Source organism: Leucothrix arctica (assembly GCF_003172895.1).
In the GTDB taxonomy this organism is placed as follows: domain Bacteria; phylum Pseudomonadota; class Gammaproteobacteria; order Thiotrichales; family Thiotrichaceae; genus Leucothrix; species Leucothrix arctica.
On sequence record NZ_QGKL01000016.1, the window covers coordinates 1 to 57,671 of the forward strand.

Annotated in this window: 58 protein-coding genes and 1 pseudogene (1 of these 59 running past the window's edge); 25 read left to right on the forward strand and 34 right to left on the reverse strand. The window is 43.7% G+C overall.

What is annotated here, in order from left to right; genetic code table 11:
• Positions 1 to 120: 120 nt before the first annotated feature.
• Positions 121 to 432, reverse strand: a complete 312-nt coding sequence (locus DKT75_RS05240) for a transposase (RefSeq protein ID WP_109821425.1) — start codon at positions 430 to 432, stop codon at positions 121 to 123.
• A 118-nt stretch (positions 433 to 550) separates the two neighbouring features.
• Between DKT75_RS05240 and DKT75_RS05245 the strand changes: the two genes are divergently transcribed.
• Positions 551 to 2,194, forward strand: a complete 1,644-nt coding sequence (locus DKT75_RS05245) for a S8 family peptidase (protein WP_342767321.1) — start codon at positions 551 to 553, stop codon at positions 2,192 to 2,194.
• A gap of 58 nt (positions 2,195 to 2,252) precedes the next feature.
• On the opposite strand, the gene DKT75_RS05250 is transcribed toward DKT75_RS05245, so the two are convergent.
• The gene (locus tag DKT75_RS05250; RefSeq protein ID WP_211665182.1) at positions 2,253 to 3,446 is read right to left on the reverse strand and encodes a Fic family protein; all 1,194 of its coding nucleotides are present in this window, start codon (positions 3,444 to 3,446) and stop codon (positions 2,253 to 2,255) included.
• A 252-nt stretch (positions 3,447 to 3,698) separates the two neighbouring features.
• On the opposite strand from DKT75_RS05250, the pseudogene DKT75_RS05255 reads away from it, so the two are divergent.
• Positions 3,699 to 3,959 (forward strand): annotated as a pseudogene (locus DKT75_RS05255) (IS30 family transposase); the annotation flags it as partial.
• A 33-nt stretch (positions 3,960 to 3,992) separates the two neighbouring features.
• On the opposite strand, the gene DKT75_RS05260 reads toward DKT75_RS05255, so the two are convergent.
• The 4 genes from DKT75_RS05260 to DKT75_RS05270 form a co-directional block, all read right to left on the reverse strand.
• The gene (locus tag DKT75_RS05260) at positions 3,993 to 4,742 is read right to left on the reverse strand and encodes a Fic family protein (RefSeq protein ID WP_109822383.1); all 750 of its coding nucleotides are present in this window, start codon (positions 4,740 to 4,742) and stop codon (positions 3,993 to 3,995) included.
• 159 nt (positions 4,743 to 4,901) lie between these two features.
• Positions 4,902 to 5,627 (reverse strand): type II toxin-antitoxin system HipA family toxin, encoded by a 726-nt coding sequence (locus DKT75_RS22185; protein ID WP_245923089.1) that lies wholly within the window; start codon positions 5,625 to 5,627, stop codon positions 4,902 to 4,904.
• 72 nt (positions 5,628 to 5,699) lie between these two features.
• A complete protein-coding gene (locus tag DKT75_RS22190; RefSeq protein ID WP_245923091.1) occupies positions 5,700 to 6,158 on the reverse strand; it encodes a HipA N-terminal domain-containing protein in 459 nt (152 codons plus the stop codon).
• Positions 6,159 to 6,485 carry a helix-turn-helix domain-containing protein gene (locus DKT75_RS05270; RefSeq protein WP_245923093.1) on the reverse strand — a complete coding sequence of 109 codons (327 nt, stop codon included), beginning with the start codon at positions 6,483 to 6,485 and terminating at the stop codon, positions 6,159 to 6,161.
• 392 nt (positions 6,486 to 6,877) lie between these two features.
• On the opposite strand from DKT75_RS05270, the gene DKT75_RS05275 reads away from it, so the two are divergent.
• From DKT75_RS05275 to DKT75_RS05295, 5 genes are all read left to right on the forward strand, one after another.
• A complete protein-coding gene (locus DKT75_RS05275) occupies positions 6,878 to 7,651 on the forward strand; it encodes a class I SAM-dependent methyltransferase (protein WP_109822385.1) in 774 nt (257 codons plus the stop codon).
• A gap of 36 nt (positions 7,652 to 7,687) precedes the next feature.
• A complete protein-coding gene (locus DKT75_RS05280) occupies positions 7,688 to 8,461 on the forward strand; it encodes a class I SAM-dependent methyltransferase (RefSeq protein WP_109822386.1) in 774 nt (257 codons plus the stop codon).
• A 160-nt stretch (positions 8,462 to 8,621) separates the two neighbouring features.
• Positions 8,622 to 9,269 carry a class I SAM-dependent methyltransferase gene (locus tag DKT75_RS05285; RefSeq protein ID WP_109822387.1) on the forward strand — a complete coding sequence of 216 codons (648 nt, stop codon included), beginning with the start codon at positions 8,622 to 8,624 and terminating at the stop codon, positions 9,267 to 9,269.
• Positions 9,270 to 9,297: 28 nt separating this feature from the next.
• Positions 9,298 to 10,071 carry a class I SAM-dependent methyltransferase gene (locus DKT75_RS05290; RefSeq protein WP_109822388.1) on the forward strand — a complete coding sequence of 258 codons (774 nt, stop codon included), beginning with the start codon at positions 9,298 to 9,300 and terminating at the stop codon, positions 10,069 to 10,071.
• Positions 10,072 to 10,104: 33 nt separating this feature from the next.
• Positions 10,105 to 10,878: a class I SAM-dependent methyltransferase gene (locus tag DKT75_RS05295; protein ID WP_109822389.1), complete on the forward strand. Its 774-nt coding sequence runs from the start codon at positions 10,105 to 10,107 to the stop codon at positions 10,876 to 10,878.
• 3 nt (positions 10,879 to 10,881) lie between these two features.
• Here DKT75_RS05295 and DKT75_RS05300 read toward each other — a convergent pair whose 3' ends face one another.
• On the reverse strand, positions 10,882 to 11,748 hold the full coding sequence (locus DKT75_RS05300; protein WP_109822390.1) for an NAD(P)-dependent oxidoreductase: 867 nt from the start codon (positions 11,746 to 11,748) through the stop codon (positions 10,882 to 10,884).
• A 137-nt stretch (positions 11,749 to 11,885) separates the two neighbouring features.
• On the opposite strand from DKT75_RS05300, the gene DKT75_RS05305 reads away from it, so the two are divergent.
• Positions 11,886 to 13,226, forward strand: coding sequence for an aminotransferase-like domain-containing protein (locus tag DKT75_RS05305; protein ID WP_109822391.1), 1,341 nt, complete (start codon positions 11,886 to 11,888; stop codon positions 13,224 to 13,226).
• A 161-nt stretch (positions 13,227 to 13,387) separates the two neighbouring features.
• Positions 13,388 to 15,436, forward strand: coding sequence for a PhoX family protein (locus DKT75_RS05310; RefSeq protein ID WP_109822392.1), 2,049 nt, complete (start codon positions 13,388 to 13,390; stop codon positions 15,434 to 15,436).
• Positions 15,437 to 15,706: 270 nt separating this feature from the next.
• On the opposite strand, the gene DKT75_RS05315 is transcribed toward DKT75_RS05310, so the two are convergent.
• Both DKT75_RS05315 and DKT75_RS05320 read right to left on the reverse strand, forming a co-directional pair.
• A complete protein-coding gene (locus tag DKT75_RS05315) occupies positions 15,707 to 16,240 on the reverse strand; it encodes an NADPH-dependent FMN reductase (protein WP_170310656.1) in 534 nt (177 codons plus the stop codon).
• 45 nt (positions 16,241 to 16,285) lie between these two features.
• On the reverse strand, positions 16,286 to 17,443 hold the full coding sequence (locus DKT75_RS05320; RefSeq protein WP_109822393.1) for a hypothetical protein: 1,158 nt from the start codon (positions 17,441 to 17,443) through the stop codon (positions 16,286 to 16,288).
• A 103-nt stretch (positions 17,444 to 17,546) separates the two neighbouring features.
• Here DKT75_RS05320 and DKT75_RS05325 point away from each other — a divergent pair, with 103 nt between their 5' ends.
• The 3 genes from DKT75_RS05325 to DKT75_RS05335 all read left to right on the forward strand — a co-directional run bounded on the left by DKT75_RS05325 (position 17,547) and on the right by DKT75_RS05335 (position 19,442).
• Positions 17,547 to 18,128: a TetR/AcrR family transcriptional regulator gene (locus tag DKT75_RS05325; protein WP_109822394.1), complete on the forward strand. Its 582-nt coding sequence runs from the start codon at positions 17,547 to 17,549 to the stop codon at positions 18,126 to 18,128.
• A gap of 107 nt (positions 18,129 to 18,235) precedes the next feature.
• The gene (locus tag DKT75_RS05330) at positions 18,236 to 18,799 is read left to right on the forward strand and encodes a carboxymuconolactone decarboxylase family protein (protein ID WP_109822395.1); all 564 of its coding nucleotides are present in this window, start codon (positions 18,236 to 18,238) and stop codon (positions 18,797 to 18,799) included.
• A 229-nt stretch (positions 18,800 to 19,028) separates the two neighbouring features.
• Entirely contained in the window at positions 19,029 to 19,442 is a 414-nt protein-coding gene (locus DKT75_RS05335; RefSeq protein ID WP_109822396.1) for a universal stress protein, read from the forward strand.
• A 45-nt stretch (positions 19,443 to 19,487) separates the two neighbouring features.
• Here the strand turns inward: DKT75_RS05335 and DKT75_RS05340 are convergent, their stop codons facing one another.
• Positions 19,488 to 19,718: an HP1242/YdcH family protein gene (locus tag DKT75_RS05340; protein WP_245923095.1), complete on the reverse strand. Its 231-nt coding sequence runs from the start codon at positions 19,716 to 19,718 to the stop codon at positions 19,488 to 19,490.
• Positions 19,719 to 19,997: 279 nt separating this feature from the next.
• Here DKT75_RS05340 and DKT75_RS05345 point away from each other — a divergent pair, with 279 nt between their 5' ends.
• The 5 genes from DKT75_RS05345 (at position 19,998) to DKT75_RS21920 (ending at position 24,338) form a co-directional block, all read left to right on the forward strand.
• On the forward strand, positions 19,998 to 21,287 hold the full coding sequence (locus DKT75_RS05345; protein WP_109822398.1) for a UDP-N-acetylglucosamine 1-carboxyvinyltransferase: 1,290 nt from the start codon (positions 19,998 to 20,000) through the stop codon (positions 21,285 to 21,287).
• A gap of 28 nt (positions 21,288 to 21,315) precedes the next feature.
• Complete coding sequence (gene selD, locus DKT75_RS05350) at positions 21,316 to 23,487, forward strand: selenide, water dikinase SelD (protein WP_109822399.1); 2,172 nt, start codon at positions 21,316 to 21,318, stop codon at positions 23,485 to 23,487.
• Between the two features lie 20 nt (positions 23,488 to 23,507).
• Entirely contained in the window at positions 23,508 to 23,852 is a 345-nt protein-coding gene (locus tag DKT75_RS21910; RefSeq protein WP_109822400.1) for a DUF839 domain-containing protein, read from the forward strand.
• 19 nt (positions 23,853 to 23,871) lie between these two features.
• The gene (locus tag DKT75_RS22480; protein WP_425451393.1) at positions 23,872 to 23,964 is read left to right on the forward strand and encodes a hypothetical protein; all 93 of its coding nucleotides are present in this window, start codon (positions 23,872 to 23,874) and stop codon (positions 23,962 to 23,964) included.
• Between the two features lie 206 nt (positions 23,965 to 24,170).
• On the forward strand, positions 24,171 to 24,338 hold the full coding sequence (locus DKT75_RS21920) for a hypothetical protein (protein WP_245923097.1): 168 nt from the start codon (positions 24,171 to 24,173) through the stop codon (positions 24,336 to 24,338).
• Positions 24,339 to 24,447: 109 nt separating this feature from the next.
• Here DKT75_RS21920 and DKT75_RS05365 read toward each other — a convergent pair whose 3' ends face one another.
• From DKT75_RS05365 to DKT75_RS05415, 11 genes are all read right to left on the reverse strand, one after another.
• Complete coding sequence (locus DKT75_RS05365; RefSeq protein ID WP_109822401.1) at positions 24,448 to 24,852, reverse strand: GNAT family N-acetyltransferase; 405 nt, start codon at positions 24,850 to 24,852, stop codon at positions 24,448 to 24,450.
• A gap of 115 nt (positions 24,853 to 24,967) precedes the next feature.
• Positions 24,968 to 25,747: an L-iditol 2-dehydrogenase gene (locus DKT75_RS05370; protein WP_109822402.1), complete on the reverse strand. Its 780-nt coding sequence runs from the start codon at positions 25,745 to 25,747 to the stop codon at positions 24,968 to 24,970.
• Between the two features lie 94 nt (positions 25,748 to 25,841).
• A complete protein-coding gene (locus DKT75_RS05375; protein ID WP_109822403.1) occupies positions 25,842 to 26,258 on the reverse strand; it encodes a substrate-binding domain-containing protein in 417 nt (138 codons plus the stop codon).
• Positions 26,255 to 26,902, reverse strand: a complete 648-nt coding sequence (locus tag DKT75_RS05380) for a LacI family DNA-binding transcriptional regulator (protein WP_109822404.1) — start codon at positions 26,900 to 26,902, stop codon at positions 26,255 to 26,257. Before DKT75_RS05380 ends, DKT75_RS05375 begins: the two co-directional genes overlap by 4 nt.
• Before the next feature lie 268 nt (positions 26,903 to 27,170).
• The gene (locus tag DKT75_RS05385) at positions 27,171 to 28,178 is read right to left on the reverse strand and encodes an ABC transporter ATP-binding protein (protein WP_109822405.1); all 1,008 of its coding nucleotides are present in this window, start codon (positions 28,176 to 28,178) and stop codon (positions 27,171 to 27,173) included.
• Positions 28,179 to 28,191: 13 nt separating this feature from the next.
• Positions 28,192 to 29,052 carry a carbohydrate ABC transporter permease gene (locus tag DKT75_RS05390; protein WP_109822468.1) on the reverse strand — a complete coding sequence of 287 codons (861 nt, stop codon included), beginning with the start codon at positions 29,050 to 29,052 and terminating at the stop codon, positions 28,192 to 28,194.
• A gap of 5 nt (positions 29,053 to 29,057) precedes the next feature.
• Positions 29,058 to 29,933: a carbohydrate ABC transporter permease gene (locus DKT75_RS05395; RefSeq protein WP_109822406.1), complete on the reverse strand. Its 876-nt coding sequence runs from the start codon at positions 29,931 to 29,933 to the stop codon at positions 29,058 to 29,060.
• Between the two features lie 206 nt (positions 29,934 to 30,139).
• Positions 30,140 to 31,453 carry an ABC transporter substrate-binding protein gene (locus DKT75_RS05400; protein WP_109822407.1) on the reverse strand — a complete coding sequence of 438 codons (1,314 nt, stop codon included), beginning with the start codon at positions 31,451 to 31,453 and terminating at the stop codon, positions 30,140 to 30,142.
• A 195-nt stretch (positions 31,454 to 31,648) separates the two neighbouring features.
• Entirely contained in the window at positions 31,649 to 31,927 is a 279-nt protein-coding gene (locus tag DKT75_RS05405; protein WP_109822408.1) for a peptidylprolyl isomerase, read from the reverse strand.
• 79 nt (positions 31,928 to 32,006) lie between these two features.
• Positions 32,007 to 32,987 (reverse strand): hypothetical protein, encoded by a 981-nt coding sequence (locus tag DKT75_RS05410; protein WP_109822409.1) that lies wholly within the window; start codon positions 32,985 to 32,987, stop codon positions 32,007 to 32,009.
• Positions 32,988 to 33,056: 69 nt separating this feature from the next.
• A complete protein-coding gene (locus tag DKT75_RS05415) occupies positions 33,057 to 33,206 on the reverse strand; it encodes a DUF1127 domain-containing protein (protein WP_211665187.1) in 150 nt (49 codons plus the stop codon).
• A 165-nt stretch (positions 33,207 to 33,371) separates the two neighbouring features.
• On the opposite strand from DKT75_RS05415, the gene DKT75_RS05420 reads away from it, so the two are divergent.
• The 4 genes from DKT75_RS05420 (at position 33,372) to DKT75_RS05435 (ending at position 38,802) form a co-directional block, all read left to right on the forward strand.
• Entirely contained in the window at positions 33,372 to 34,799 is a 1,428-nt protein-coding gene (locus DKT75_RS05420; protein WP_109822411.1) for an aminotransferase-like domain-containing protein, read from the forward strand.
• 247 nt (positions 34,800 to 35,046) lie between these two features.
• Positions 35,047 to 36,162 (forward strand): sensor domain-containing diguanylate cyclase, encoded by a 1,116-nt coding sequence (locus tag DKT75_RS05425; protein ID WP_109822412.1) that lies wholly within the window; start codon positions 35,047 to 35,049, stop codon positions 36,160 to 36,162.
• A gap of 382 nt (positions 36,163 to 36,544) precedes the next feature.
• Complete coding sequence (gene tyrS / locus DKT75_RS05430) at positions 36,545 to 37,816, forward strand: tyrosine--tRNA ligase (protein WP_109822413.1); 1,272 nt, start codon at positions 36,545 to 36,547, stop codon at positions 37,814 to 37,816.
• Between the two features lie 134 nt (positions 37,817 to 37,950).
• Positions 37,951 to 38,802: a methyltransferase domain-containing protein gene (locus DKT75_RS05435; protein WP_109822414.1), complete on the forward strand. Its 852-nt coding sequence runs from the start codon at positions 37,951 to 37,953 to the stop codon at positions 38,800 to 38,802.
• A 3-nt stretch (positions 38,803 to 38,805) separates the two neighbouring features.
• Here DKT75_RS05435 and DKT75_RS05440 read toward each other — a convergent pair whose 3' ends face one another.
• Positions 38,806 to 40,794, reverse strand: coding sequence for a hypothetical protein (locus DKT75_RS05440; protein WP_109822415.1), 1,989 nt, complete (start codon positions 40,792 to 40,794; stop codon positions 38,806 to 38,808).
• Positions 40,791 to 42,698, reverse strand: coding sequence for a hypothetical protein (locus DKT75_RS05445; RefSeq protein ID WP_109822416.1), 1,908 nt, complete (start codon positions 42,696 to 42,698; stop codon positions 40,791 to 40,793). The genes DKT75_RS05440 and DKT75_RS05445 overlap by 4 nt, the downstream gene beginning before the upstream one ends.
• A gap of 307 nt (positions 42,699 to 43,005) precedes the next feature.
• Between DKT75_RS05445 and DKT75_RS05450 the strand changes: the two genes are divergently transcribed.
• Positions 43,006 to 44,022: an aldo/keto reductase gene (locus DKT75_RS05450; RefSeq protein WP_109822417.1), complete on the forward strand. Its 1,017-nt coding sequence runs from the start codon at positions 43,006 to 43,008 to the stop codon at positions 44,020 to 44,022.
• A 527-nt stretch (positions 44,023 to 44,549) separates the two neighbouring features.
• Here DKT75_RS05450 and DKT75_RS05455 read toward each other — a convergent pair.
• Positions 44,550 to 45,596 carry a WD40 repeat domain-containing protein gene (locus DKT75_RS05455; protein WP_109822418.1) on the reverse strand — a complete coding sequence of 349 codons (1,047 nt, stop codon included), beginning with the start codon at positions 45,594 to 45,596 and terminating at the stop codon, positions 44,550 to 44,552.
• An 80-nt stretch (positions 45,597 to 45,676) separates the two neighbouring features.
• Between DKT75_RS05455 and DKT75_RS05460 the strand changes: the two genes are divergently transcribed.
• Together DKT75_RS05460 and DKT75_RS05465 are read left to right on the forward strand one after the other, a co-directional pair.
• Positions 45,677 to 46,213 carry an adenine phosphoribosyltransferase gene (locus DKT75_RS05460; protein ID WP_109822419.1) on the forward strand — a complete coding sequence of 179 codons (537 nt, stop codon included), beginning with the start codon at positions 45,677 to 45,679 and terminating at the stop codon, positions 46,211 to 46,213.
• Positions 46,214 to 46,215: 2 nt separating this feature from the next.
• The gene (locus tag DKT75_RS05465; protein ID WP_109822420.1) at positions 46,216 to 46,797 is read left to right on the forward strand and encodes a phosphorylase family protein; all 582 of its coding nucleotides are present in this window, start codon (positions 46,216 to 46,218) and stop codon (positions 46,795 to 46,797) included.
• Between the two features lie 71 nt (positions 46,798 to 46,868).
• On the opposite strand, the gene DKT75_RS05470 is transcribed toward DKT75_RS05465, so the two are convergent.
• The 6 genes from DKT75_RS05470 to DKT75_RS05495 form a co-directional block, all read right to left on the reverse strand.
• Complete coding sequence (locus DKT75_RS05470; RefSeq protein ID WP_109822421.1) at positions 46,869 to 47,132, reverse strand: toxin-antitoxin system HicB family antitoxin; 264 nt, start codon at positions 47,130 to 47,132, stop codon at positions 46,869 to 46,871.
• Between the two features lie 245 nt (positions 47,133 to 47,377).
• The gene (locus tag DKT75_RS05475) at positions 47,378 to 48,718 is read right to left on the reverse strand and encodes a COG3904 family protein (RefSeq protein ID WP_109822422.1); all 1,341 of its coding nucleotides are present in this window, start codon (positions 48,716 to 48,718) and stop codon (positions 47,378 to 47,380) included.
• A 190-nt stretch (positions 48,719 to 48,908) separates the two neighbouring features.
• Complete coding sequence (gene vapC, locus DKT75_RS05480) at positions 48,909 to 49,313, reverse strand: type II toxin-antitoxin system tRNA(fMet)-specific endonuclease VapC (RefSeq protein WP_211665191.1); 405 nt, start codon at positions 49,311 to 49,313, stop codon at positions 48,909 to 48,911.
• Positions 49,313 to 49,546, reverse strand: a complete 234-nt coding sequence (locus tag DKT75_RS05485; RefSeq protein WP_109822424.1) for an antitoxin — start codon at positions 49,544 to 49,546, stop codon at positions 49,313 to 49,315. Before DKT75_RS05485 ends, vapC begins: the two co-directional genes overlap by 1 nt.
• A gap of 107 nt (positions 49,547 to 49,653) precedes the next feature.
• On the reverse strand, positions 49,654 to 50,604 hold the full coding sequence (locus tag DKT75_RS05490; protein WP_109822425.1) for a hypothetical protein: 951 nt from the start codon (positions 50,602 to 50,604) through the stop codon (positions 49,654 to 49,656).
• A 23-nt stretch (positions 50,605 to 50,627) separates the two neighbouring features.
• Entirely contained in the window at positions 50,628 to 51,197 is a 570-nt protein-coding gene (locus DKT75_RS05495; protein ID WP_109822426.1) for a phosphoribosyltransferase, read from the reverse strand.
• Between the two features lie 97 nt (positions 51,198 to 51,294).
• Between DKT75_RS05495 and DKT75_RS05500 the strand changes: the two genes are divergently transcribed.
• Positions 51,295 to 51,882, forward strand: a complete 588-nt coding sequence (locus DKT75_RS05500; RefSeq protein WP_109822427.1) for a phosphoribosyltransferase — start codon at positions 51,295 to 51,297, stop codon at positions 51,880 to 51,882.
• A 172-nt stretch (positions 51,883 to 52,054) separates the two neighbouring features.
• On the opposite strand, the gene DKT75_RS05505 is transcribed toward DKT75_RS05500, so the two are convergent.
• The 4 genes from DKT75_RS05505 to nirB form a co-directional block, all read right to left on the reverse strand.
• The gene (locus DKT75_RS05505; protein ID WP_109822428.1) at positions 52,055 to 52,987 is read right to left on the reverse strand and encodes a DUF4238 domain-containing protein; all 933 of its coding nucleotides are present in this window, start codon (positions 52,985 to 52,987) and stop codon (positions 52,055 to 52,057) included.
• A gap of 260 nt (positions 52,988 to 53,247) precedes the next feature.
• Complete coding sequence (locus DKT75_RS05510) at positions 53,248 to 55,917, reverse strand: nitrate reductase (RefSeq protein WP_109822429.1); 2,670 nt, start codon at positions 55,915 to 55,917, stop codon at positions 53,248 to 53,250.
• A gap of 60 nt (positions 55,918 to 55,977) precedes the next feature.
• The gene (gene nirD / locus DKT75_RS05515) at positions 55,978 to 56,301 is read right to left on the reverse strand and encodes a nitrite reductase small subunit NirD (protein WP_109822430.1); all 324 of its coding nucleotides are present in this window, start codon (positions 56,299 to 56,301) and stop codon (positions 55,978 to 55,980) included.
• Positions 56,298 to 57,671, reverse strand: the 3' portion of a protein-coding gene (nirB, locus tag DKT75_RS05520) for a nitrite reductase large subunit NirB (RefSeq protein WP_109822431.1). It continues 1,071 nt past the right edge of the window; 1,374 of the gene's 2,445 nt are visible here — the last part of the coding sequence; its start codon lies off the right edge, out of view — the gene reads right to left on this strand; its stop codon occupies positions 56,298 to 56,300. Before nirB ends, nirD begins: the two co-directional genes overlap by 4 nt.

Here is a 57,671-nt window from a genome sequence, read left to right on the forward strand (position 1 = left end):
GTTTAAGGCGTTGTGGTGAAACAGTTTTAGATGGTTTGCACCAGTAACGGTAACTACTTCGGTTGACCGCCAATACTCGACATAAACGGCTGACACTGTGGCTCTCTTGCTGCTGACGGATCAGCGCAAACCTTTGATTGAGTCCTGCATCAAGAGAGCTGAAGCCTTTTTTAGGATGTCGTTATCGCCTTCCAACCGTTTGATTTTACGTTCAAGCTCACGAATTTTAAGTTGATCAGAGGTCAGTGGTGCAGCGCTAGAAAGCTGACCGTTACGCGCTTGTTTAAGCTGTCTTGCCCATTTATCGACCGTCGATTTTCCTAATCCTAAACTCTCTGAGACGTCCTTAACATTGCGCCCTTTATCGACGACCTCTTGAGCAACTTCAAGGCGGAACTCGGGTGAGTAGGTTGGTCTGGTTCGTTTTGTCATATTTACACCTGCTTAGTTAAAGTGAGTTTATCACCTCTAATCAGGTGGCCAAATTTAGTGTGCCACTACATCTACCGGCTATACCACAAACGATGTAGCTGAGGATGCAATACTTGCTCTGCTTGATGGTGTTCCAGTTGCACAGCACCCTTTATTATCCCGTCACCTGATAGTTGATGATATTTTCGGTCTTGAACCTACAACGACTGTAACTAACAGACGCCATGGTACAGCTATGGCATCGCTGCTCATTCATGGTGATCGAAATAATCATGAAGCAGCTCTACCCAGAAAAATACATACTGTTCCTGTATTAGGAGAAAACGATGAATTTCCAGAACATGAACTAATTGTAGATATTGTTTATCGTGCGGTTTACTCAATGCTAGATGGAGAAGAACCATCGGCTCCTAATGTCACAATCATCAACCTTTCATTAGGCAATAAATATCGCCCTTTTCATGGACAGCTTTCACCTTGGGCTCGTCTGATAGACAGTCTCTCCTATAAATATGGCATTCTATTTTTAGTAAGTGCAGGTAACATTACCGATAGCTTTCCACTAGCAGGCTTCACTACACGAATTGGTTTTGAAGATGCTGACGATAATGAAAAAATTAATAACACCATTACAGCCATCGATACCGTCAAGGCCGAGAGAAAATTACTTTCTCCCGCAGAAACAGTCAATGGGCTAACCATTGGGGCTATAAACAAAGATTGGGTTCCTGATTTACAGCGGAGAAGCGCATCTATAAATATAAACCCATACCCAAACATAGAGATGATAAATCCTTCTAGTGCTTTAGGCCCTGGGTTTGCAAACTCAGTAAAACCTGAGCTTATATTCCCAGGCTCTCGTGAAAGCCTAAGTGTCATAAACAGTTCAGGTAACGAGCCGATAATCGTTGTCCCTTCAGGACTCCCAACAAGAGCAGCAGGACTTAAAGTTGCATCACCTCCAACCGGAGGTGATGAAGCATTTGAGGGATTTACAAACGGAACAAGTGCAGCCACTGCACTTGCATCTAGAACAGCACATAGAATTCACGACGCTCTAGAAAGTGAATATGGTGTCGAATTTCTCAATCTACCAAAAAAACACAAAGCAGTATTACTTAAAGCACTACTAGTACACCCAGCCTCATGGCCAGAGGAGACAGCATCAATTATTAAAAGCATAATTGGTCCAGCTAATGGAAGACAACACGTAAAGCAAAAAGACAATATAAGGCGTTTCCTTGGGTATGGAACTCACGATCTTGATACGGCGGTTGCGTGTGCAAGCGACCGAGCTACGTTTTGGGCTGTTGGTGAGCTAGGGACAGATCAATCTGTATTGGTATCAGTGCCAATTCCTGTAGCAATAGCAAATAAACAGCAATATCATTCTATTTCTTCTACTCTTGCATGGATGACACCAACAAATAACGGCAGCCAACGTTATCGCTCAGTTCGCTTAAAGTTAATTGCTCCTGACAATATCCAAGATCTTGGAGTACAACCCAGTAAAACCCAACCAGATAATAATCAAATACATAGAGGAACAGTAGCCACAAGGCGTTGGGAAGGAGAAGGAAGCGCTATTGTAGGGAATCAAGAAACACTCGCATTCAAAGTTGAAAGGCAGCCTGACTCAGGAGCACGAGTAGACGACAATGCGATTTTCGCAGTAGCAATTACAATATCGATGCCTGGTATTAATGAGATATATAGTCAAGTCAGAGATATTATAAGACAACAAACACAACAGCGTATTTAAGACACTCAAATGTTGCTCACTAAGTTTTATTCTTTCTAAACTAATTCGAGCAACATTTTTATTGTTCTGGAAACAGCCCCGGCATCCACCGCCCCGCCAAACTAGCAGGAAAATTAAGCAACAACGGCGCACGAGTAGACTCAGAAACCAGCACACTTTTTTCCAGCAAAACAGAAGTCACGCGCCTAGCATGACGGTCGCTTGTGCCCAAAACACCTGCAACTTCCCCACGTAGCAGCTCCCCTCGATACAGCACAGATTCTAATACTAAATTAGACTTTAACGGTAAACGGTCAGCTTGTATTTCCTCCTCTGTCCACACTAGTATTCGATCACGAAGCCCTTTTGGGTTTACCAAGGTTTCCATGAAGTCGACTTGATCAATACACGTTTTCAAAAAGAATATTGCGAAGTTTACTAAAGCCTTTTCACTCAGATTTCCTCGGCCATCTCGTTCACTTTGTCGTGGTAAATCACATTGCGCGAGTAAGCTTTTATATTCTGCTTCATTCCTTGCTAATCCACGTGCGACGGACCAAATACCGCCAGTATCTAGTGCATCTCGTAGCATGGCATAAGACATTAAGCGCGCTACTCTACCGTTACCATCAAGGAAAGGGTGCATCCATAACAAGCGATGGTGTGCAGAGGCAGCAGACACTATTGCATCAACTCGACCAAGGTTTTTATAGGACTTTTCAAAACGCGCCATAAAACGAGGAAGCGCACCTGAGCTTATCGCAATGTGTTTTCCCACGATCACATCACGTTGGCGATATTCCCCCGCGATTAGTTGCTCTTGCTTGTCGCCATCAGGAGATGAGACCCAGAGTAACTCGTCTGGTAAACGCTCACAGAAACGACGGTGAGTTTCCAGTACGCCCTCAGCTGTGGCTGCTTTCTCTTTTAAACCATCGTTATCAATCCACTCTTGAACGGCAATGTGTGCTTTAGCTTCAAGCTGTAAATCGCGCTGTTTCGCATCAGAGCTATAGTCTTCGTTGAGCGCACGTTCTATATCAATTGGGTGAGTGTCATGGCCTTCTATGAGATTACTGTAGTAGCAGTTCATCGCACGAACTAAGTCTGACAAGGCTCTGACCACGCCACTAGGCAAACTATTCCGAAGTGCTGTTGATTTAGCGGTAAGCTCTAGCGCAAGGTCTGCGAGTTCTGAGCGGGCACTCGATGATTCTGAAACCAAAAGCGGCTCCATTATACTAATATGTTCGTTTCTATCTTCTGCTGCCATGTCCGCTATTATGTCCGCTTTATTTCACAAGTTACTTAAACGATAACATATTAATAATATTCAATTTATTTTATTTTAAAACTATCTAATAGAAGCATCTATGTCCGCTTTAATGTCCGCTTAAAAACATACTTGCTATAGCTACGATACCAACATCCTAAAACCTACCATTTTTTGATAACGTAGTTAGCACTTCACCAAACCTAAATATACCGATGGCCACTCATCTGATGTGCGTACTTCGTTTTAGCATCAAAAGAATTGAATATTGATATTTACTTTGCTGACCCGCATTCACCTTGGCAGAGGGGTAGCAATGAGAACACTAATGGCTTGCTCAGGCAGTATTTACCAAAAGGCACTGATTTATCCGTTCACAGCCAAATAGTTTTAAATGATATTGCTTGGCTGCTCAATACAAGACCTCGTAAACGACATGGTTGGCGATCATCTCAAGAACTGATGGATGAAATAACGACTACCCATTTAAACTCTCTTGCACTTGAAAGTTGAGTCTAAGCACCCGCCCCTGCACTCAAGAAAAATTCAGGCTTCAACCAACCTCAAACGCTGACTTAGCGCCTCAACAACCTGCGCAGCAACTAACTGATGAAAATCTGCTTTATCTTCCTCAACATTGCACTTTTCTAGCGCATCGTAATAAGCAAGCCGCGCTTCATTATCACCATGAAAAATCGCTAACGGGAAGCCATGTTGCATCAAAACCAAGTTCATCACCAAGCGAGCCGTTCGCCCATTTCCATCAACAAATGGGTGGATCGTTACTAACCTTTCGTGCATCTCTGCCGCTAAAATGACGGGGTGTAATTGCTCTCGTTGCTCTTGATAAAACAGGAAGTAATCTTCCATGAGCTTTTCCACCTGCCACGGTTGCGGTGGAACATGACGACTACCACTGATGGTCACTGGAATATCACGGTAACGACCTGCATATTGCTTATCAATACTACGTAAAATAAGGCCGTGTAAACTCAATAGAGCGAATTGATTAAAAGGCTCTTTTCCTTGTACCCAATCACGAACAAACTCCACTGCCTCATAATGATTGATCGCCTCTAAGTGCTCTACTAACGGCTTACCACCAATCGTTAAGCCCTTATGAATAACCAAGTCAGTCTCGCGCAATGTAAGCGTATTACCTTCTATACGGTTACTTTCATAGGTGTACTCGACGTTGATAGCTCGACGAATCGATTCATTATCCCACTCGCGGAAATGCTGTAGACGCGCAAGCTTGTCATCGGCTTGTTTTAACAGAGATTGAAGTGTAGACATTCGGCGACCTTTTGATCATTGCTTACTGAGTAAAGTATACCAGTAATCATACTTTTCGGTTGGTAGCTGCTACCACTGTTTGCTTCGCTATTTGAGTTAGACACTCACTCAGCTGATCATCTATATCGATATTAAAATTCATCATGGCACCTTCTGTAGTCAAGTAGCATCAGAGAAGGCAGGCTTCATTCTTTCCTGCTCCGCTCGACTAATTCCAATGGCTTCAGCTTTTTCACGCCAGTGACCAACACTTGTAGTCACTTCGTTAATAATTTCATTAGCTCGATTTTGGCTTATCCTAAAATAGCTAATCACTTCCAGCGCCAACTCAAAGTCCAAACGGTTATCTAACTCAGTAATATTCAGGTGCAAACCGTATGAGGGAGTAACAGGGTTAAGGTCATAAGCTGGGGAAAGTCTCCAGCCTTGCTTATCAAGCATAAAACCATGATTTCTCAAGTGGTCATCAGTATTAGACACTGCAATATTAAATACTATGCGTCGCCACAGTTGCTCAAGGTCAGCGGCTGTTTGTGAGCCATGTTGTGTAAGAAATTCGGCTAGCTCTAGGTAACTCGCTTCATAGTCACCGTCGTAATAACGCAGCTGCGTCATGGCAGAGCTAAAGTGGAAACGCTTTGCATCCTGTCTATCGAAACGCTTGGTAATAAACGTGTGATAAGGACTATTAAAGCGCTGAATTCTGGACTCGGCCATTTCAATGCCAGCATCCAACGCCAACTGATAAACAACGTACTCCCACGCGCCAATATCGTGGTCATCATAACGGCTTGGAAACTTGGCAATCCATAGCGATTGGTCATCATCAATTACACAGGCTTTAGGACGTGCGCCGCCCAATGACGAACCCGGGGAGATCAGCATAAATAACCATTTGAGATAATCAGGATTATCCGCCTGCTGATCATCTTCAACTTTCGACGCTGCGTACTCCAGCTATCGCAGTGAACTCATTGGCGGTGCTGCTAGCTTGTTATTGTTATCTAGAAACACACCATCTAACTCCTGCTTGAAACGAAGCCCGCCCATACGGTATTCATCATGCACGCCCAGCAAGTAGTCTGTCTCGGTTAGTAACTTAGCGCGTCGACCATCTATCCTCGCTAAAGCGGCTTCACGACGTTTCATGAGCAACCTACCCCAGCGGTCAGGACATGAGTCTAAGAACACACGGAAATTACTTTCATCGCTAAACTGTCTTTCCTCATATAACTGAAGGTCAGGGTCAATAGGCAAAGCAAAGGGTGAACTCAACCACTCAGGCGCATAGCTAAAACTAAAAAGTTCTTTGTTGCGGATGACATTGGAGGTCAGCGTTCCGACAAGTTGCGGCTCTTCAGAGTCAGTCCCATCGGGTAGTGACCAGTCAGCGAATACATAGATAGTCTTTTCCATTTATGTCGTACCCTTCCCTGACAGGAGCTTTGCATCTTGTAACTTACGCCCCAAATCATCATCTAAAGCAACATCGGCAAGGTCTCCCGCTAGCCCTAGCACTGCTAGAACACTCAAGTAGTGACCGATCGAAACAGTTGGGTCACCATTCTCTATTTTGCGCAGGGTAACGCTGCTTATACCAGTACGCTGACTCGTTAGCTGTTGAGTTAACTTACGCCTCTTTCGCGCTAGTTTTATGTTTTCACCTAATACGCTCAATACTTGCTGCTGTTTAGGGAAAACAACTGCCTGACGGCGCTCGGTACTATTTTTTAAAATAGACACTATAGTTTGCTTTTTCATTAATAATACAAAATATAGTGTGCTTTTTGTAAGTTTAAGTCAAATTTAAGAAGTTGTTGATAAACAAATATCAGCAATACATAAACAACTTTCTAAAAAGGAGGTTTCTTCTTTTTTTATATTTTTTAAAAAATAAGGTATTTAATATCAAATACTTAATTAGTTTTAATCAAAATTCATGTCCGCTTTAATGTCCGGTTCTAATAACTCCTAACAACAGCCTCCATATCATAACAATTACATTAATAACAAGACATAAATAAGTTAATAGTAAGATTTTAACGCGTGTAATCCTTAACTTTTAGCAGTAGCATACTTAAATAAATTTTTGTGCGAAATAACTACAAAGTTTCAAAAAAAGGAGTGCTATTAGAATGACTGACATCAAAAACTGCGATGCAGCCCAGCAACACTTCGTGGAGTCTTGGGATCAACAGACACGCGCCATCTGGCCTGTGACTTATCCCGAGTCACTATCGCATGAGTTAAAAAAGCTAAACGTAAGCACTATTCTCGACACCTGTGGTGGTACGGGTTTTCCATCGATTGAGCTAAAGCAAATGGGCTGGGACATCACCTACTCTGACGGCTGGGACACGATGTTAGGTTTCTTCAGCAAGCGCCTTGATGAAACAAAGTTGGATATCCCAATGTATCTGACACGCTGGGAAAACTTATCTAGCAACATTCCCAACACCTACGACGCACTGCTATGCGCAGGTAACTCGTTTGTCGGCATCAATACTTATGATCACAACACGCCGATCAACGCTAATGCGGCTAGAACCAATATGGTATTGGCGGTGAAAGAGTTTCATCAGATGTTAAATACAGGCGGTGTTTTGTATATAGACCTTTTCAAGGAGAAATACGCATTCCCTGAGCAGCCCTATACCCGCGTCATCACAACCGATACTCACCGCATTTTTACCAACGTCAGTTATGACCCTGTTCGAGATACGCTCGCTAGCTTTACTACTAGAAGCTCGCTGTTAGATGGTTCGGAGACGGACACGATTCTTAAAGTAACACCGATGCTTGCCGAAGACTTGATTGAAGTTTTATTGGAAGCAGGCTTTGCTCGTGTTGAACGCTCTACGGTCGATGATGCTGAGTACGTGGATAGCTTTTTTGCGTTTAAAGACTAACTACTTCGCGTCAAATTAACGATAAGGATATAAGCAATGACAGACATCAAAACCTCTAAAGAAGCAGTCAAAAACTTTGCAGAGGCATGGGATCAGGAAGTACGCAGCCTATGGCCTGAAAGCTACCCAAATGAGCTTTCCAATATGCTCAAAGATTATGGTGTAAAGACTATTTTAGATTGCGCAGGTGGGACTGGTTACCCATCAATTGAGCTCAAACAGATGGGGTGGGACATCACTTATTCTGATGGCTCCAGCGTTATGCTAGGCATTTTTACTGAAAAGCTTGAAGCAACACAGTTAGGCATACCAAAGTACCACTCTCGGTGGGAGGAGTTATCACAAAAGGTACCCGATACCTATGATGCACTAATGTGCATAGGAAACTCATTCATTGGTATCAACTCTTATGAAAGTGTATTTGCCATTTCTGATGAGACGGTTAAAGCAAACATGCTTAGTGCTGTGAGTGAGTTTTATAAGAAGCTAAATAATGGCGGCATACTCTATATAGACCTTATGAACGCGAATAGCTCGGCTCCAGATCAGCCCTATTCACAGGTATTAACAACCGAAACCGACCATATATTTACAACCATCAGTTACGACCCTGTCACGAATATACGAACGAATTTCAAATCTAAAACATCTTTAATTGATGGGTCTGTAACTGATGCAGTCACCAAACTTGTACCACTATTCACAGAAGAGTTAATTAATCTGCTCCTTGAAGCAGGTTTCTCTCGCGTTGAACGCTCAACCGTCGATGATGCTGACTACGTGGATAGCTTTTTTGCGTTTAAAGACTGACCTCTCACCTATATAAACAATAAGGAAATTAGCTATAACCGATATTAAAAACGCCAAGGACGGTGTAAGAAATTTTGCAGAAGCATGGGATCAAGAAGTACGTGAAGCATGGCCAAAAAGCTACCCAAGCGAAATTTCAGACGTACTCAAAAAGTACAATGTGAAGACTATTTTGGATTGTGCAGGTGGTACAGGTTATCCATCGATTGAGCTGAAACAATTGGGTTGGGACATAACTTATTCTGACGGTTCTAGCGCTATGCTAGATATCTTCACTGAAAAACTTGAAGCTTCGAAATTAGACATGCCAAAGTATTTCTCACGCTGGGAAGACCTGTCACAGAAAGTACCTAATACCTATGATGCGCTTATGTGTGCTGGAAACTCATTCATTGGCATCAACTCTTATGAAAGTGATTTTGCCATCGCTGATGAAGTGGTTAAAACGAACATGCTCAGCGCTGTTAGTGAGTTTTACAACAAGCTAAATACGGGTGGCGTACTTTATATCGACCTTTGCAAAGCGGACAGAGCAGCGCCAGAGAAACCTTACTCCGAAAGTATCACCGACGATAACGCCCATATATTCAGAACGATTAGTTATGACTCTGTAACTAATATTCGAACTAACCTCACGACAACAACATTATTAAGTGACGGTTCAGCCACAGACACCATCACAAAAGTTGTGCCGCTGTTTGCAGAGGAGTTAATTAACTTACTCCTTGAAGTAGGCTTCTCTCGCGTTGAACGCTCTACTGTAGCTGACGCTGATTACGTCGATAGCTTTTTTGCGTTTAAAGACTAACTCCAATTCCCCACAAGAGAGAAATACTATGTCAGATATCAAGAGCGTTAAAAGGTCCGATGAAAACAAGGCTAAGTCTTGGGATCAAGAAGTCCGAAGCTTATGGCCTGAAAGCTACCCGGAGTCACTTTCAAACGCATTTAAAAAGTTTGGTGTTTCTAGCATCTTAGATGCTGCTGGAGGAACGGGTTACCCTTCGCTAATACTCAAAGACATGGGCTGGGATATTTCATACTCTGATGCTTCATTGGTCATGATGGACTTCTTCAAGCAACAAGCTGATGTTCAGCACCTAACGATTCCAATGTATCAATCAAGATGGGAAACGTTATCTCAAAACATTCCCCACACCTACGACGCACTCATGTGTGCAGGCAACTCAATCACCAATATCAATTCATATGATAATGAGTACCCCCTGATAGCTGATTCAATAAAAGCTCAAACACAGCTCGCAGCTAATGAGTTTTATAAAATGCTCAATACTGGCGGTGTGTTGTATATCGACCTCTATAATAAAGAGTGCTCAAGGCCTGATAAGCCCTACAGTGTCACAACGACCAATGACACACACCGAATATTTCGAACCATCAGCTATGATCCAGTTCGTAACATTCGTACTAACTTAACAACTACCTCATCGCTCACCGATAACTCTGAAGTGGACGACATATCTAAGACTATCCCTATTCTTCCAGAAGATTTAATTGAGTTTCTGTTAGCTGCTGGCTTCTCACGTGTTGAGCGAGCGACGACTGATGATGCTGACTTCGTGGATAGCTTTTTTGCGTTTAAAGACTGACCTCAACCTAACGACTAAGAGAGAACTTTAACTATGTCAGATGTCAAAACCTCTAAAGACTCTATGAAGAGCTTTGCTGAAACATGGGACCAACAAGTACGTCACCTGTGGCCAGAAGCGTACCCAGAGTCACTGTCCAACGAACTGAAGAAACTCAACGTTAGCAGCATCTTGGACTGCGCAGGTGGTACGGGCTACCCTGCCATTGAGCTTAAACAAATGGGATGGGATATCAGCTACTCAGATGGTTCTGAACTACTTAACACGTTCTTCAAAAATCGTATTGAAACACTCCACCTAGATATCCCAACCTACCAATCGCGCTGGGAAAATCTAACTCAGAACATACCAAAAACCTACGATGCGCTAATGTGTTCAGGTAACTCATTTATTTCCATCAACTCTTATGATAATGACGCCTCTTTCACAAAAACTGTCGTAAAACAAAACATGCAGCAGGCAGTGAATGAGTTTTATAAAATGCTAAACGCCAATGGTGTTTTATATATCGACATGTTCAACGAAAGTTATGCCTTTCCTAAGCAGCCTTTTAGCATTAGTTCAGAGAGTGACACGCACCGTATATTCACCACTGTTAACTACGACTCGGTTCGGAACGCCCGTACCACTCTTACTACAACCTCCTCACTCCACGATGACTCAGAAGAACACATGATTACTAAATTAACGCCCATTCATACAGAGGAGTTGATTGAGTTTCTTAAAGAGGCAGGTTTTTCAAGGGTAGAGTTCGCCGCAACTGACGATGCTGATTATGTTGACAGCTTCTTCGCATTCAAAGACTAACCATCAACAAGCCTTAATCAAAACCGAAGTATCCATACGCCCTAACCCTTGCGATTGAAGCTGCTCATAATCAGCATCAACTTCAGTCGTGAGGGGTAGCGTCCAACCATGCTTCTTCGCCTCATCCAAACAAATACCAAGATCTTTACGCATCCAGTCAATCGCAAAGCCAAAGTCGAACTTCCCTTCTGACATAGTCACCGCGCGGTTTTCCATCTGCCACGAGCCAGCCGCGCCATGCTTCAGCACATCAACCACTTGCTCCACATCCAACGCAGACTTATCCGCCAACGTCAGCGCTTCACTTAGCCCTTTCAACACTCCCGCGATACAGATTTGATTAACCATTTTGCAACGCTGCCCTTGGCCATGTGTGCCCAGCAAAGTCGTTTTCTTCGCATAGCTATTTAACATAGGTGCTAGGCGCTCAAACACAGCAGCTTCACCACCACACATAACCGTCAACGCTGCGTTTTCCGCACCTGCTTGCCCGCCTGAAACTGGTGCATCCATAAAGTGAATGCCTTGTTTTTCACAGGCTGCGGCTAGCTCTTCCGCCAAATCCGCAGAGGTGGTGGTGTGGTCGATTAGTATCGCGCCTGCTTTCATGCCCGCAAGCACGCCATCGTCACCGTAAACCACGCTGCGAACGTCGTTGTCATTTCCCACGCATAGCGCCACCACATCGGCATTTTGAGCCACTAGCTTTGGCGTGCTTGAGGCATTGCCTTTGTACTTTGTCACCCAGTCTTGGGCTTTAAAGGCGGTACGGTTATACACATCAACATTAAAACCCGCTTGAGAAAGGTGCCCCGCCATTGGAGAACCCATCACACCTAAACCGACAAACGCTATATTTTGTAATTCCATCGTTGTTCTCCTAGAGGACGTTAAAGTATTTGATATAAGTTAATCTAAATAATTGACCTATGTCAATATGTATTTTCATTTCCATCACAAACCGATTAAACTAAGTCAATATTTAAAATGCCATACCCAGAGAGTCCATGAGCGATACGAAATTTAGCAACATAGCGCAGATCATCGAGCAACGAATTGATAAGGGTGACTACCCTGTTAACGCCAAACTCCCAACACATCGTGTGCTTGCTAGCGAGTTAGACACCACACCTGCGACGGTTGCCAAGGCTTATAAACTGCTGTCAGACAAAGGCAGGCTGGAGTCGTTTGTCGGTCGTGGTAGTTTTGTGCGAAGCCAATCAGATTTAAACCAAGTGATTCAAGCACCAAAAGACGAAGATGATTTTAACTTTTCGATCCTACAACCGTGCCTCTATAAAAACGTCAATGCGCTGCAAAACGCCTACCAAGTTGCTGGTGAAAGACTGACCTCAGAACTCATTGGTTACACCGAGCACTCCGGGCATGAAGCGCACCGTCAAGCAGGTGTGACTTGGGCGAAACGCTATGGTTTAGAAGGCGGTGACACCTGTAATACGGTGTTAACCAATGGTGCTCAACACGCGCTGTCATTACTGATCAATGCGCTGACAAAACCGGGGGATACCATTGCAGTAGAAGCATTGACCTACCCCGGCATTTTAGCCATTGCCAGCTTGTCTGGGCGCAATGTGGTTGGCATACCGATGGACGAGTCTGGCGCATCACCTGAGGCGCTTCGTTCGGTTATCACAGAGCATCAGCCCAAGCTGGTTGTGTTGATTCCTTCGCACCAAAACCCGACGGGTATCACTATGCCTGAGGCGCGTCGCAGAGAAATCGCGGCAGTCATTAAGCAGGAAGATATTTGGCTTGTCGAAGATGATATTTACGGCTTTTTAAATGAGGCGGCTATTCCTGCGATCAGCAACTTTGTGCCTGAAAAAGCGTTTCATATTTCGGCACTGTCAAAAGCGATTAGCCCTGCGATGCGCTGTGGGTATATCAAAGCACCAGCGGATAAGGTTGCTTTATTAAATGCGCATATTCGTGCCAATATTTGGCTGTCATCACCCATCAATAATATCGCAGGGACTCACCTGATTGAGTCGGGAAAAGCGTTTGAAATAGCAGATATGCAACGTGAAACGGCTAGTGAGCGACAGCGTTTAGCTCGTAGTATTTTAACGTCTATTAGTTGTGACGCTGAGGGCTATCATTTGTGGCTTCCGTTGCCTAAGCACTGGACGACTGAGCACTTTGTGATGGCGGCTAAAAACCGTGGGTTGATTGTGAGTAGTGGTAGTTATTTTGAGGTATCAGGTAACGAGGAGAATCATATTCGCCTGTCACTGATGTCGATTGCTACTGAGGAGCGGTTAGCGCAAGGCTTAGGGGAGTTAAAAGCACTGCTGGAATCGGATATGGATACGCTATTTCCTTTTTAGCCAAATTATTTAATTTCAGGATAGTGTACAAAATCCATCCTAATTCCATAAAAACATCATATAGCCGTCATATAACTGTCACAGTTTCAAAATATCCTACGCCCCGATAACAGATACCCAACCAAGTCATTCGGGCTTAAAAAAAATTAGGAGATTGAACTGTGAGTAAGGCAACTTTTGATCCAACGCGCTTTAACAAAAGCAACAACGAAACCTTTGCAGAAGTACTAGAAAAAGAAGTATCACGCCGTTCTATGTTGAAGTTTGGCGGCGGCATGGCTGCACTCAGCATGATGGCTGGTTTCGGTCTAGCGGGTTGTGACAGTGACAGCAAAGACACAGCAACTGTTGCTGATATCGATAAAGTAGCTGATGTAAGCCTAGGCTTTCAGTCTATTGCTGGCTCTAAGCTTGACGCAGTAGCAATTCCAGCAGGTTATGTTGCACGTATTCTAGCGCCTTGGGGAACGCCACTAAACAGTGACGCTGACGCTTGGAAAAACGACGGTACAAACAGCGCAACAGACCAAGATAACGCGGTTGGTATGCACCACGACGGTATGCGTTTTTTCTCGCTAAATGACAGCAGCACTGAAGGTCTACTTTGTATTAACCATGAGTACATCGACCAAAATGCCCTTCACCCAACAGGCGCGTCGTTTGATGATGCTGGCCTACGCAGCAGTGTTGAAGAAGTGCGTAAAGAGATCAATGCTCACGGTGTGACAGTTGTTCACGTTGAGTTAGTCGCAGGTGTTTGGCAGGTTGTTGATAACGCGGCTCAAAACCGTCGTTTTACAGCTGCAACAGAAATGGATATTGCTGGCCCACTAAAAGGTCATGAGTCGCTAGTCACTGCATACGCGCCGAATGGCGATGTTGCGCGTGGTACTTTGAACAACTGCGGTAACGGTGACACACCTTGGGGCACTTACCTAACGTGTGAAGAGAACTGGCCTGGTTACTTCACAAACTCTGACACACTGACAACAGCTGATGCACGTATTGGTATCTCGACGCGTGGCACACGTTACAGCTGGGAAGATGTTGCAGGTGATGAGAGTGAAGTGGACAGCGAGTTCGCACGTTATGACACAACAGCAACAGGCGATACTGCTGCTGATGATTACCGTAACGAAGCGAATGGTCACGGTTATATCGTTGAAATCGATCCTTACGATGAGTTAACTAAAGCAGTTAAGCGTACTGCGCTTGGTCGTTTCAGACATGAAGGCTGTGCATACGGCAAGCTAACCGCTGGCAAGCCAATCATCTTCTACTCTGGCCACGACTCTCGTTTTGAGTACATTTATAAGTTTGTGTCGACAGCAATGTGGGATGCAGCAGACGCAAATGCAACTGACCGTCTAGCAGTCGGCGCTAAGTACATGGACGAAGGTACGCTTTATGTAGCTAAGTTCTCTGAAGGTGGCGTTGGTGAGTGGTTGCCTTTGACACTAACAGGCGCAACAACAGATGGCGGCACACTAGCGGATACATTCGCAACACAAGCTGAGATCATTTTGAATACCGCTGGTGCAGCTGACTTGGTCGGTGCTACGCCGATGGACCGTCCTGAGTGGACTGCGGTTGACCCAATCACAGGTGTTGTTTACCTAACGTTGACAAACAACACTCGCCGTACAGAAGAGGAAGGCACTAACCCTGCTAATCCACGTCTAAATAACAGCTTCGGTCACATCATTCGCTGGGAAGAGTCTGACGATCAGACAAGCTTTGAGTGGGACATCTTTGTATTCGGTTCAGATGATGAGGGTGACGCTGAAACTAACCTTTCTGGTCTTGATGAGCTAAACCAGTTTGCTAGCCCTGACGGTCTTGCGTTTGACTCTCGCGGTATCCTTTGGGTACAGACGGACAACGGCGCGGATGAAGTTGAAGAGTACACAAACGACCAGATGCTTGCAGTTATCCCTTCACAACTACGTGACGATAATGGCGACATGGAAGTCATCAATGCTGATAACCAGACTGAGCTACGCCGTTTCTTCGTAGGGCCAAATGGTTGTGAGGTAACGGGTTTATCATTCACACCTGACCACAAGCATTGCTTCCTAAACATTCAGCATCCTGAGAACTGGCCTTACAGCCTTGATGCAACTGAGGAAACACCAGCAGGCGTATCTGTTCGCCCACGTGCTTCAACAGTAGTTATCTCACGTGTTGATGGTGGCGATATTGGTGTTTAAGCCGGTAGCCTACTAATAAAAAAGTTATAAAAAAGTGCGTCATTAAGCCCTACAGTCTTTTAGATTGTGGGGCTTTTTAGTTTATCCGTCATTTGAATCCCATTTTCACCACCTCACGTATTACAATAAAGAGAAAACAAATTAGCGTTTGCTCACAAGTTGATTATTAGTCCAAACAAAAGTCTGCTGAAAGGCCAAGAAAGCTTTGAAGGAGAAGTGCTTCACTTTGGACAAGGGCGTTTTCCTGACTGGCTGGCAGTGCGGGATTATTTAGAGTTTTGGCGCTATCGCTAAATAAAACTCATTTAGGCCATGTCGTATAACCGTCGACATTTCAGGATGCTCTACAACCCCTTGAGCATCTAACTCCGTGCCCAACAACGGTATCGAGACAGACGCTTTTTCAATAACTCGACCTGACATCGTCGTCACAACTTCTCTCAATGCATCTTGTGCATGCCTAGCTCTTGGGGATGTATTAATAAGCATGATGGGTATCTCAGGAAACTCACTGCCACTCACCAGCCAATCCAGTGCATTTTTCAATGGACCACTAATACCGTGTGCATACTCAGGGCTTGATATAACCAACCCATCAGCCGCTTCAAGCGCTAACTTCAACGTAGCCAACGCGGGTATATTTTCACCTTCTCGATCAGGGTTAAATAAAGGCAACTCACTTATACTTCCGATTGTGACCTCGACATGATCAGGCGCTAATATCTTCAATGCCTTAACCGCTGTCGTGTTATGCGATAACCGACGCAAGCTTCCTGAGAGTGCTAATAATTTCATATTTTCCATCAGTGGTTTTCGTCTAATTCTATTTCCATGTTAGAACCAGCGTTATCAATCCAAACCCAACATCCCCTCCATAAAGTCTTGCTTGTATCGCTCAACCCCTTGCATATTAACTTTGTATTTCTCACCATCAAACATCTTCGCAATCTTAGCTTTTTCCTCAGTCACTGTCCCCACACGATAAGACGTCACCAACCTCAACGCACGAGGCATCAAATCAGGTAGCGTCACATACTGCGCCCCCGGAGGCCCATCTCTCCCCGGCAAACTCCGCTTCTCACCTAACCTGCCCTTAAAGGTATAAAAAGCATCCGCCGTCGGCAGAAACTTCAATGTGTATTCCTGCTCTTGTTGGCCATGAGTAATATCCCACCCCGCCATCATCGGCTTGTTTTCGCCCGTCTTTAAAAACGCCAGATTATCTTTACCTGCAAATGAAACACTGGGGTGTTCAACCAACTCAGTGGAGTGCAGGTAAAGCTCATTTGACTGCATCGCTACATCAACGCTGATGCGGCTGTCTTGCGGTAGCGGAATGCTTGATTTTTGATTAGTTTTGGCACGATTATCTAATAACCATGTGGTTTGATAATTATGCTGCTGTAACATCACCGCAACGGGTTTATTCTCATAAAGCGTCACTGTCATTCCTACATAATGATCCAACTGATGCCAGTCAGCATTATCCCCAGCGATGCCCATTAAAGCCCGTTGCCACGTCGGTAAACCTTTGAGCAAACCACTGTTGGTAAACGGTATATTGTAGCTAAGAAACGTCAGCGGATATTGCTGTTGCTTGTACTCAAGCGTGCCGTAATCCACTCGACCATAAACCGTCGGTGAGACATTTGTTGTCTGTGTGGTATGACGAAACTCAGCGGTAAAGCTATCTTTGTATTGGTTTAACAACTCGGGAGTCACAGCTTTGCTAATGAGTTTATCGTCGTTATACAACGCGCCATTGGCGATGTAATCATCATAAAAATCAATAAAACGAGTCTGACCTTCGGCTAGAAAAACACGCGGTCTATATTGTTTTAATAGGCCTTGTTCGCTGACGGTGGGTAACGCGTCAGACGGTTTGTTCTTTTCCAAATACGAGTCAAAGCCAGGAAACTCACTGAATAATGTTTCTTTCTGGCTGCAAGCACTGACAAAAACACAAAGGATTGAAACAAATGAAAACTGTAAAAGCGTGCGTGTCATACGCCCTCTCTTTATTGGTGTGTACCTCACTTTAACCGATTTGACTTGTTTTGACCAACCAGTATAGACTTATTCCAACGACACCTCTTTTGATGAGTAGCTTATGCCTTGGGTAAAAACATTCGACACCAATATCGCGATTGATCGCGCCACTCAAGTATTTTGGGCAAAAGGCTATGAGTCGACCTCGCTGGCTGACTTATTAAAAGCGACTCAGATCAATAAAGGCAGTTTTTATAATGCCTTTGGCAGTAAAAAGTCACTCTTTACGCAGTCTCTGACGAAGTACGATCAAGAAAATAGGCGCGTCGCAATCACTCAATTAAGTGCTTTAAATGATCCCATTGTCGCTATTAGTCATTTCTTTGACATGGTGCTAGATGAGAGCGTGAACGATAAAGACTGCAAAGGCTGCTTTCTTATCAACACCGCACTGGACTCACCCAACCACGACGCAGATATTCAAGCGATTGTGAAAACCGGACTGATGGAGCTTCAAACGTTTTTTGAAGAACAAGTGAGTCTTGGCATTAGCACAGGTGTGATCCCTTCGGACAAGAACCCTAACGCGATCGCTAAGTCATTAGTGGCCCAACTTGTTGGACTCAGAGTGCTCGCTCGTGGTGTGTTTGATGTGGATAGCCTGACAACGATTAAGTCTCAAGCACTAAACCTGATCAAGTAAATATACCCTTAGGCATTTAAATAAATAAAGTTATTGACCGATAGGTACAAACTAAACTAACCTCTGTTTATACCAATCAGTACAAACAATTTAACAAGAGAATTAACATGACAACTTTTACAGTACACACACCAGAAACAGCTCCAGAAGGTTCTAAGCAAATCCTATCAGGCGTAAAGAGCGGACTTGGTTTTGTTCCTAACCTACTAGCAACAATGGCTGAAGCGCCTGTGCTACTTGAAGGTTACACAACGCTAGCAGGTATTCTTGATAAGTCTGACTTGTCAGAAACTGAGCGCCAAATCGTACTGCTTACAAACAACCGTTTGAACGGCTGCACATACTGCATGGCTGCTCACACAACACTGTCACAAATGGGTGGTGTTGATGACGTTGTTATCGAAGCACTACGTACAAACACACCAATCGCTGATGCAAAGCTAGAAGCACTTCGCACGTTTGCAGCAGTAATGAACGAGTCTCGCGGCTGGCCAGAAGCAGCTCAACTAGAAGCGTTCTTCGCAGCGGGTTACAAGCAGCAGCACGTACTAGAAGTGATTGTGGCGACTAGCTTGAAAGTTATGTCTAACTACACAAACCACATTGCTGAGACTGAACTAGACGACGCATTTGCTAAAAATGTTTGGTCTGAGTCTGACCTGAAAGCATAAAGTACTACGCTCTACTCCCGAGGCCGGTCATGACTGGCCTTGGGTTTCATATTCAGTACCCCTTAAAAAGTGATCTCTCACTTAGCATTTCGGACTCCGTCCACGTTCAACACCAAATGCACCTACCCTTGATTTACATCAACTCATCACGGCCACTCCTCGCTTATCATCAAACCATACCTGCAAAGGAATAACGTTTGTGACTTTGTAAAACCATAGGAGTATGACCATGTACAAGAACATATTAGTCCCTGTTGCCCCACATCATCCTGCCAATACTAAAGAAGCGATAGCCTTGGCTCAGTTACTAAAAGCCGAAGGCGGCAAGATCACTTTGATCTCTGTACTTGAGTCTATTCCTGGATATGCCACTCAATACTTACCAGCAGATCAATTAGAGAAAACAAAGGAAAAAACCAAAGCGCGTCTAGTTGAAGATGCTCAAGGCATCAGCGATGCGACGGTTAAAGTGTTAACTGCGGGCGGCTCTGCCGGTGCGACAGTGGTTGAGTATGCTAAAACCCATGACATGGATTTGATTATCATTGCTTCGCATAAACCAGGTTTGCAAGATTACTTTCTGGGGTCTACTGCGGCACGTGTTGTGCGCCATGCTGATTGTGCGGTACATGTTATTCGCTGATGTAACACCAGCGAATAACCGTTTCACTTAAGTCTTGCTCAGCCGCTATTTGTCGGCTTTGAGCATAGAATAAAGTTCATCTTTCAGACGTAAGCGTTTTACTTTTAATGTTTCAACGAAGTCGTCTGAAGGTGTTTCTATTTGCTGCTGAATTCGAATCATTTCATGTGCTAATTCATCGTACTCATCAAACAACTTCTTAAAGTGACCACCTTTAACTTTTAAGTCGTGGATTTCGTCGTGGTATTCAGGAAATTCCTGATGTAAATCGTGCATTTCACCAAACATATGCTTATTCCTTTTTTAATACTCAGTTATACCTTCGGTATTTGTTCTGGAGTAATTCCCAGAGATACCCTTTCAGTTATATAGACCTTAAAGATCGACTCCTTTATAGGCACAACTTCATAGTAGACCCAGCACGCAATCAGTGCATTGATATGAATCAAGAATGATCACTGAAAGAACCAATAAATCAGCCGTGTCACTAGACCATTCAACACGTTAGCGTGTATTGTCCCTATCAATAAAAATTTATACTGAGAACAATCCCAAATGGCATATATTGAAATACAAGGCGGCAAGCCTTTGTCAGGCAGAATCACTATATCTGGCAACAAAAATGCATTACTACCAATGGTATGCGGCAGTCTTTTAACGAGTGAACCGATTGAAATTTCAAATGTGCCAAAAATTTCTGATGGGTTAAAAATTCTCAAAATGTTCGAAAGTATCGGATCGGATGTTGTTCAAGATGACAACTCCATGAAAATAGATCACTTGAGTGACATTACACACATCAATTCTTCGCTGATTCCTGTCGGCATTCGTTCTGCTGTTCTGTTGTTTTCACCAATTATTTATAGAACGGGCCGCTTCGAGTTTGACCAAGATGCAAAAGGTTGTGCATTGGGTGTGCGTGAGATCGACCCTCATCTAGAAGTACTAAAAAGCTTTGGTTGCGACATCGCATACAACGGTCAAAAGTGCGTTATCACGTGTCTTGATGGTTTTAAAGGCGCAGATGTTTGGTTGGACTACCAGTCAGTTACGGCCACTGAGACTTTCTTGATGGCAGCGGTTGTTGCTAAAGGCACCTCAACGCTGACAAATGCTGCCTGCGAGCCTCATGTAAAAAGCTTCTGTGACTACCTAACAGGTATGGGCGCGAAAATTTCTGGTGTGGGTACGTCAATTTTAACGGTTGAAGGTGTTGAAAAGCTTTCAGGTGTTACTTGTCGCGTACCTGACGATCATCATGAAGCGGCAACTTATGCTGCGATTGGTGCGTCTACTGGCGGTATCCTGAATATCGAGACGCACATTTCCTCTGAAATGAAGCTGATTGTGCGTCAGTTCCAAAAGGTTGGACTAAACGTTTCTATTACAGAGACTGGCTTAGTCACTGGCCCTAGTAGTTTCCGTGTTCAGAAAAACTTCACTCCAGAAGTTATTACTAAGGTTGAAGCTGCGCCTTGGCCATACTTCCCTGCGGATATTTTGCCGCAGATTATTGGTGCTTCTATTCAATCTGAAGGTGAAGTGCTGTTCTGGAATAAGGTGTATGAAGGTGCGTTATTCTGGTCTTCAGAGCTGCAAAAATTTGGTGCGCGTGTTCACCTTTCAGACCCACACAGATTACTTATGATTGGCTCAGGTCAGTTGCGTCCAGCGACTGTTGAAGCGCCGTATATCATTCGTGTAGTGCTTGGCTTGGTTATCGCTGCGTTGCAAATACCGGGTGAGTCTGTTGTTAAAAAGGCGGATCCTATTGCACGCGCACATCCTGACTTTATTGAGAAATTGCAAAGTTTGGGTGCTGATATTCGCTGGGTTGAAGAGTAATAAACACCCATTAACGTAGAGTATGCCCATGAATTCACAAATACCTTTAACACGTGATGTAGTCCTAATCGGTGGCGGGCATACTCATGCACTAGTCTTGCGGAAGTGGGGCATGAACCCATTACCCGGTGCACGACTCACCGTGATAAACCCCGGGCCAACAGCACCTTACAGTGGCATGTTACCGGGCTTCATTGCCGGACATTACACACGTGATGAGCTGGATATTGATCTGGTTCGATTGGCACGGTTTGCTGGCGCTCGGGTGATTATCGGTAAAGCGACGGAGATTGATCGTAACGCTAAGTTGATTCATGTCACAGGACGTGAGCCGATTGCTTACGATATTGCGTCGATTGATGTGGGCATTAATTCGGATATGCCGGAGATTCCTGGGTTTATGCAACACGGTGTTTCAGTGAAGCCTTTGGATATCCTGAGTCAACGCTGGCCGCAGTATTTAGATCAAGTAGAAGGCACAGCTAACCTTGCGGTGATTGGTGGCGGTGTTGCAGGCGTCGAAGTGACGCTGGCGATGATGCATGCGCTAAACAGCCGAAATATAACGGCCAACATGAGCCTGGTTGATGCCACTGAGGTTCTTAGTGGTGTTGCGCCTCAAGCTAAAGCAAAACTGCTGCAACGATTAGCGGATTATAACGTTCGTTTACGGCCCCTAAGTAGAGTCGCAGAAGTGACTGCTGACGGCATAACACTTGTCAGTGGCGAGCCAATTGTCTCTGACTTTACCTTAGGTGCTGCGGGCGCGCGTGCTTATGACTGGATGTCAGATCTCGGTCTTGACGTGCATGATGGCTATATAGTCGTTGATGAGATGCTGCGCTCTAGTGACCCAACTATTTTTGCAGCTGGCGACTGTATGCATTTGCCAAGTAACCCTAGAGCTAAAGCCGGCGTATTTGCGGTTCGTGCTGCGCCTGTGTTGTGGCATAACCTGCGCTCGGTGCTAAGTGGCAACACGCTACATACATTCCGGCCACAGGGTGATTACCTGAAATTGATTTCGTTAGGCGATAAATCTGCTCTAGCGGAGAAGTTTGGTATTGCGTTGTCGGGCCCTGCGCTATGGCGTTGGAAAAATCAAATTGATCAGAAGTTCATGGATCAGTTCTACGAATACCCAACGATGAAGGTTGAGAAGCTACCTTCTGAAATGGCTGCGGGCGTGAGTGACCTACTAGCCGATGGAAAGCCAATGTGTGGCGGCTGTGGCGCTAAAGTTGGGCGTGATGTATTGGCTCGCGTGCTGAAAAAACTCCCTACTATAGACCGTAATGACGTTCTGTCTAAGCCCGGTGACGACGCGGCAATTATGCGTTATGGCGATAAATATCAAGTCATTACTAACGATCATTTACGGGCGTTTACCCAAGATATTTCGCTTCAATCACGCATCGCTGCGATACATGCAATGGGCGATATTTGGTCGATGGGCGCGCAGGCTCAAACCGTGTTATCTACGATTATCCTGCCGCGAATGTCTTCGGATATGCAGGAGCGTTATTTAACCGAAATAATGACCGCTGCATCGGAGGTGTTTGGTGCTCAAGGTGCTGAAATTGTGGGTGGCCATACTTCGCTTGGGTCAGAGTTGACGATTGGTTTTACCATCACGGGTATCTGCGAACATGAGCCTATTCAACTGTCAGGTGGGCAAGCGGGTGATGTGCTGATTCTGACCAAGCCTATTGGCACGGGCACGCTATTGGCTGCTGAGATGACGATGAAAGCGCGTGGTGCAGATGCTATCGCAGCGTTAAATGGAATGCAGCAAGACCAAGCGGCAGCGGCTGCAATTTTGCATGATGCACATGCAATGACGGATGTGACTGGTTTTGGTTTGGCGGGTCACTTGATGGGAATTTGTGAAGCATCGTGTTGTGCGGCTAAATTGGATCTTCAGGAAATTCCATTGCTAGCCGGTGCTGAAGCATTGGCTGAGCAAGGGGTGCGTTCTACCTTGTATCCGGATAACTTTGAAGTATCAACACTGATGTATTTGACGGAGCCAGACAGTGCTCGGACTGCGTTGTTATTTGACCCTCAAACTGCGGGTGGCTTACTGGCTGCAGTGAGTGCTGAAAGTGCGGATGAGAAGTTGGCGCAGTTATTAGACGCTGGTTATGCCGCAAAGAAAATTGGTGTCCTGCTTAAGGGTGACGGTTTTATTTCGGCATAGGACTAAAGGTTGGTGGCGGTATGGCTGCACTTAGCGCGATGGCTGGCTTCGGTCTTTCTGGTTGTAATCTCACTGATGATGACGATGACTCAGTCGCATCTAGAGTTGCTAATATTGACCAACAAGCAACGGTTAGCCTTGGTTTTCAATCAATTGATGGCGCTAAGCTAGACGCAGTGGTTGTACCTGCGGGTTATGTTGCACGCATTTTAGCGCCTTGGGGCACTTACCTAACGTGTGAAGAGAACTGGCCTGGTTATTTCTCTGATACAGGCACTCAATCAGCAGCGTATTGGTATTTCTTCAAGTGCAACGCGTTACGGTTGGGACACGATTACAGGTGTTTTTTATCTAACGCTGACTAATAATACAAACCGTACTGAAGTGACTGGCACAAACGCGGCTAACCCACCTCTAAACAACAGTTATGGTCATATCATTCGCTGGGAAGATTCTGACAATCAGGTTCATTTCTAGTGGGATATTTTTGTATTCGGTGCGTAAAGTGAAGATGACGAAGCGGCAAATATCTCAGGTCTAGGTGAGCTAAACCAATTTGCTACCCCAGACGGCTTGGTGTTTGATTATCGCGGTATTCTTTGGGTTCAGACAGACAACGGCGCGGATGAGGTGACTAGCTACGTTGTTTCTTCGTCAGTCCAAATGGTTGCGAAGTCACTGGCTTGACGTTTACACCTGACCACAAACACTGCTTCCTAAACATTCAACACCCTCGTAACTGGCCTTACAGTTTTGATGCGGCTGAGGAAACACCGACAGGTGTTGAAGTTCGTCCACGTGCTTCAACAGTGGTTATTTCTCGCATTGATGGTGGCGAGATTGGTGTGTAAAGAGTCCTTCTTTATATAAGCTAACGTCACACTATCTTGTGACTAAGCCCTACAATTTTCTCGGTTGTGGGGCTTTTTATGGCGTTTTTTATGGTGCGTTTTTAAGTCGTTAAACGCTAATTTCCATTTTAAAATAGGGAACACCTGACTTTAAAAACTCTTCTCCTTGCTGCTCCAATCCAAAACGCTGATAAAAACTAACGGCACTCGTCCGAGCATCACACCAAAAGCGCTCTACACACTCATCCCGCAAAGTCTCCATTATATGCGCAATAACCTGAGAGCCAATACCCTTCCCCTGACATTCTGGCAGCGTAGCGAACTTACGTAATCGAGCACTACGTCCATCAATATAAACAGACGCTACACACACCAATTCACCCTTAATAAAAGCACCATAGTGATTAGCTGTCTCATCTCCCTGAACCTGACAAAACGATGGTGGTTTACTAGGCCAAAGTACCTGATGCCTTATTAGCAAAGCGTCTTGCCACTGGATTGTTTCTATCTTCATTTATACCCTTTTAAGCCGCAAATAAACGAGCTTTTCAAACAAAAAAGCACCCGTCACATTACATAACGGGTACTTTAAAATTACAACGCACTTCAAGAAGTAGTCATACAAACCATCAACTCATCCACTGACCACCGTCAACGTTATAAGTCTGCGCAACCACATAGTCAGAATCACTACTCGCAAGGAAAACAGCCATTCCAGTGAGATCTTCAGCAACGCCCATGCGTCCAAAAGGGACATTAGCGGCCACTTGCTTTTTCTTTTCACCTGGCTGTAAATTTTCGTGTTTGGCAAAAAACGAATCCACAATATCCCAATGCTCACCATCAACCACACCCGGCGAAATAGCATTCACGTTAATGCCGTACTGGATCAAGTCCAAGCCAAACGACTGAGTTAAACTAATAATTGCTGCTTTAGTAGAACAATACACCGCCACTAACGCTTCACCACGGCGCCCTGCCTGACTTGCCATATTAATGATTTTACCGCCCTCGCCTCGCTCGATCATGTGCTTGGCAGCGGCCTGCAACATAAACAACGAACCCGAGACATTTACCGCATAGAGCTTATCGTAATCTTCACGCGTAATTTCAACCGTTGGCGCAGCACTAAATAACGCGGCGTTATTAATGAGAATATCAATTTTACCTAAATGCTCAACCGTCTCATCAACACATGCGTCGATGCTTTCCTGTTTAGTCACATCGAGGGCAATCGCAGTACAGTGTTCACCGAGTTGGTCAGCGGTTAGTTGCGCTCGATCGATATTAATATCAGCAATGACGACGCTAGCACCTTCGTCAAGATAGCGCTCAGCAAAGCTACGACCAATGCCACGTGCAGCACCTGTAATTAAGGCCACACGGCCTTCTAAACGTTTATTCGTCATTGAAAATACCTCAGAAATTCACACGGAAAAGTGCAGTCGCACTTACAGGTAATCGGTATGTACCTCTACGGACGTAGAGGTCGTATTAAAACTGTTAAGCTGAGTCGCGTAACTTCAATTGCACACTAAACAAATGTTCAGCAGACGCTGACTTTGCGTCATTTTTTGTCAGGTCACGAAGACAATCAACAGCCGTTCTAGCGATCTGTTTAACGTCTTGAGATACGGTTGTCAGTGACGGCCACACATAACTACTTAAGGCATGGTCATCATGACCAGCCACACGTAAACCACCTTGTTGACCCGCACGATCACTAAATAAAGCCGCTTCGTTACCCGCGCGTAACACGCCCATAGCAAGTCGGTCATTAGAACATAAAATCGTTGCATCTTTGTACTCACCCTTCGCAAACAACCCTTTCATAAGGTTATAAGAGTAAGCTTCAAAGTTACCGTATTCGCCATTCCATTCGTCTGACAGCACTTCAGGCTCAAAGCCAAGCTCCGTCATACGTGCCTTATGCCTGCTTCACGCTCCAAAGCGTTACTGTTAGTTACTGACGGCATACTCAGAAAAACAGGTGGTTTTCCAGAGCGTGATAGGTAGTCCACCATCAGGTGAATACTTTGTTGATTATCTGTGCCAACGAATGGAAACTGATTTTCCAAACCGGGGCATCTAGCATCTACAAACACAAGCGGAAGCTGTCCTTGAAGGCGCTTAAATTGGGTAGAATTTTCTTTAGAACCCACCGGAGCAATGATGATGCCTTCAGCATTCATCGAGCGAAAGTTCTCAACGGCTAACAATTCCTTTTCAGGATCGTCATGGGTATTTTGAATCAGAATCGAATAATCTAATTCTTTGGCACGCAGTTCGATTTCTTGCAACAACTCCATGAAGTAGAAGTCATTAACATGCGGAATAACAACACCGAATAAACGTGTGTTACGTCGATTCATGTTTCGAGCAAAAAAGTTTGGAACGTAATCTACTTCAGACAAACCTTTCTCGATCCTAGCGCGCATTGAATCGCGAACGGATGACTGGTCTGCAAAGTACTTGGATAGAGTGGGCCTAGAGACACCAATCTCTATAGATAACTCCTCCATTGTCTTAATTTGTTTCATTTTCTCGCTGGGTTGTTTAGTCATTTCGGGTAGCCTAGCATTCAATTCTAACGCATGTATATGGAACTCTATAGTGTCGCCACTACAGTGAAAATAAAAAAACGTAGAAACTGTATATATTCCGATCAGCCTTTCTACATTTGCTCCATTTGCTCCATTTGCTCCATTTGCATACAATTCTCAGGAAAATCAATCATTAGAACCTGTGACAACCCTATCGTGCAGTTTACCACAGGCTCTAAAGATCAAGTACGGCTATAAATTGTTATGACAATTCCAGCAAAGCGACGCTTTACAGAGCCAGCCCTTCTGAATCAAAACGATGTACTCGGCTAGCGTCAAACTCTACGCCAACTGTATCGCCAATTTTCAGTTCAGTACGTACATACTGTCTAACAATTATCTGGTGCTTGCCGGCAATTTTCATATGGATCAACGTCTCATTACCTAAAGACTCAACCAACTCAACAACACCACTAAGTGCTGCGCCTTCTGCACCAACTGCTTTCATATGCTCAGGACGAATACCCACTTCAGCAGAACCTTCAGCGACAGCTGGTAAGAAATCAGCCGGTAGAAGGTTCATCTGAGGCATACCAATAAACTGAGATACAAAACGGTTTTTCGGATGATCATAAAGGTCTAGTGGTGTACCCACCTGCTCAATAATACCGTCACGTAATACAACCACTCGATCTGCCAACGTCATCGCTTCAACTTGGTCATGCGTTACATAGACAGTGGTTGCACCCAACTCTCTGTGTAGTTCTGCAATCTCAACTCGAGTTTGACCACGTAGTGCCGCATCCAAGTTAGATAGTGGCTCATCAAACAAGAAGACTTTTGGAGAACGAACAATCGCACGACCGATAGCGACACGTTGACGCTGTCCACCAGACAACATCTTAGGCGTACGCTTTAGGTAAGCCGTCAGGTCTAGTTTTTCAGCAGCCTTTTCAACTTTCTCTTGAATCTCAGCTGGGTCAACCTTAGCTAGACGCAATGCAAAAGACATATTGTCTTCAACCGTCATGTGCGGATATAGCGCATACGACTGGAATACCATTGCTAGATCACGCTGAGCTGATGGAGTCGTCGTAATGTCTTTACCATCTAGAATCAACTCACCACCATTGATGACTTCAAGTCCTGCAATCATTCGAAGCAGTGTCGACTTACCACAACCTGACGGCCCAACAAATACGATGAACTCACCGTTTTCGATTTCTAGGTTAACGCCTTTGATTGCGTGTAATTTACCGTAGTACTTGTCTACGTTTTGTAATTTTAAAAATGCCATGTCTAAAAAACCTTTATTTCACTGCACCGAAAGTTAATCCCTGTACCAACTGCTTCTGGCTGAACCAACCAAAGATAACAATCGGAGCGATGGCCAATACTGATACTGCAGATAACTTCGACCAGAACAAGCCTTCAGGACTTGAATATGAAGCTACCAAAGAAGCTAGCGTTCCTGCGTTTGCTGATGTCAAGTTCAAGACCCAGAAAGCCTCATTCCATGACAATACTAAACACAGTAATCCTGTCGATGCCAAACCACCCATCGCAAGAGGAAGTAGTACATATCTAAACTCTTCCCAAAGTGTTGCACCATCCATACGTGACGCTTCTAATATCTCACTTGGAATCTCTTTAAAGTTTGTATAAAGCATCCAAACCATAATCGGTAGATTCATTAGCGTGAAGATAATGATCAGTGCGAAGACGTTATCTAGTAAGCCCAATTTTTGGCATAGAAGATAGATCGGAATCAATGCACCAACAGCTGGCATCATCTTTGTAGATAGCATCCACATAAGGATGTTTTTCGTCTGTTTCGTTGGGTTAAATGCCATGCTGTAAGCAGCAGGCGTAGCAATCATTAATCCTAAGATCGTAGAACCCACACTTGTTACAACAGAGTTCCAAGCAAAGCTAAAGTAGTCACTTCGCTCTTGTACTTCTGTGTAGTTCTCAAGCGTTGGTTCAAATATCCATAAGCTTGGCACCGCAATGGCTTGAAGCTCAGTCTTGAACGACGTCAGGATCATGAAGAAAATAGGGAAAAACATTAGTAACGCAACACCGTACGACGCTACGGTGCGAGTAATCATCGCCCCATTCCAAGTATATTTTCCAGTTCTTACTGGCTTTTTAACTGTAGTAGTACTCATAATCATCAGTCCAAGTTTTTGCCGACAATGCGGATTAGGAAAAACGCAACGATGTTAGCCAGAATGATGGCGAACATAGCACCAGCAGAAGCTGAGCCTACATCAAAGTTCACAAGTGCTTCGTTATAAATCAAGTATGCCAAGTTAGTACTTTGAGTACCTGGGCCACCATTGGTAGTCGTAAATATCTCAGCAAAAACACTTAATAAGAAGATCACTTCGATCATAATTACTACCGTAATAGCACGAGCCATATGTGGTAAGTAAAGATATCTAAATTTTTGTAAATACGTCGCACCATCTAGGTCTGAAGCTTCTAGCTGCTCACGGTCCATTGACTGTAGAGAAGTAATGAAGATCAAACATGCAAATGGCATCCACTGCCAACTCAACATAAGAATGACTGAGAAGAGTGGTAAATCTTGGAGCCAGTTAACGGGTTCGAGCCCAAAGAAGGTCCAGACCTGCGCTAGCACACCATAGATTGGATTCATCATCATATGCTTCCACAACAAAGCATTTACCGTAGGCATGACGAAGAACGGAGAAATTAATAATATACGTACAAAGCTCTGGCCCGGAAAAGGGTCATTGATCAGCATTGCAATCGCTAAACCAAAAGCTACTGTGATAAATACCGTACTACCAAGCAGTACTAACGTATTTAAAACTGCATCAGTAAAGGCAGGGTTTGTAACAAAGAATTCATAGTTAGCCCAACCGACAAAACCTGTTAGCTCGGGAGACATTAAATTATAACGAATAGCGGAGAAATAGAGTGTCATTCCTAGAGGAACTAACATCCATAACAATAGCGTAGCTACTGCTGGGGACAATAATAGTCTTGGAACGAACCGATTACCTGCTGAGGATGACTGCATCTCTTGATACCATTTTCGGACAGGGGTTTAAGAAAGACACAACTGGAAAGTCATACAAACACAAAAGTATATTGGCGGTGAGGTATCCACATCGCCCCCCACCCTCGGAAGGTAAAAAATAGGGAGCGATGTGACTCTAACTTATGCGTCAGTATTGTTTAACTGACTTCCCGGTTGAGCCCGGGAGGATTAATTAAGCGTTAAACTTAATAGTATCCTGCACGACGCATCTCACGATCTGCCGCGACTTGTGCTGCTGCTAGTGCTTCTTTTACAGTTTTGTCGCCTGATAGAGCTGCAGCCATTTGCTGACCAACTGCTGTACCAATCGCCTGGAACTCAGGGATAGCTGCGAACTGAACACCGGTGTACGGGTTCTTGTTAAACGTACTATCGTCTGGGTTAGCACTGAAAATTGCTTTCAGCTCTGCATCAGCAAAACTTGCCGCTGCTTTGAACTCAGGAATGTTGTACGTTGACGCACGGCTACCAGTAGGAACTTTACCGTATCCGTTAGTCTCACCAATTAGCTTGATGTAGTCTTTAGACGTAGCCCACTCGATGAACTTAGTCGCTTCTGCAACCTTAGTTGAAGATGCTGGAACAGCTAGTGCCCAAGCCCACAACCAGTTAGCGCCACGTGCAGTCTTTTGAACAGGAGCCTGTGCGAATGCTATCTTGTCAGCAACTTTAGACTGAGATGGGTCAGATACGAATGAAGCAGCGATAGTTGCATCAATCCATGCACCACACTTACCTTCATTGATCAAAGCTAGGATTTCGTTGAAGCTGTTAGATGCAGATCCTGGAGGACCATACTTCTTCATTAGATCAACGTAGAACGTAACCGCTGCTTCCCACTCAGGAGAATCAAGCTGTGGCTTCCAATTCATGTCAAACCACTGCGCACCATAAGTGTTAGCAAGGGTAGATAGGAAAGCCATGTTATCGCCCCAACCAGGCTTACCACGTAGACAAATACCGTAAACGCCATCGTCTGGACTATGCATTGCTGCTACAGCCTGTTCCATGTCAGACCAAGTAGGCTTGTCAGGAAGGCTGATGCCAGCTTTATCAGTTAGATCTTTACGATACATAACCATAGAGCTCTCACCGTAGAACGGTGCAGCATACATTTTGCCTTCGTGAGAAAGACCGTTACGGATAGCTGGGAAGATATCGTCAGCGTCATAAGCTTCACTAGTTACTAGTGGTGCTAGCCAACCTTTCTTACCCCAGATTGGAGTCTCGTACATACCGATAGTCATGATATCAAACTGACCACCTTTAGTAGCGATGTCAGTTGTTACACGTGAACGTAGTACGCTTTCTTCTAGCGTAACCCACTTAACAGTGATGCCTGGGTTAGCTTTTTCAAAAACTTCAGTATGCTTCTGCATTTCGATCATGTGACCGTTATTCAGAGTAGCAACAACCAACTCTGTATCTGCAGCTGCAGCGCCAGAAAATATGACACTACCAGCTAGAGTTATAGCCGTTGCAAGTTTATTCATCTTCATTTCAATACTCCTCCTATTGGAACTTTGACTTTCAAAAGTCCGGATTCAGTTTACGTTTCATTAACCACTAGTAAACTTTCTCTAAACGAGCATTTAGATTACTCATCAGACTTTCTCATGTCAATTATTTTTTTACGCGTGTAAAGAAATAACATCACCAACGTTAAGTATTATATTAGTTAATACTAGTTCCGACTACATTCGATAAATAGTCTGCACCAAATGAAAACCAAACTTTGTCTTAACAGGTCCGTGTACTGTTAACACTGGTTTTTTAAAGACAACATCATCAATCGCTTTAACCATTTTTCCCGGACTGAACTCACCCAAGTCCCCGCCATTTTTAGCGGTATTACACGTTGAGTGCTTTTTAGCTAACGAAGCAAAGTCAGTGCCGCCGGTAATCTGTTGCTTAATTGTTTCAGCTTCTTCTTTGGTCTTTACCAAAATGTGTCGAGCGCTAGCAGTGGGCATGGTTATCTCTCTTTATCAGGTTATCGTTGCACAAATTATCCCATACTTTAGTACTAAACCTTATGCTTATAGTGCGTACTCAGCTGCTTGAGATTGATTTATAAAACCAACGTTGTCGAGTCGCCTCATTCATTAACGCCATGCCGCGGGTCAGCACTAACATCAAAGCAAAGGTAAACAAAAGTCGCCACCAAAAGATGCCGTGGAAGTCTGCGCCAATCAGTAAAATCAACAAAGTGTCTTCAATCAATGCATGCACCAAACTCAGCAATACAATCGTTGTGAATATATCGCGTGTTTTAATATGCCCTTTGCGTGCCTCGCTAATAAGTAAACCACCACCGAATGAAAGCCCCAGAGTAATTCCGATAATGGCAAAATTAGTCGCCTCTTTACCGATACCCAATAGGCGTAATAAAGGGCTCAATAAAATACCCATGACCTTCTCAATGCCCAACAACTTTAAAACTTTTAGTACAAACAACAGACACGTTACTACCAAGATAATGACGCATAAGTTTTGTAACTGCCCAAACACCCAACTGAGTAAGTCAGTCGTCTGACTAGTTTCTATCTGTAGTAGGTTGGTTACGGGTTGCTGTAAGAAACCACCATACTGGTAGGCTTGATTCAATATAGACGCGAACATCAACGCACCACCGAAACGTACCAGTAAAATCACCCAGATACTGACACCCGCCTTCTTTGCAATCGCAACCTCTACTGGGAGCGCGTGAGCCATTAACATGAGGCTGCCCAAAATAGTCGCCTGCGCGACCGTCATTCCACCTTCTATGGCAGTATCCGCCAAGATCACTAAACCACCATAGATATTCACAGCGAAAGTCGTTGCCCACACCAAACCTAAACTGTCCGGCAAACCGACACTTTCCATGACGGGCCCCATCGCCTGTCCTAGCAAAGCTACACCTCCCAATTCTTGTGCTATTTTTATAATAATGATGGCTGGAATCATTACCTTGAACAGCGTACTGCAAACATTGTAGACCTCTTGGATTAACGCCAAGAAAAACTGTTTTAAAAAGCTAATTGCTTGCATGGATGTTGCTCACTAGGGGGTTAAGTAGTGCAATGATAGTTCACAGGTTTGGCATTGAATAGCCACTAGTTATTGCCAAAAACGCTTACGCCCTTCTCGTCTCGCATCTGAAACGTCTACGGCAATATCTTTTAACTGCTCGGGGGATAAATCCAATAACTGCTTTCGAGTACGCTGACGTTGACTTGCTTGCTGCACTAACTTAAGTAACCGCTTCATAATCATTCTCCTTATTAAGTTTAGGAAAATATTAGCCCTCTATATAACTTGCAAACAGATGTAAAAACTGATTAATTAACTAGTACAGATCAACCAATTTTGCAACTGTACTGGTGCGTTTACGTCCAATCTGTACTACCTTTAAATCTAAACTGTAAGGCCATTATGAAACTGTACCAATCGATTGCTGAAAAAATACGTGAGCGTATTGAACAAGGCTACTACCAAGTAAACGAAAAGCTACCTTCGATTCGTACGTTAAGTCAGGAACATGATGTCAGTGTGTCAACGGCTCAGCAAGCCCTGTTATTTCTCGAAAAAGAACATTGGATAGAAGTTCGGGCCAAATCAGGATCTTATGTAAAAGCACAGCTAGCCGCCGCAGAAATGCCACAACCATGTCGTCCAGCACAATACCCACTCAAGGTTTCACAATGGAAAGAGGTTCGTGCATTACGCAGTCTCTATAAAGGCCACTCCGATGACTTTCTTTATCTAAGTTCGGGTATGTCAGATATTGATGCGCCCACTTTAAAGCCGCTGCTCAAAATCATGAGTCACCTCACCATTAGGGAAGGTGTTCGTTGCCTAACCCCTGACACGCTGCAAGGTGCTGTTGAGCTACGTGAGCAAATTGCACGATTAGCGCTAGATGGTGGGACACGTTTACACCCTGATGACATCATTACCACAACGGGTTGCCAAGAAGCGCTAGCCATTAGCTTGCAAGCACTCACTAAAGCGGGTGACGTGGTGGCGGTAGAGTCACCGGGATTTTACGGCCTTATGCAAATACTTAAAGCGTTGGATCTTCAAGCTTTAGAAATTCCAGCGCATGCTGACGATGGTATGAGTCTGGATGCCTTAGAAATGGCGCTTGATCAGTGGCCTATCAAAGCTATTTTAGTCATCCCTACCGAAAACAACCCGCTCGGTAGCACCATGCCAGATGAGAATAAAGTGCGCCTTTTGAAAATGACCCAGCGCTATAACACGCCCATTATTGAAGACGATATTTATGGCGACTTGCGTTATAAGCAGCCGCGACCAAGGACTCTGCACTCGTTTGATACGGAAGGACGTGTCATTTTATGCAGCTCTTTCTCTAAAACCATGTCAGCCGCTTTACGTATTGGTTGGGTTGCACCTGGGCGCTATAAAGAACGTATCGAGCACATGAAATACATCGGGACGGCCAACACCACTACCCTCACCCAACTGGCCATCGCTGAGTTTATTAAACAAGGTTATTACGAGAGGCATGTGCGTACCGTGCGACAACAGTACCGACTTAACCGTGACCAGTTAACGCATATGCTGCAAACGTATTTTCCAAAAGGGACACGTATCAGCGCACCAAGAGGTGCCTATATATTATGGATAGAGCTACCCGGAGACGTTGACACCTTGCTACTTAACAAACGTCTGGTACAGCACAAAATTCAAATAGCACCGGGAGTGATTTTCTCTGCTTCGGGTAAGTACAGAAACTGCCTACGAATTAACTATGCAAGGCCCGTTCCTAAGTCTGCGGTGTTGGCTATCAGTCAGGAGGCGAAGGAATTACTGGCAGAATCATTAATGCCCCAGTGATCTGTGCATTTATAAGACATTGAAAATAGAGGGGAATCTGACAGACTGTGCTTTATGGTTTATTATTTAACAAAATCCAACACTACCCGACAGATGGTTACTCAAATCACGGATAAAAGCTGTCCTGAATATTAAAATACGTTAATGTTGAAGCCTGTAACATAGTGTCCGCCACCAAATACTAAAAAATAGGCGCAAAAACAGTCGAGTCATAGGCTGAGAAAAAACAATAAAGAAGGGAGAGTTTATGAACCCGCACAAGCTTCTACAACCCGTAAGAAATGATGATCCAAGCTTCGATACTGTCACTATTTCAGAAGACCAGTTTGAATCCATATTAAATATCCAACAAAGTATTTTAGACTCCATCGCACTTGACCATAAAGAGCCTGACATTCTCAGCGACCTGTGTCGTCTTGCACAAGACCTGTTACCTGAATCTGCAGCCTGCATAATGCTACTAGATGATAAAACCGATACTCTGAACGTGCTTTGTGCACCAGGTGTTCCTACTGAGCACCACCACCGACTCAAAGGAATAAAGCCTGGTCATCATAATGGTTCTTGTGCCGCTGCTGTCTACTTTGGTAAACCTGCTTATGTCGTCAATACCTTCAATGACCCCCGCTGGGAAGGTAATCGCGACCTAGTTAAAGACTTTAATATGTGCTCAGTTTGGTCTATGCCCATACGCAACCGTGATAAAAAAGTGATTGGCTCATTTGCGTTGGCTTCTTTTGAACATCGTTCTCCGACAAACTTTCATGATCGTTTATTAAAAATGTGTGCCTCGGCTGTGGGTATCTTGCTTGAGCGTAAAGCGCTAAGAAAGCTCGCGTTGATAGATAAGCTCACAAAGTTATGGAACAGAACAAAGCTTGATGAAACGCTGACTAAGCAACGTGAACTCATGAGTGACCCTGACCATGGTTACGCGGTCATGCTTGTCGATATTGATCTTTTTAAAAACGTGAACGATACTTTTGGTCACAACGTAGGTGATGCGGTTTTAGTAGAGCTAGCCGATATTTTTCGCGAGCAAATAGGCTCTGACGGGATCGTTGGTCGCTGGGGTGGTGAGGAATTTATGGTGATACTGACTAAACCACACTGCAACAGAGCTCCTGAACTTGCTCAACGACTTCGCCAAGCTATTCAGCAACATAGTTTCAAAACAGTCGGGACAGTGACGGTGAGTATCGGTGTTTGCGTGGTTGCTAAAAAGACTCGAACTATAGAGATTATTGACTCTGCAGACCAAGCGCTCTACCAAGCGAAAAAACTAGGCCGTAACCGTGTTTCTGTACATTACAAAAACAAGCCTAAACAATGGTCTATCGAAGAATTAGTCGAATGTGCTTAAGTAGATAAAAAAATAGCACCCTCAGTATCCACTAGAGGGTGCTAGCTTTCTCTATGTCAGTCGCCTATTTTGGGGGACGATCTGCTTTTAGATAATATCAATGCAGCCGGCTAAAATCCTTTCACCTTATGCTGTCATGATATCGTTAAAAAAGCATAGCGGCAGGGATGTACCGAACTAAGCTCTCAACCAATTAAGCGCAAAGAGTTCCATAAAAGGCTCAAATAAATTCAATTAATTGACTAATTCATTAAAAAACATGAACTTAGTACAAATAATTAGCACAACCCTCACCCTAAACTCATTCCCTCCTTGAAAGCCGAGACAAATAACGGCAAAGTTGTCCTTTATATTGGTATTTAGCGCAAGGTATACACAGCTCATGAATGTGATCGAAGACTTAAGACAACGCGGAATGATTCAGGACATAATGCCTGGTACAGAAGAACTGTTTGCGAAAGAAAAAGTCGCAGCGTATGTCGGTGTAGACCCAACAGCGGACTCTATGCATGTGGGAAACTTAGCAACGATGATGTTGTTGGTTTATCTACAAAAGTATGGTCACACACCCGTTGCATTAGTCGGTGGCGCAACAGGCATGATCGGTGATCCATCTGGTAAAAGCGCTGAGCGTAATTTGCTAGATGAAGAAACACTACGCAAAAACCAAGAAGGTGTTGGCGCACAGCTAAAAGGCTTATTGGACTTTGAAGCCGCTGACAACCCAGCGCGTTTAGAGAACAACTACGACTGGTTTAAAGACATGGGTGCGTTGGACTTCCTGCGTAATGTCGGTAAGCACCTCACCATCAACTACATGATGGCGAAGGACTCTGTAAAAAGCCGTGTTGAAACAGGTTTGTCATTCACTGAGTTTTCATACCAGCTAATCCAAGGTTATGACTTCTACCACTTGTACAAAAACGGCGGCGTTAAAGTACAAATGGGTGGTTCTGATCAGTGGGGAAATATCACGTCAGGTACTGAGCTTATCCGTCGTATGGATGGTGGTGAAGCATTTGCCTTTACTTGCCCGCTAATCACTAAATCAGACGGTAGTAAGTTTGGTAAAAGTGAAGGCGGTAACATCTGGTTAGACCCTGCTAAAACGAGTCCTTACAAGTTCTACCAGTTTTGGTTAAACGCGTCAGATGAAGATGCAGAAGTATTCATCAAACGCTTTACACTGCTACCAATGGAAGAGATTGAAGCCGTTGCTGCTGAACATAAGGAAGCACCTCACCAACGTGCTTTGCAGCATAAATTAGCTGAGCAAGTGACTGTGATGATTCATGGCCAAGAAGGTTATGACAAGGCGGTTAAAGCGTCTGAAGCGATGTTTAAAGGGAGTAAAGAAGACTTGATGGCGCTTAGTAAGCAAGAGCTTTTGGAAGTCCTTGAAGGTGTTCCAACGCACACACTTAAGCGCGACAACCTTGGTGATGCACTGGATACGATTAGCTTTTTGTCGACTGAAACAGATATTCTTCCTTCAAAGAGTGAAGCGCGTCGTAGCTTGCAAAGTAACAGCATCAGTATCAATAAAGAGAAAGTAGGCGTTGATAGTGAAATCACCGCTGCTGACTTACTGAATGATGAGTTTATCTTGGTTCAAAAAGGTAAGAAGAATAAGTTTTTGGTTATTGTTGAATAACCGCTAACGACTATTCACAGTGCTCCACTTTTAAGTAGAGTACTGAACGACACAGAAAGGCGTACTCATGAGTACGCCTTTTTTAATGGACAATTACGTTACTATAAGCCATCAACCTCACGCTGGAATAACCAATGAACCAAGCTTCTGATACTGCTTTAATAGACTGTCGCCCACTTGCAGAATATGTACTAGGCCATATTCCACGCGCTTGTTCACTCCCAACGGATAGCTTATTTACACGCATGCATGAGTTACCTAAGCGCACCACACCTATACATTTATGTGGTAAAGCTGAAGACTTAAAAGCGGCAACAGAGTACTTGATTGATCGAGGTCATGAGGTCATTGAGCAAACACTTTGGACAGAGGCTTTGCAGCAGGAATTAAGCGCTTCTGACACTTTAGAAAAAGGCGAGGTGTCGCATCAGCTTTGGCAGGCAGCGCCATTGTTACAGCGCTTTGTAAATGAGATTGTACCCAAACATAATATTGCTGCTGGCAAGGGCTTAGACATCGCTTGTGGTGCAGGCCGTGATCTTGCCTACCTTGCAGCACAAGGTTGGGAGATGACCGGCATAGACCGCTCCATTGACTCTTTAGAGCGCGTTGCTACACTCGCTAAATACTGCAAAGTTGAAATACCCACGCTACAACTGGATACAGAAACAGGTACTGACCCATTCACCCTGTTTGAGGATGGCAGTTTTGACCTAATTTGTGTTGCTCGATATCTGCACCGCCCACTGTTTCCTTATATCAAACGACTACTAAAGCCTCACGGAGTCATCATCTACCAGACGTTTATGGTGGGTTGTGAGGAGACTAAAATAGGACGACCTAAAAACCCTAATTTCTTGTTAAAAAATGGTGAGTTGGCTGAGACATTCGCAGGCTATGACGTGCTGCTTGATGAGGTTGAAATGCTTGAAGATGGGCGGCCTGTGGCGGCGTTTATAGCACGCCAAAAGCTACCCAACCCTTAAAGGCTACTTAAAAAGTCTAGAACAAACAAGCCAGAGTAAATATGGGAGGAAGAGCAAATAAACACCCCATATGAACACGATGAATGCAGCCGTTGAAGCTGACGCGATTGAGTGGTGCTCATTATGCACAACCATTTTCGAATCATTCTCATAACGATAGAGAATACCGTCGATGGGCGCTGTGACAGGGTATGCACTCAAGTATCCAATAAATTGCTCATAGTTTTCTGGCGAGGTAGTCCGAAGCTCTCCCCAATGGCCCCTATACTTCGTTTGCCACTCCTTAAAAAATGACAAGTTATACCCTGTAACTACCGTACCCTGTTGATTATTCAAACGATAAACAATCTCCAAGTCCTTCTCAATAAGCTGTTGTGTAACTTCCAATGACTCAGCAAGCAACTTAGCGAGTGCCGAAGCAAGCGTCTTGCCACGAGTATTTTTAGTTTCAATAAGCTGCTGAACAACTGCTATAGACGGAAACTTTTCAACCGCAGGACTAGCTAATACGCTTAGAAGGTATGACGTTTTATCCTCAGATAGTTTACTGATTGGTTTATTGATGATCGCAACGCTACCCAACAACTCATAACTTTTTTCAATCTTCCTTGCGATAACTAACGCTTCTTTAGCCTGTGCAAAGTCAGGGTACTGTTGCAAAGCCGCTTCTTTATTTCGAATAAAGAAAAGCTCTGTTCTTTCAGGACACTTACCAATGAGGAATGAACAGTCACTCGTCCGTTTCATCGAAGGAATAGCCAACCCGTGCGTCGCGACTGCCTGATAATTTGCCACTTTATTTGGATCATATAAGTCTTTATCAGAAGCCAGCTCTGTAGAACCGGACATAGCACTATAGCTATTAAAGACCTCCAAAAAGGCAACCGTTATAGGCGTTGTCGTTATGTTGATTGTTAGTAAAATAGCGGTAATCAGCGGTAACCAAATACCTTTAGCGACAGGCACACTATCTAAATTAATATCGAGAGCTTCACCCTTAATAGAAATAGGCTGATACTTAGAAATAGTATAATCACTTTCTAAGTAGTCATAACTATGCAGCATCGCCTCCATCTTTACCTCGCCAAACTCCTTACCCTGTTTTTTTAAACACTTTAACCATTTAGGTGGCAACTCAAGAGAATGCTTAACCGTACCAAAGTGCTTCTCCTTGATATCTAACTCTTTTAACCACTCAGGCGACATCTCAATAGTCTGCTCAAAAAGCCCGTAGTCATAACGTTCTTCGTCGAATCTTAAGTTACCTGATAATTGAACAATATCGCGTGACTGTATGTACTTAACTCGCCTTTTGTAGGCTAACCACATTAAGAAACACAGCGGCACTAGAGGTATCGAATAAATAAGTAGTACACCCTCAATTTCAGCAAGAATAGTATCTGATATAAATTTAGACGATATAACCAAAACAAACAGCCAAGTAGGGAGCGTTATCCATGGGGAGAGTAAAAATGCATTCTTTTCAGCTTTTGTTGCTGGACGCCTATTAAAATTCTCTTCCAACCTTTGCTGGTATAAGTGCTTTAGCCCTGTGACTTCATGCATTTCATGTAACACTAATTGCCCATCAAACCTCAGCTCTACACGCTTACCACCTAGCTCCTGCCCGTCAACAAACTCCCCCTCTAGCTCTGGAGGAATAGTCACCACAAACAGTTTACTCCCCAGATGTATATCAAACGTTAAGCGAGGAAAACCACCAAGCGGTTTATGCCTTTTGATAGCAATATAGTCAGCATGAATAGTATAAATTGCACCCCAACGTGCCTTGGTTTTTGGCGATGCCGCTAAGCCAAAATTATAGAAATGCTGCATCACTGCTAGGTCTTCTTGACCCATCTCACGAGTCTCAGCCCCGTGCTGTTTATTGAACGCACGTCTAAACTTTAGCCGGGCAAAATAGGGGTATATAAGCACCACTAAGGGCACCAAAATAATAAGAACAACGACGAAGGTGAAATACTCTTTCATCTTAAACGAAACCTCGAAAACGCTAGCCAAAGTAGATATAGGGTGTACAACAAAGAACTCAGCCATACCAAGCTTAAAACTATCGCGGTAATAAATGACGATACCGAATAATGTTCATTGGTCACTGTTGTTTTGTAGTTAGTGTTTTTGTAACGGTTGAGAACACCGTCAATTGGCGCTGTCACTGGGTATATACTCAAATCATCAATCAGCTTCTGATATTCATTCGGAGAGATATAAAGGTCATGTCTCCTCATCCCATACGAGGTGAGCCAACCATCAAAGAACGTTAGGTTATAGCCTTTCGCGACTACGCCTTCTTGATGGCTTAACTTATAGAGAGTTAGCATGTCTTTATCTAGGTGCTGCTGAACAACTTGCAATGCCTCATCTCTTAGCTGCTCTAGACCTGCAGCAAGCGCTTGGCCTCTGGCGCGCTCAGTCCTAATCAACTGTCTAATGCCCTTTGCGGAAGGAAGCTTTTCAACTAAAGGGCTGTCTAAAACTTCAACCAAATAAGCAAAGTCACTTTTAGATAATCGATCGATTGGATGGTCTAAAACAGACACCAAGCCCAGCGATTGGTAGCTTGTATCAATCATTTTGGCAGGCAACAATGCTGCACTCATTTGTGCAAAATCAGGATACTGTTCCAGCGTAGCCGCTTTATCTTTCACAAAGAAAAGCGCATCTAGTTCAGGACAGTGATCAGAGTCCATATAACGACAATGATTTTCCGCGTCGATGTAAGGAATAGCTAGCCCATGAGTAGAAATAGCCTGCCCATCACCGACCTTTTTAGCGTCATACAACCCGCTACTTGAGGAAAGCTCTGAAGAACTAAATAAACTCTTTGAGCTATTCATAACTTCTGAAAACAACGTCGGAACAGGTGTAGCAAAGACGTTAACACTAACGAATGCACCAATAAAAAGTGTGAGAAACCAACTTCTAGCCACCGGTAAATTATTTATAGTGAGATCTAAGTCTGTGCCCTTAAGAGATATAGGCTGGTACTGGTGAATTGGATGACTATCTTCTGACAAGCCCAACGTATGCAGCATTGCTTCCACCTTAACGTGACCAAGCTTCTTGCCCTTAGCTTCTAAACGCTTTAACCAGTTGCTCGATAACTTAAGCGGCTGCCCATTTACTTGGTATTGCCCCTTACCTCGGTGATAACTTAACTCACCTGATAGCTGAATAATCTCACGAGACTTTATATAGCCCTTTCTAAGAAAGTACAATATGGGTATTGAGAGTGGAACATACACAAATAAAAACCCGTCTAAACCTAGCTCATTAACGGCAGGCATCACCCAAGGTACGACACAAAACATAAGCACCGAATTTGACACCGTACTCCAGCGCGATAGCAGGAAAGAGCTTTGTTCTACTGATGTTGCAGGCCGTCTGTCGTGACTCCCAATACGCCTTTGTTGATACAAGGTTCTTAAGCCTGATACACCCTCAATTTCGTGTAACACGACCCCTCTTCTGTCGAACATAACCTCGATAGTTTTATCGGAAAATTGCCGACCCTCAGAAAATTTATGTTCTATTTCTCTAGGTATGTAAACAACAACGCCTCGATTATCTAACGTAATTGAGAACGTAGAATACGGAATTCCTCTGTGTGGGCGATGTCTCTTAATCGATATTGAATAGACATTAATCGTATAAATTTTCCCCCAACGAGACTTCATCTTTGGAGTCGCGACCAAGCCATTATTATAATAGTGCTGCATGACCGCTAAGTCTTCTTCGGTCATCTCTCTAATATGCGTTTCAGGCAGATTATTCAACGCCTCTTTAGTCCTCTTCTGCTCTTTATGAGAGTGAAGCACTATAAATATTAGTAAGGGCACACCAATAATAAAAAAGATGGCGAAAAGAAACTCCATATCGGAAACCTTATGATAACTGCACGTTAAGTGGTTATGAAAAATCATCTGTGCAGTCCCAGATAACTCAAACCTCGGCTAGATAGGTATAGCCTTGTGCTTTGGTGTGCACTCTCTTTCTTCTATTAAGCGCTGTCTTTTAGCATTCCGTGTTTTTTTTATCCACTAGGAAGCTGTATTTAACGACTAACGTATATCAAGCATCGATAAGTTGATCACCGCGATGGCTGCGAATTAACGAACGCAAGTATTTGCTATACAATAATATTAACTGGTAGCAACACTTGCGTTTTCTAAGGGGAAAATCATGCACACACGTAAACTAGGTTCGTTAGAAGTATCTGCCGTTGGCTTAGGCTGCATGAATATGTCGATGGGCTACGGTGCTGCTGACCGTGACACCTCCATTCGACTACTCAACGAAGCACTAGACTCAGGCTATTCCTTCCTCGATACCGCGACACTGTATGGCGGTGGACATAATGAATTACTCATTGGTGAAGCACTCCGCACTCGCAGAAATGAATATGTTCTTGCGAGCAAATGCGGCATGGAACGAGATATAGATGGCAAAACGGTGACCGATGGACGCCCTGAAAACATCAAGCGACAATGCGAAAATAGCCTAAAGCGACTGCAAACAGACGTTATCGACCTTTATTACCTGCACCGCATGGACGCAGGTGTCCCTATCGAGGAAAGCGTTGGCGCATTAGGTGACTTGGTTAAAGAAGGAAAGCTACGCGAGATTGGCTTATCTGAAATTTCGAGTGAGACACTCATGCGAGCGCACAAAGAATTCCCTGTTGGCGCGGTGCAATCTGAGTATTCTCTGTGGTCACGTACACCTGAGTTAAAGATGTTAGCGACTTGCGAAGCACTTGGCGTCGCTTTTGTACCATTTTCACCGCTAGGTCGTCAGTTCCTCACCGGGAAGTCGGTCAATAACTCACTGTTAGGGCCAGAAGATATTCGTTGCACTAACGCAAAACCACGTTTTGATCCCGCTTGTTTCGGGCAAAATATAAAGCTGCTAGACCCTTACAGTAAAGTAGCCAATCGAGTCGGTTGCAGCATGGCTCAGCTGGCGCTTGCATGGGTACTCTCTCAGCAAGATTCTCAGGGTCATAAACGCCTCATTCCTATCCCTGGAACGAAGCATATTGAATACATGCATGAGAACCGTCAGGCCAGCGAAATTGCTTTAGACGACGATACGATTGCAGAATTGAATGACCTGATCAATGAAATGACCATCGCTGGCGAGCGCTATACCGATGCGCTAATGAAATCAATTGACTCCGAACGCGACCGCGACGTTTAAGCAGATATAACATAAGCCACCAAACATTACGGTGGCTTTGTTATGCATACCGCTATCTCCCTGTAAAACATTACTAAAGTTAGATATCTTGCAGTTATCAACGAGGTTATGCACCATCTTATCCACAGCCTTGGAAAACTCCAAGAGCCTTATGGTTACTGTCTCTAAAGGGGAAAACTTCCCCGAAATAAACGTCAGTAAATTACTTATCCACCGCTACTCAGAAAATCGTTGGATAACTTAAGTACTTGATATTTTTTAACAAAAAGTTAATAAACTGATACTTGTTTGGACAACATTGGCGCTAATTTCACGCCATGTAACTTATCTTCCGCCTATGGTTTTGGAAACTTGTTAGCTTCAAATAAAAACTTTTCCACAAATCTACCCATACACAAGCTGAACGATTTTTAACCATATAGAGCTACAGTAAGCTATAGCTAGCTCTAACAGAGTTGTAGGAATAGTGTTCACAGAGTTATCCACAACTTTTGGGGATAACTCCACAAACAAGTGATGCGTTAACTTTAAGGCGCTAGCGTCAGTTTCTTCATAAAAGAGCCATCAGCCGCGTTCAAAATACTGATAAAACCCGCTCCGTTATTTCCCCTAGAACAACGACTACCGTAAGCAATCAATTGCCCATTTGGACTAATATCGGCTGCCTGACTCGGTCGGCAATTATTCGGTAAACTTAAGCTAATTCCTTTTTTCTGTTTGCTGCTTAAGTCATAGCGCAATAATTGATTATTTCCGAACGACACCAATAAAAAACGCCCATTTGGAGTGAAGGTTGCTGGCACAGTATCGTCACTACGCGTTATTTTAGTGATGCCATCAGTCGTTAGATCCACCAGATTAGTACCAACCAGCAAGTACTTCCCTTTAGCGCCAAAAGAAATGGTATCAACATTAAACGTCTGACCGCTCTGCGTAGCCAAGTCCAAAATTTTCGTCACCTTCTTTTGGTAAGTATCATAAAGGTGAAGCTGGCTTTTGGCGGCAGACATCGTTTGTATATAAGCGACAGTGCGCCCGTTTTGACTAATCCCCATGGCAGAGAGTGTGCCTGTGGGTAATTTGATCGCAGCAAGCACCCTGCCATTCCCTGTGTGGACAACGCTTAGCACTCGCTTGTTAGCACTATGGAATAACTGCGCAGTTCCGCTTTTGTTGGTGATGGCTGGCCCAGCAACGTACTGGTTTGGCCACGGTAACGACGGTACTTTTAACGTGCGTAACACCTTGCCCGTTTTATTATGCAAAATACTCAGACCTTTAGGCTCAAGCACTGCCGTTTTAAAACCGTCGGGCGTGAAACCCATAATGCGACTTTTGACTGACAACGGAGTCGTAACGGTCGTTTCACCTGTTTTGAGACTTACAAAGTTGATCGTTGTTGCTTTAGCCGTACTATAGTTACTCAGGTATAACACTTGGCTTGAGTCATTACTAAACGCGACTTGCTGTATGCTGACAGGTGGTTGCGGACGTGCAGCCCCTTGATTAACGAGTAAAACCATCAGACCTATCCCTAGTCCGATGTTATTTTTTTGAAGTATATTTTTTAGCATTATTATATCCTTGTGGCCGCTGGCATCAGAGTGCAAGACCAACGCACCATTACGTTTTAAACAACCTAAGTTATTTAGCTATGAACCAAACAATCGCCTCATCTATCCGTACTATTCCCGGTCATCCAAAACCAGGCATAAACTTTAGGGACATCACCACTTTACTGGAAAACCCTAAAGCATTCCGAATGACTATTGACCAGTTCGTGCAGCGTTACATGGACCAAAACATCACTGCTGTGGCAGGTATTGAGTCCCGTGGTTTTGTATTTGGTTCAGTGCTCGCTTATGAGCTTAGTGTTCCTTTTCTCAGCATTCGTAAAGCGGGTAAACTCCCTGCTGAAACCATCAGTCAGTCGTACCAACTTGAGTACGGCGAAGACGTTATGGAAATCCACAAAGACTGCGTTAAGCCCGGTGATCGTGTGCTTATCATTGATGACTTGATTGCTACCGGTGGCACAGTGTCAGCGGCGATCAAACTGGTTCGTCAACTAGGTGGTGTGGTGGTCGAAAGCTGTTTTGTTATCGACTTACCAGACCTAGGTGGCAGCAAAAAAGTTCAGGAAGAAATGGACTGCCCTTGTTACTCAATCTGTGAGTTTGAGGGAGACTAGTCATGACGACAGCAACCGCGAAGCGTTACATTATTGTGGCAGCATTGGAAATGGAAACACCTGAGCTAGAGCAACTTGCGCCTGTTGTGCATACGGGTGTCGGCAAGGTGAATGCAGCGATCAAACTGTATGAAGCGATACTACTGCACAAGCCTGATTTTGTTGTGAATTACGGCACGGCAGGGGCTATTACTAAGCAGTCTGGATTATTGAAAGTGAACACCTTTATTCAGCGTGATATGGATACGCGAGGGATTGGAACAGCGCGTGGTGTAACCCCTTTTGGTGAGACGGATGTATTGCCAAAAGCACACGGCATTGTTCTAGGTTCTGGTGATTCGTTTGTGACTGACCCTGTTGCTGAGCTGGAAGGTTTAGAGATTGCGCTCGACCTGATCGATATGGAGGCTTTTGCACTTAAAGAAGTGTGCGACCACCTTGGTATGCCGTTTGAGTGCTATAAATTTGTGTCGGATGATACAAATGAGGATTCGTCTTCGGATTGGGCAGAGAATGTGGCTAAGGGAGCGGTATTGTTTAAGGCGTTTGCTGAGGAAAATATTGGGCGATCAGCACTACTTTAATGTATCAATTATACAATTAAATTTTCAGAATAAACTCGGGCGCCTAAATACCAGACGCCCGAAAAATAGCTTTAATGCAATGAATCCCAACTAGGTACATTGTCGCTTTCTTCAACAGTATCCAGCATGCCGTTCACTTTAGACTTCAACTCAGCAAAGCTTTTATTTGCCATTCTTGCTTCGATAGTAGAAAGCGCTTCAAGCTGGCTAATCTGTGTCGTTAACAGATAGTTAGCTAAATTATTCATGGAAACACCCTGGAGTTGCGCCTCTGACTCTAAACGCTTTTTTAGATCAAGAGGAACTCTTAAGGTCACTACTTGTGTTTTACTCATGGTCTTTTCTCCACTGTTGGTAAAATTGCTTTGGCGTTACCACATCGAAGCCAAAGCCTTTGAGTTCACCACTTTCAAAATCACAAATAAGTTATCTTTCTTATCTGTCAAGTTTGGACGAAGCCTGAAATAGGTTTCATCCTTACTGTGCTAGAAAATCTAAAGCGTCCTCAATTTGAACTTTCACTATATATTCATACGACATATAATTATTAAATTAACCAGTTCAATTTATCTTATTTATCTTATTTATCTGATAGCCTTATACATCTCCCCATATAATCACTAACCAATGAATTTTCTTTATTAACAGCCAAACTAAATCCATAAAAAAAATCAGGATTTAATGCCAGTATTGAAAAACTCACCTTACTCCCTCTTGAAATTAATTTATATTGTTCAATAGAAGGTTTGAAGATAACTATGTAGTTATCTTTATCCGTCATTATCTCGCCATCTATATCAAACTTTTTATTATCTATTTCAAGTATAAATTCCCCGGAAGGAATTATATTTCCTTTACTATACATAGCCGTAGCGTAAATTAAATCCTTTGAGTCGCATGTAAATAGTAGCTTACCGACCCCTCTCCACGTCCTTTGGACACCTTTAAGATATAAAATACCTTTACCTTTCAAACTTTCAATAGTCCAACTTTTTTGTTCTCCATTACTATTAACTAATTTTAAAATTGATGCATCCTTCTTTGATATAATATCAATACTATCTTTACTCGTATTACTCATACGATCAAATAACTGAACATCAATTCCCATATCAAGTAAATATTTTATTATTTTAGCAGATACAACTTGAGCTAAGTCCAAGTCATTCTTTGAAGATAACTCTTTAGAAAAACGATGTACACCTACTCTACCCCCACTCGATAAAGACCGATAAACACCACCTGAATAGGCTAATACACAAGCACTAAAACAGCTAGACTCTCTGTATTCAGAAACACTGGCGTTAACTGAAATACCCGTTGAGAAGCCATAGTTCCTTATTAACCTTCCTATACCCATTCCAGCAAGGAGATCTCCACCAGGAGAGTCAAAATAAACAATCGCACTCTTTATGTTATTAGATGAAATAGTTTTTTTTAAATTAATCAACATATCTTTAGATATAACACCTTTAACATAAATTGATTGGGGAAGATCAAGAAGGGCTGTTTCCTTATTTCTTTTAAAATAAATCCCTCCACTATTTTCACTTATTAACTCATCATCAGCTTTTGATTCAACCAAAGAGATATTTTTATCACTTGCGAATTTTTCAGCCCATTTATTATTGGGTGATAAATCCAATAAAATTAAAAGATAATTTTTCGATAAATCTTTATTTCCTTTACTAAACTCTGCAGCAGAAAGACTAGCTAAACTCGATATTTTTTGCTTCCTTTCTTTAGCACATTGGTAAGCATTCTTATAGAAAACTACCGCACCAGAGTAGTCTTTAACGTCATTTAAAATATTCCCTTTATAAATATTTTTTTCATAACATTCATTCAGAATCAATGAATTAGCTTGTAAAGGAGATAATATCAACAAAATAAAAAATGTAAAAAATAACTTATAAGCCATAGTCTATCCGAAACTTTCTAAAAAATGCTATCAAACGCTGGAATAATACAATCAGTGCAACATATATCTGATTGAAAAAATGAGTTAATTGGCATTACCACTTTAGTTCTCACAAAAAACAGATATGCTATGAGCACATATTATCACCAGCTAACTCTGGCACAACTGCACTTACTGCTTGAAACCAGCCTTACTCTAAAGGAAGCCAATTCTCCAACCTCAAACCATCAACACGCTCAAACTCTTTAATATTATTAGTTATTAGCACAGCATCCAAATAACGTGCATGTACTGCAATAAATAAGTCGTTACCACCAATTGGTGTACCTTCACGACGAAGTTGAGCACGAATATGTCCGTAGTATCTCCCAGCCTCTTCTGGCCAAGGTAGTACACTTATGTTTTGCAGAAACAATTCAAATTGTTCTCTGCGAGCCGCTCTTATTGAAGCTTGACTATTTTCTATGCCATACCAAAGTTCAGCACAAACAATACTTGATATACATAGGTCTGGCGTACTTCGGAAGCGTTGCTGTAATTCTAAAGACCGTCTTTTTAAAACATAAATACAGATATTCGTGTCTAGCATTACCATCAAAAGAAGTCCCTTTCTTGAGGAAGGTCATCTTCACGGTCAGCTAAAAAGTCATCATCAAATGCACTTGCTTGATTAAAAAAGTCGTCCCAAGAGGGCTTTTTTGCAGAGATGATAATATTGTCTCCCTGTCGAATCAGGTAGACCTCTTCTGTGTCGAAACGAAATTCTTTTGGTAATCGAATGGCTTGGCTTCGACCATTCATAAATACTTTTGCGGTTTGTGCTTGCATAGTAATTACCTCACTAATTTAGATATATATCAAATAGTATATACCACAAACAACGATTACTATACCTTTGATTTTTAATCGTTTATCAGAGGCTTTCGTATATTAAATTATCCACTGATATCCCAACACCAAACACTCTCAGACGTTAAATGCACACCACCAACCCAACGATCAACCTTAGACACATCAAGCCAATTAACCTTCCCCGCCAACACGCCTAACCCAGCTTCTGTGACAGTTAATTCCCGCCCCTCTAAAGCAGGCAAAGTTAACGCCTCTCCTTCAGAAACCTCAATCAAAGGCAGACTAGACCCAAGCAACTCATTAAGCACCACCCAAAAACTAGCATCCCCTAAGAACTTCCTCTCTTCCATTTTCTGCGTTTTAGAAAAGACCTTCATCAATGATTTCTCACCCTCAGAAATCACCTTCAACGCCTGCTCTGCCGTTCGAGATAAACCATTAAGACAACTCGGATACTCTTCCAACATCCTAACAACAGCACCTTCCAAAAAAGGTAAAGCCGAAGTTTCCTCACTCAAAAGCTCACACCACTTTTCAGGTGTGTCTGAGCGAAAAGCCGCCCAAGCCTTTGTAGATAAATTCAAGTGGGATTCTGTAACAGGCTGCTCATATTGCACAAGCAGCTTCATTTCGTCAGGTGAAAGCAGTCCCAAGTATTGGTCAGTACAAATGATTGATAACTCAACACCAACCAAGTCTTGCTGAGCAAACCAATCCAATATTTGAATGACTTGCAGCTGGTCATAAAGGTCATACTCAAACCATAAAATGACTTTTTGATATTCGCCAAAAGCCTTCAGCACGTTATCTCTTTCAACGAAGCATTCTGTAATTTCTTCGACAGTTCCCCAGCCTCGATCAGCAATAAACTGCGCCCTTACCTTAGACAACTCCTCAAGTGATAACCCCGCAGGAACCGGTCCTTCATGCAAGACATCACGCCAAGGCAGGAACTCACCAGAAATGCCTGCTTTTTTCATTATCTCAACGGCACAATCACCATTTGTAATATTTAATGTGCTGCTCACTGTCATGACTCACTCTGTAACTTGAGGCTTTACTTCACAGCTGGCAAATGATCCTTAAGAATCTCAAAAATCTCAGGTCGCTTCTGCTCCATTTCCTCAACCGTCAGCCCTTCCAACGAATGCGGATACTTCAACCAATCCGACGTTTCATGCACGACATAGTCAGGCGCAAAATCGACCTGATTTCGGCTAGGTTTATAATACGGCACGGCAATACGAATATCTTCTGGCGTATTCAAACGCGCTTGCGCCTTTAATGCGTTAATGATTGCTTCCACAGATCGGCCAGTATCGAACACATCATCGACAATCAATAAACGATCGTGGTGTTGAATATTTTTAACCAAATACTCCAAACCAAAGACTTTAACTTCGCGTGACTGATTATCAATCCCTGAATAGGACGAGGTACGAATCGCAATGTTATCCGTCGGCACGTTGTGAAACTCTAAGTACTCTTGAACAGCAATACCAATCGGTGCGCCACCACGCCACACAGCGATGATGAAAGTAGGTTTAAAACCTGACTCCAGCACTTGATGTGCTAATTTAAACGAGTCTTCCAGCAGATCTTGTGCGGTTAGATAAACTTTGTTCATAGTAAAACCGTTAACTTAGTCGTTAGTTGAGTGTAATCGACTTTATCAAAGCCGCATTAGTAGAGTATATTAATACTTTCACTTTGCACCTATCGCTATGAATAAGAAATTTCTTGATGAACAAAAACTCATTGAAGATGCTTTTAAACTGGGTGTAAACATCTTCGAGTCAGGCTGCAGGCCAACTTTCATCGTCGGTTTATGGCGTGGCGGTAGCTCAGTTGGTATTTATGTTCAAGAATGCCTTCAAGCCTTAGGTGTTGAGACGAACCATATTTCGCTGCGTACGTCCTATCGCGGACAACCCTCATATCATGAAATGGCGAATGCGCCCTCTTCTGATATTCGTGTGCATGGCACAGGTTTCTTGCTCGAACACTTAAATGCCGATGACTCACTGCTGATTGTGGATGACGTGTTTAGTACCGGAAAAAACATCGAAGCGGTGATCAACCGACTGAACTTCATACTTAAACGTAACATGCCTAAAGAAGTCAAAGTTGCGACACTGTGGCAACGTGCTTCGTATAAGTCGGTTGATATTAAACCTGATTTTGTATTGCACAAGACCGAAGATTGGCTCGTGTTTCCTTATGAAATGACAGGGTTAAGCTTGGATGAAATCGCTGAGCATAAGCCGTTTTTAGTGCCCTACTTGAAGCCTGAGCTTATTTCTGAGAATTGATTTTGGTGGCTTTAGTCTATAACTGCTTAGTAAGTATGCGGCCTTTCTGCAGTTTTTTGATCCAAAGCAAATAATTTCAATCTGAATATTGCACATACTCTCCAATGAATCTAACGCTCAAATAAACTTCGGCGTCAAAGCCGGCATCAGCCTTACTTTTCTTATTAGGTTATTACACAACAAGACGCTGAGAAGAACCTTTGAGTTTGCCAACCATTCGGGCTAATGTCTCTGACTTTTCAGAAGAATACACATACTGTGCCGCTGCAAGTGTAGTTCGTTTATTCATGTTCCTTGTATCAAATTTATCGAGTTGTACTGATGCGCAATCCAGAATATTGTATTGGCTTGACGTTCGCTTTATAGAAGGAGAGAAGATAAGCATAAGGTCCTTTCTGAGCGGAAGTGTCACTTCAGAAAGCGGATGCATTGGTCCAAAGTGGTCACCAACTTCTTCTCTATATTCTTCCGGCACTTGGAAGTAAACTGGATTATCAGAAGTAACGAAGGTCATTCCATCAGCTGGTACGGCGAAACTCCATATTTTTTCCTGCAATCTAGCAGCCCCCTCTGTAGCCATATTAATCATCGGCCTCAAGCTTACAAACGGCTCGATATCAATTTCTATTTCGCCACGTTCGTGTAACTCTTCAATTTTTTTTGGCAAAGTTCCATCAGCTTTGCTCTTAGCCACTATATGACCAAATGACATTTCCATTAATTTTTGATACGTCTCATTAATGCCTTCACGGAAACTTGGGACTCGAAAAAGCTGAATAGCTGCGAAAAAACTTAGAATTACACGTTCTTCATCAGTTAAAATCACTTTATTGCCGGTGCCAGGGAATTTGATCTTCTTAATCACCCGCGGAGACTCATCCTCTATCTTACAAAAGGCATTCTCCATAGACTCATGATCATTCGACCCATCTTCGCGTTTCTGGGCATAATAATGGTGTTTGGCACATATATATCTTATCGACTTTGCTTGGCGTGAGATCTCTCCAGTGTTTTTATCGTACTCCCAAATAAGTGATTTTTCTCCTTCTATTGTGAAGCCTCGAAGGTACCCCTGAGGAACGTAGTGATGATTATCTTTCGCCATAAGACTCAACTCTTTTTTACCTAATAATGGATCAATAAGGTCTAAGACCTTTTAATATATTATCAGGATTTAAGATTTTTTTTATGAGGTGCTTTACAATTTTTCAAGTATTAACGTTCATGAAAACAATAAACGTACGTCTATTCTGCAAGCTTTAAAACAGAACTCAGACCTGTGCCTAATAGTAGAATTAACAGTTCACTCAGAGCAAAGTATAAACCACCCTCAGCCATTGCAGCCAAGGGCGTAGATATTATTTCTTACAAAAAGCCTTTCAGCTCAGGAATACAAGAACCACAGTTAGTACCCGCCTTCAAGCAAGCCCCAATCTCTTCAACGCTACAAAGCTTCTGCGCTTGAATCGCCGATTTTATCGTCTTTTCACCGATATTAAAGCAAGAACAGACCACTTTACCCGTGTCTTCCATTGGCGTACTTGGCTTGCCAGACAGTAAACTCAGTCGCTCTTCTTTGTTCAATGACTCTTGAGTAAATAACTGTTTTAGCCAGTTGGTTGCAGGAAGCTCCTTAGCCGTTTGACTGACAAATACACAGCTCTCAAGCCTGTCATTCACAAAACGTGCACCTCGGTAAATTTGACGGGACTTGTCAAAGTACTCTGCCCAGTCACCTTTATCATCTGACTGACAAAGTAACTCACGACTCATCTCAGCCCAGTTTTCAGGCAGTTGTTCACCTGCCAAACTGTAGTACCAAGCGCCTTCGACTTTTTGACAGTGCCAGAAGCTCGCCATATCAAGATTGAGTTGGCGACGAGAGATTAGGAATCCATGCCAAACTGTATCAACGGCTTCAATCTCAACCGCTGAAAATTTAGACTCTGGTTGCCCTGACACAGGGTCAACAATAGGTGGCATAACATCACTAACCACCGACGAGCCACTAAACTGTTTCGTCCAGTGAATCGGTACAAATACATTACCTTTACGCAAACCTTTATCAAATTTGGCAGGTAAGCACAGCTCTCCGTATTCGTTGTGAACGCGTAGTAAGTCGCCCTCTTTAACGCCACGCATGTCGGCGTCGTCAGGGTTAAGCTCTACCGTAGGCTGTGAAACATGAGAGGACAAACGCGCCGAAGTACCAGTACGTGTCATGGTATGCCAGTGATCCCGCACGCGCCCCGTGTTGAGTATTAGGGAGTACTCATCAGAGGTTTGTGTGGCCGGCATTTCAGCGGATACACTGATAAATCGGGCTTTGCCATTCGGCGTGAAGAATTTTCCATCTTCAAATAAACGCTGAGTACCTACTAGGGAACCATCAGCATTTTCTTTTAGCGGCCATTGAAAAGGTTGCAGTGCGTCAAACTCTTCTACTGACAAATCTGCCAGTGGAGAGATATCGAAACAACGCTCGCCTTCATTTTTGTAACCACTTAACGCTGCATGTTCACGGAAAACATCCAGTGAAATATCATATTGGAACTGCTCTGCATGACCCATTTTGTGAGCTACTTCGGTAATGATCTGCCAGTCAGGCTTTGCTTCACCGGGAGCATCAAGAAATGGTCGTTGACGAGAAATAGCTCGCTCACTATTCGTCACGGTTCCATTACGCTCACCCCACGTTAACGCAGGTAGGCGAATGTTCGCGTACTTCAGCGTATCGGTGTTGGATACACAGTCAGACACGATGACGTTTTCACACATGTCGAGTGCTTCACGCACGCGATTAGTGTTTGGCAAACTCACTGCTGGGTTGGTCGCCATGATCCAAACGGCTTTTATTTTTCCGCTATGAACGGCTTCAAAAAGATCGACCGCTTTCAAGCCTTGTTTTGGTGCAATCGTTGGCGATTGCCAAAAATCCTGCACCAATTGGCGACTTTCAGAGTTTTCTATCTCCATGTGCGCTGCAAGCATGTTGGCTAGTCCACCAACCTCGCGTCCACCCATGGCATTTGGCTGACCGGTGAATGAGAACGGCCCCATTCCTGGCTTACCAATTTTTCCTGTCAGCAAGTGGCAGTTGATTAAGGCATTACCCTTATCAGCACCGCTTGAGGACTGGTTTACGCCTTGTGAAAAGACAGATACGACCTTGTCAGTTGAGGCAAATAAGGCGTAAAACGCGTTTACTGCTTCAACTGACAAGCCGCATTGCTCAGCGACTGCCACAACATCTTTTGCGCTTGTTTTTGCTTCATTAATTGCGCCTACCGAGTTATCGGTATGCTGTGCGACAAAAGCAGTCGCCGTGTGCCCGTTGTCTGCTAAGTAAGCTAGCAAACCATTAAACAGGAACGCATCACTACCCGGTTTTAGCGGTAAGTGAAGGTCAGCAAGATCCGCTGTTTGTGTTTCACGTGGATCAATCAAAACGACTCTAAGCGCGGGATTTTCCTTCTTTGCAGCAACCATTCGTTGATACAAAACAGGGTGACACCACGCGGTATTGCTACCGATCAAGACGATTAAGTCGGTTTGCTCTAAATCTTCATAGTTGCAAGGTACTAAGTCCTCACCAAACGCTCGCTTGTGTGCCACTACTGCGGATGACATACATAACCGCGAGTTGGTATCGATGTTTGCCGAGCCAATGAATCCTTTCATTAGCTTGTTGGCAACATAGTAGTCTTCGGTCAGTAACTGGCCTGAGACATAGAAGGCCACGGCTTCTGAGCCGTGTTCTTCTATAATGCTGTTAAAGCGTTGTGCTACCTCGGTAGAGGCCACATCCCAGCTGACTTGTTTACCCTCGATTTCTGGGTATAACAAGCGCTGTGGATTATCCAGCGTGTCACCAAGTGCCATGCCTTTTGAGCATAGTCGTCCAAGGTTAGCCGGGTGTTTCTGGTCAGGTGTGACCTTCACTGCCCCGTCTAGGCCTTGTTCTACCTTGACGCCACACCCTACACCACAATATGGGCAAGTTGTGCTTACTGGATTACTGCTTAATTCAGACATGTTTACCTACTTCGCGGTTATCTTCACACACTTTGGGCTGCACGCTTTTGCATGCAATACTTAGCCTTTCGCTGTTAGGTTTAGCAAGACTTTGCCTTGCTCAACTTTGACAGGAAACACGTTGGTACAACCTTCGTCAGCGCCTAATGCAGAGCCGCTAGCAAGGTCAATTTTCCAATTGTGTAATGGGCAAGTGACCGAGCTGCCGTGCATAATGCCTTGTGATAATGGCCCTTGTTTATGCGGACACTCATCACGAATCGCAAACACTTGATCATCGGTTGTTCTAAACAATGCAATATTTGAACCAACATCCGACTCTACAATGCGAGAACCTAGTACCGGAATGTCTTCCAGTGCAACTACTTCAATCCACTCACTCATACTAATTCTCCTAACGCTGATACTTTAATCGGTGCAAATTCAAGCGCTTCCACGCCTTTAGCACGTTCTTTCCAAGGGTCGATCTGTGCATTTTTCTGAGAGATTGCAAAACGCTCAGCAAGTGTCTCTCTCTGCTCAGCAGTTTCTAATGCTTCCTTCACTCTTTCTAGACCAATACGCTCAACCCATGGTGCTGTACGCTCAAGGTAGTGTGCATCTTCGCGATAGAACTGTGTAAATGCCGCACAATATTCGATAACTTCTTCTTCTGTTTCAACTTTACAAAGGAAGTCTGTTACACGAACAGTGATACCACCGTTACCAGCGACATGTAGCTCATAACCAGAGTCAACACAGATAATGCCGAAATCTTTGATCGTTGCTTCTGCACAGTTACGTGGGCAACCAGACACTGCAATCTTGAACTTATGTGGCATCCAAGAGCCCCATGTTAGCTCTTCCAGCTTTACACCCAGACCTGTTGAGTCTTGTGTTCCAACACGACACCAGCGCTTACCAATACAAGTCTTTACTGTACGTAAACCTTTTGCGTAAGCGTGTCCTGAGACAAAGCCTGCTTCACTTAGGTCATGCCAAATTGCTGGTAGCTCTTCTTTCTTAATACCGAATAAGTCAATACGCTGACCACCCGTAACCTTCATTTCAGGTACTTTGAACTTGTCTGAAATATCGGCGATGTCACGTAGGTTTTGAGCAGTACATAAACCACCAAACATACGAGGAACGACTGAATAAGTACCGTCTTTCTGGATGTTTCCGTGTACACGCTCATTAACGAAACGAGACTGTGGATCATCTTGGTAAGTTAGTGGGAACGCACATAGTAGGTAATAGTTAAGCGCCGGACGACAGCTTGCGCAACCGTCAGGGTTAGTCCAGTTAAACTGTTCACGAACCGCTTTCATTGTCGTCAACTGCATATTAACGATGCCTTGACGTACTTCTTCGTGGTTCGCATCTGTACAGCCACATACTGGCTTTGCTTTCGGTGCTGCAAGCTCTGCGCCTGTTGCAAATGCAATGACTGATTCTACTAGACCAGTACATGAGCCACATGACGCTGATGCTTTCGTGTGAGCTTGTACTTCAGCTAAAGTCGTTAGGCCTTTTGCTTTGATTTCATTAACGATTGTGCACTTGCTAACACCGTTACAACCACAGATCTCTGCGTCGTCTGGCATTGCTGCGATACGCTCTAGCGGGTCAGTATCTGATGAGCCTGCTGCTTGACCAAAGATCAATGTGTCACGGAATTCTGAAACATCCATCTCGTCTTTGATCATTTGGAAGAACCAGCCGCCATCAGCGGTGTCTCCGTACATGACAGCGCCTTTGATGATGTTATTTTC

Excerpts from the sequence above, each read along its gene's own strand:
- DKT75_RS05240 (WP_109821425.1), bottom strand. The coding sequence starts at position 432 with ATGACAAAACGAACCAGACCAACCTACTCACCCGAGTTCCGCCTTGAA.
- DKT75_RS05250 (WP_211665182.1), bottom strand. The coding sequence starts at position 3,446 with ATGGCAGCAGAAGATAGAAACGAACATATTAGTATAATGGAGCCGCTT.
- DKT75_RS05260 (WP_109822383.1), bottom strand. The coding sequence starts at position 4,742 with ATGTCTACACTTCAATCTCTGTTAAAACAAGCCGATGACAAGCTTGCG.
- DKT75_RS22185 (WP_245923089.1), bottom strand. The coding sequence starts at position 5,627 with ATGCTGATCTCCCCGGGTTCGTCATTGGGCGGCGCACGTCCTAAAGCC.
- DKT75_RS22190 (WP_245923091.1), bottom strand. The coding sequence starts at position 6,158 with ATGGAAAAGACTATCTATGTATTCGCTGACTGGTCACTACCCGATGGG.
- DKT75_RS05275 (WP_109822385.1), top strand. The coding sequence starts at position 6,878 with ATGACTGACATCAAAAACTGCGATGCAGCCCAGCAACACTTCGTGGAG.
- DKT75_RS05280 (WP_109822386.1), top strand. The coding sequence starts at position 7,688 with ATGACAGACATCAAAACCTCTAAAGAAGCAGTCAAAAACTTTGCAGAG.
- DKT75_RS05290 (WP_109822388.1), top strand. The coding sequence starts at position 9,298 with ATGTCAGATATCAAGAGCGTTAAAAGGTCCGATGAAAACAAGGCTAAG.
- DKT75_RS05295 (WP_109822389.1), top strand. The coding sequence starts at position 10,105 with ATGTCAGATGTCAAAACCTCTAAAGACTCTATGAAGAGCTTTGCTGAA.
- DKT75_RS05300 (WP_109822390.1), bottom strand. The coding sequence starts at position 11,748 with ATGGAATTACAAAATATAGCGTTTGTCGGTTTAGGTGTGATGGGTTCT.
- DKT75_RS05305 (WP_109822391.1), top strand. The coding sequence starts at position 11,886 with ATGAGCGATACGAAATTTAGCAACATAGCGCAGATCATCGAGCAACGA.
- DKT75_RS05315 (WP_170310656.1), bottom strand. The coding sequence starts at position 16,240 with ATGGAAAATATGAAATTATTAGCACTCTCAGGAAGCTTGCGTCGGTTA.
- DKT75_RS05320 (WP_109822393.1), bottom strand. The coding sequence starts at position 17,443 with ATGACACGCACGCTTTTACAGTTTTCATTTGTTTCAATCCTTTGTGTT.
- DKT75_RS05325 (WP_109822394.1), top strand. The coding sequence starts at position 17,547 with ATGCCTTGGGTAAAAACATTCGACACCAATATCGCGATTGATCGCGCC.
- DKT75_RS05330 (WP_109822395.1), top strand. The coding sequence starts at position 18,236 with ATGACAACTTTTACAGTACACACACCAGAAACAGCTCCAGAAGGTTCT.
- DKT75_RS05335 (WP_109822396.1), top strand. The coding sequence starts at position 19,029 with ATGTACAAGAACATATTAGTCCCTGTTGCCCCACATCATCCTGCCAAT.
- DKT75_RS05340 (WP_245923095.1), bottom strand. The coding sequence starts at position 19,718 with ATGCACGATTTACATCAGGAATTTCCTGAATACCACGACGAAATCCAC.
- DKT75_RS05345 (WP_109822398.1), top strand. The coding sequence starts at position 19,998 with ATGGCATATATTGAAATACAAGGCGGCAAGCCTTTGTCAGGCAGAATC.
- selD (WP_109822399.1), top strand. The coding sequence starts at position 21,316 with ATGAATTCACAAATACCTTTAACACGTGATGTAGTCCTAATCGGTGGC.
- DKT75_RS21910 (WP_109822400.1), top strand. The coding sequence starts at position 23,508 with ATGGCTGCACTTAGCGCGATGGCTGGCTTCGGTCTTTCTGGTTGTAAT.
- DKT75_RS05365 (WP_109822401.1), bottom strand. The coding sequence starts at position 24,852 with ATGAAGATAGAAACAATCCAGTGGCAAGACGCTTTGCTAATAAGGCAT.
- DKT75_RS05370 (WP_109822402.1), bottom strand. The coding sequence starts at position 25,747 with ATGACGAATAAACGTTTAGAAGGCCGTGTGGCCTTAATTACAGGTGCT.
- DKT75_RS05375 (WP_109822403.1), bottom strand. The coding sequence starts at position 26,258 with ATGACGGAGCTTGGCTTTGAGCCTGAAGTGCTGTCAGACGAATGGAAT.
- DKT75_RS05380 (WP_109822404.1), bottom strand. The coding sequence starts at position 26,902 with ATGACTAAACAACCCAGCGAGAAAATGAAACAAATTAAGACAATGGAG.
- DKT75_RS05385 (WP_109822405.1), bottom strand. The coding sequence starts at position 28,178 with ATGGCATTTTTAAAATTACAAAACGTAGACAAGTACTACGGTAAATTA.
- DKT75_RS05390 (WP_109822468.1), bottom strand. The coding sequence starts at position 29,052 with ATGAGTACTACTACAGTTAAAAAGCCAGTAAGAACTGGAAAATATACT.
- DKT75_RS05395 (WP_109822406.1), bottom strand. The coding sequence starts at position 29,933 with ATGCAGTCATCCTCAGCAGGTAATCGGTTCGTTCCAAGACTATTATTG.
- DKT75_RS05400 (WP_109822407.1), bottom strand. The coding sequence starts at position 31,453 with ATGAAGATGAATAAACTTGCAACGGCTATAACTCTAGCTGGTAGTGTC.
- DKT75_RS05405 (WP_109822408.1), bottom strand. The coding sequence starts at position 31,927 with ATGCCCACTGCTAGCGCTCGACACATTTTGGTAAAGACCAAAGAAGAA.
- DKT75_RS05410 (WP_109822409.1), bottom strand. The coding sequence starts at position 32,987 with ATGCAAGCAATTAGCTTTTTAAAACAGTTTTTCTTGGCGTTAATCCAA.
- DKT75_RS05415 (WP_211665187.1), bottom strand. The coding sequence starts at position 33,206 with ATGAAGCGGTTACTTAAGTTAGTGCAGCAAGCAAGTCAACGTCAGCGT.
- DKT75_RS05420 (WP_109822411.1), top strand. The coding sequence starts at position 33,372 with ATGAAACTGTACCAATCGATTGCTGAAAAAATACGTGAGCGTATTGAA.
- DKT75_RS05425 (WP_109822412.1), top strand. The coding sequence starts at position 35,047 with ATGAACCCGCACAAGCTTCTACAACCCGTAAGAAATGATGATCCAAGC.
- tyrS (WP_109822413.1), top strand. The coding sequence starts at position 36,545 with ATGAATGTGATCGAAGACTTAAGACAACGCGGAATGATTCAGGACATA.
- DKT75_RS05435 (WP_109822414.1), top strand. The coding sequence starts at position 37,951 with ATGAACCAAGCTTCTGATACTGCTTTAATAGACTGTCGCCCACTTGCA.
- DKT75_RS05440 (WP_109822415.1), bottom strand. The coding sequence starts at position 40,794 with ATGAAAGAGTATTTCACCTTCGTCGTTGTTCTTATTATTTTGGTGCCC.
- DKT75_RS05445 (WP_109822416.1), bottom strand. The coding sequence starts at position 42,698 with ATGGAGTTTCTTTTCGCCATCTTTTTTATTATTGGTGTGCCCTTACTA.
- DKT75_RS05450 (WP_109822417.1), top strand. The coding sequence starts at position 43,006 with ATGCACACACGTAAACTAGGTTCGTTAGAAGTATCTGCCGTTGGCTTA.
- DKT75_RS05455 (WP_109822418.1), bottom strand. The coding sequence starts at position 45,596 with ATGCTAAAAAATATACTTCAAAAAAATAACATCGGACTAGGGATAGGT.
- DKT75_RS05460 (WP_109822419.1), top strand. The coding sequence starts at position 45,677 with ATGAACCAAACAATCGCCTCATCTATCCGTACTATTCCCGGTCATCCA.
- DKT75_RS05465 (WP_109822420.1), top strand. The coding sequence starts at position 46,216 with ATGACGACAGCAACCGCGAAGCGTTACATTATTGTGGCAGCATTGGAA.
- DKT75_RS05470 (WP_109822421.1), bottom strand. The coding sequence starts at position 47,132 with ATGAGTAAAACACAAGTAGTGACCTTAAGAGTTCCTCTTGATCTAAAA.
- DKT75_RS05475 (WP_109822422.1), bottom strand. The coding sequence starts at position 48,718 with ATGGCTTATAAGTTATTTTTTACATTTTTTATTTTGTTGATATTATCT.
- vapC (WP_211665191.1), bottom strand. The coding sequence starts at position 49,313 with ATGGTAATGCTAGACACGAATATCTGTATTTATGTTTTAAAAAGACGG.
- DKT75_RS05485 (WP_109822424.1), bottom strand. The coding sequence starts at position 49,546 with ATGCAAGCACAAACCGCAAAAGTATTTATGAATGGTCGAAGCCAAGCC.
- DKT75_RS05490 (WP_109822425.1), bottom strand. The coding sequence starts at position 50,604 with ATGACAGTGAGCAGCACATTAAATATTACAAATGGTGATTGTGCCGTT.
- DKT75_RS05495 (WP_109822426.1), bottom strand. The coding sequence starts at position 51,197 with ATGAACAAAGTTTATCTAACCGCACAAGATCTGCTGGAAGACTCGTTT.
- DKT75_RS05500 (WP_109822427.1), top strand. The coding sequence starts at position 51,295 with ATGAATAAGAAATTTCTTGATGAACAAAAACTCATTGAAGATGCTTTT.
- DKT75_RS05505 (WP_109822428.1), bottom strand. The coding sequence starts at position 52,987 with ATGGCGAAAGATAATCATCACTACGTTCCTCAGGGGTACCTTCGAGGC.
- DKT75_RS05510 (WP_109822429.1), bottom strand. The coding sequence starts at position 55,917 with ATGTCTGAATTAAGCAGTAATCCAGTAAGCACAACTTGCCCATATTGT.
- nirD (WP_109822430.1), bottom strand. The coding sequence starts at position 56,301 with ATGAGTGAGTGGATTGAAGTAGTTGCACTGGAAGACATTCCGGTACTA.